We start from the raw sequence: 44,719 nt of genomic DNA on the forward strand, positions 1-44,719 counted from the left end.
CTAAAAAACATCAACTGCATTTCTATTTATATGATTTTCTTATATTTAATTATCATAATGACGTTTTTCTGTACGAAAAATGAAAAGTCCGATTTTTACAGTTAACAATTTTTAGCCATCCAGAATGCCGTGCAAATGGTTAAAAAGTGGTCTAGTTAATCAGAAAATGCTAATCCACAATAAAAATACTGATTATTTTTTGTGCATGGATATTACAAAGAAATATTGCGTAACAGGATGAATGGGGTGAGGGGTTGTACTCAGGAAGGGTAGTGAGTCTGTCGTAGGTGAAAAATCGTTGGATGGACGACGGATATAAAAAAGGCCAGCAATGCTGGCCTTTGGCAGAATCATTCAGGATCAGAAGCTGGCGTTACGCGGCGTACGCGGGAACGGAATAACGTCACGCACGTTTTGCACGCCGGTGACGTAGGCAATCAGACGTTCAAAGCCCAGACCGAAACCGGAATGCGGAACGGTGCCGTAGCGACGCAGATCGCGATACCACCAGTAGTCTTCTTTGTTCAGACCCATTTCCAGCATACGGGCATCAAGCACGTCCAGACGTTCTTCACGCTGGGAACCGCCGATGATTTCACCGATCCCCGGCGCCAGTACGTCCATAGCCGCGACGGTTTTACCATCTTCGTTAAGGCGCATATAGAACGCTTTAATATCTTTCGGGTAATTTTTAACCACTACCGGTGCTTTAAAGTGCTCTTCGGCGAGATAACGCTCATGCTCGGAAGACAGATCCACGCCCCAGTAAACCGGGTTCTCGAATTTTTTACCGCATTTTTCCAGAATGCTTACTGCGTCGGTGTAATCCACCTGCGCGAAGTCAGCCTCAATGAAACGTTCCAGGCGTGAAACCGCGTCTTTGTCGACACGTTCAGCGAAGAACTTCATATCGTCTGCACGTTCTTCCAGTACGGCTTTGAACGCGTACTTCAGCATGGCTTCAGCCAGACCCGCAACATCGTTCAGATCGGCAAATGCAACTTCTGGCTCCAGCATCCAGAACTCAGCCAGATGGCGGCTGGTGTTGGAATTTTCTGCACGGAAGGTCGGTCCAAAGGTATAGATTTTGGACAGGGCACAGGCGTAGGTTTCGCCGTTCAGCTGACCTGAAACGGTCAGGAACGCTTCTTTACCAAAGAAGTCTTTATCGAAATCGACTTTACCCTGATCGTTACGCGGCAGGTTTTCCAGATCCAGCGTTGAAACGCGGAACATTTCACCGGCGCCTTCGGTATCGGAAGCGGTGATCAGCGGAGTTGATACCCAGAAGAACCCCTGCTCATGGAAGAAGCGATGCAGCGCTTGCGCCAGTGTATGACGTACGCGCGCGACCGCACCAATCATGTTGGTACGTGGACGCATATGCGCCACTTCTCGCAGGTACTCAATACTGTGACGTTTTGCAGCCATTGGATAGGTATCAGGATCGTCAACCCAGCCGGTCACTTCAACTTCGGTGGCCTGAATTTCAAAGCTCTGTCCCTGTCCAGGAGATGCAACGACTTTACCCGTTACGATAACCGAGCAGCCCGTCGTCAGACGTAATACGTCTTGATTATAATTGGGCAGAGAATTATTAATGACGGCCTGTACAGGATCAAAGCAGGAACCGTCATAAACGGCGAGGAAGGAGATGCCAGCTTTTGAATCTCGGCGGGTACGCACCCATCCGCGCACGGTGACTTCGCTGTCAACGGCTACGCGGCCCTGGAGTACGTCGGCTACAGGCACTACGCTCATAATAGTCTCTCTGTTAATAGTCGGATATATAAACACATGTCCACCCGTAAATGGGGGGGATACCTATGTTACCTGGCATCTGCAATCAGACAAGCAGAATTCGTAGCTGGAGTGAAAGATTTCGGAAATAAACGCGAAAAGGGAGTCGAAACGACTCCCGGGAGAGATTAACTGGCTTTTTTGATATGCGGAAGATCGAAGGCTTTACGCAGCGCGCGGACAAACGCTTTATCATGACAAATGGTTTTACCCGGGCTGTCGGATAACTTCGCCACCGGTTTGCCGTTGCATTCAACCAACTTGATAACGATATTCAGCGGCTTGACCTGAGGAATATTGCAAGTCAAGCGTGTGCCAATCCCAAAACTCAGCTGCACGCGAGAAGAGAAGTGGCAATACAGTTCGATCGCTTTCTTCAAATCAAGGTTATCCGAGAACACCAGCGTTTTACTCAGTGGATCGAGACCCAATTTCTCGTAATGCGCGATGGCTTTTTCGCCCCATTCCAGCGGGTCGCCTGAGTCATGGCGCAGGCCCTGATAGCGCGTCGCAAACTCAACGCCGAAATCGCGTAAAAAGGCGTCCATGGTGATGCAGTCGGTTAGCGCAATGCCGAGTTGATCAGGGTACTCGTTCAACCAGGCGGCAAGCGCGACGCGCTGGCTGGTGGCAAGCTTGGGGCTAATTTGCTGATGCGCCTGGAACCATTCGTGCGCTTGAGTCCCCATTGGGGTTAATGACAGGCGACGGGCGAGATCGTAGTTACTGGTGCCCACAAACCACGGCTCTTGCTGAAGACGTTTAACAATCGCCTGCTGCACGTCACGCGAAAAACGACGACGCGTACCAAAATCCATCAGATGGAAGCGGGACATATCGACATTTTTCGTTAAAGCAGAGAATTCGACTAGTTTGCCTTCCAGTTCATCCAACGCCTGTGGCACACCGGCTTCTGGTGAACGGTAACGATGTACCAGCTCGCTAATTACTGCCAGCAGCGGAACTTCCCACATGATGACTTCACGCCACGGACCGGTTAAACGAATATTCAGTTTACCGTTATCGTTGGTGACGCACACCTGCTGCGGGTTATAGCGGAAATCCCGAAGCCAACTGAGGTAATCAGCTTTAAAGAAAGGCAGGCCGGAGAGCCACTGGTACTCGTCCTCCTGCAGTTGCAGGTGCTGCATAGCATTCACCTGCTCGCGAATAGAATCGGCATAAATACCGAGCAGGTCATCGCCACGGCAACGAAATTCAGCCGCTACTTGTACATCATAGTAGTGGTGAAAAACGGCTTGCTGCATATGCAACTTATAAGCGTCTGTATCCAGCAGCGAGTGCAGAACAGGAGAAGCGAATTGTGTCATAGGTGCGCAGTAGCATCCTCTCACGGGAGCGTTTAGTACAATAAACAACTAAGAAAACCGCTGGAGTATACCCTGTTTAGCGATTTATTGAAGCCCGATCACACCATAAGCTGACTTTCTGGTCGAGGGCAATTCGTGCCTCGTGTTATACAAATGTAGCAAAAAGGGTGTTTGTGCCTGAAAAGATGAACATTCTGCGTAGCGCGATTTACACAACAGGAATAGACTGAACCCGAGACTCTACCATAGATGCTAAAGGTTTTTTATGACACAACAGCCACAAGCCAAATACCGCCACGACTACCGTGCGCCGGATTACCAGATTACTGATATTGACTTGACCTTTGACCTGGATGCTGAAAAAACCGTGGTCACTGCCGTGAGCCAGGCTGTCCGTCAGGGTGCATCTGATGCTTCTCTGCGCCTGAACGGCGAGGATCTGACCCTGGTGTCAATCCACGTGAACGACGAACCGTGGACAGAGTATAAAGAAGAAGAGGGGGCGCTGGTCATCAGCCACCTGCCGGAACGTTTTACGCTGCGTATCGTGAATGAAATCAGCCCGGCGGCGAATACCGCACTTGAAGGTCTGTATCAGTCCGGTGAAGCACTGTGCACACAGTGCGAAGCAGAAGGTTTCCGCCATATTACCTGGTATCTCGACCGTCCTGATGTGCTGGCACGGTTTACCACTAAAATTATCGCCGATAAAGCCCGCTATCCGTTCCTGCTGTCTAACGGTAACCGCATTGCTCAGGGCGAGCTGGATAACGGTCGTCACTGGGTACAGTGGCAGGACCCGTTCCCAAAACCGTGCTATCTGTTCGCGCTGGTGGCCGGTGATTTCGATGTCCTGAGCGATACTTTTACCACACGTTCCGGGCGTGAAGTGGCGCTGGAACTGTACGTCGATCGCGGTAATCTGGATCGCGCGCCGTGGGCGATGACTTCGCTTAAAAATTCCATGAAGTGGGATGAAGAGCGTTTTGGCCTGGAGTATGACCTCGACATCTACATGATTGTTGCGGTGGACTTCTTTAATATGGGGGCGATGGAGAATAAAGGTCTGAATATCTTTAACTCCAAATACGTGCTGGCGCGTACCGATACCGCCACCGATAAAGATTATCTCGATATTGAACGTGTGATCGGCCACGAATACTTCCACAACTGGACCGGCAACCGCGTGACCTGCCGCGACTGGTTCCAGTTGAGCCTGAAAGAAGGGCTAACCGTGTTCCGCGACCAGGAGTTTAGCTCCGACCTCGGCTCGCGCGCTGTTAATCGGATCAGCAATGTGCGTACCATGCGCGGTCTGCAGTTTGCCGAAGACGCCAGCCCGATGGCGCATCCTATCCGCCCGGATAGCGTCATCGAGATGAACAACTTCTATACCCTGACCGTGTATGAAAAGGGTGCGGAAGTGATTCGGATGATCCACACCCTGCTGGGAGAGGCGAATTTCCAGAAGGGGATGCAGCTCTATTTTGAACGTCATGACGGCAGCGCAGCGACCTGTGATGATTTCGTGCAGGCGATGGAAGACGCGTCTAACGTCGATCTCTCGCATTTCCGCCGCTGGTACAGTCAGTCCGGTACGCCGATTGTGACCGTGCGTGATGACTATAACCCGGCCACCGAGCAGTACACGTTGACGATAAGTCAACGCACGCCGGCTACACCGGAGCAGGCGGAGAAACTGCCGCTGCATATTCCTTTTGCCATCGAGTTGTATGACAACGAAGGCAAAGTGATCCCGTTGCAAAAAGGCGGGCATCCGGTGAATTCCGTGCTCAACGTCACTCAGGCGGAACAGACCTTTATCTTTGATAACGTCTACTTCCAGCCGGTTCCGGCGCTGCTGTGCGAATTCTCTGCACCGGTAAAACTGGAATATAAATGGAGCGATCAGCAGTTAACGTTCCTGATGCGTCACGCGCGTAACGATTTCTCCCGTTGGGATGCGGCGCAAAGCCTGTTGGCCACTTATATTAAGCTGAACGTTGCTCGCCATCAGCAAGGGCAACCGCTGTCGCTGCCGGTACACGTGGCTGATGCGTTCCGTGCCATTTTGTTGGATGAGAATATTGATCCGGCGCTGGCCGCAGAGATCCTGACGCTGCCTTCAGCGAATGAAATTGCCGAGCTGTTTGAGATAATCGATCCGCTGGCGATTACTGAAGTGCGCGAGGCATTAACCCGTACTCTGGCTGCCGAACTGGCAGATGAGTTCCTGGCCGTGTATAACGCCAACCATCTTGCAGAGTACCGCGTTGAGCATGGCGATATTGGCAAACGCACGCTGCGTAATGCTTGTCTGCGTTTCCTGGCTTTCGGCGAAACGCATCTGGCAGATACCCTGGTGAGCAAGCAGTACCGTGAAGCCAATAACATGACTGATGCGCTGGCGGCCCTGTCTGCGGCGGTCGCGGCACAGTTGCCGTGTCGCGATACGCTGATGCAGGCGTACGATGACAAGTGGCATCATGACGGCCTGGTGATGGATAAATGGTTTATCCTGCAATCCACCAGCCCGGCGGACAACGTGCTGGAAACGGTACGCAGCCTGTTGCAGCATCGCTCCTTTAGCATGAGCAACCCGAACCGTATTCGTTCTTTGATTGGCGCTTTTGCGGGCAGCAACCCGGCGGCGTTCCATGCGGAAGATGGTAGTGGCTATCAGTTCCTGGTCGAGATGTTGACCGAGCTGAACAGCCGTAACCCGCAGGTGGCCTCACGTCTGATTGAGCCGCTGATCCGCTTGAAACGTTATGATGCTAAACGCCAGGCGAAGATGCGTGCGGCGCTTGAGCAACTGAAAGGTCTGGAGAATCTGTCCGGCGATCTGTTCGAGAAGATAACCAAAGCGTTAGCTTGATACGTTGACCTGTCGTTTTGTAGGCCGGAAAAGGCGGTAACACCGCCATCCGGCAAAATGCCCGGTGGCGCTCACGCTTACCGGGCCTACAACGTCCTGAACGTTTATCCATGCAGTCGGATTGACTGTTCTGCCTCGCCACGCTGCATCACCCTATTCAACACTTTCGCTTCCAGTTCCGCCAGGCGCACTGAACCTGGTCGGCGTGGCCGTGGAATATCGACCGTCAAATCCAGACCAATTTTTCCATCTTCAATCAGCAACACGCGATCGGCCATCGCCACCGCTTCGCTGACGTCATGTGTAACCAGCAGTACGGTAAATCCCTGCTTTTGCCACAGAGAGACAATCAAATCCTGCATTTCCAGACGAGTTAGCGCATCCAGTGCGCCGAGCGGTTCATCCAGCAACAGCAGTCCTGGATGATGGATTAATGCACGGGCCAGCGCCACACGCTGTTTTTGCCCGCCGGAAAGGGCGGCAGGCCATTCCAGCGCGCGATTTTCAAGCCCAACGGACGTCAGTGCATCGCGGGCTGCATCTTGCCAGTGGCCCTTCAGACCCAGGCCAACGTTATCAACGACTGATTTCCACGGTAGCAGGCGTGCATCCTGGAACATCATTCGCGTATCATGCTGAATATCCGCCAGCGGCGTGGTGCCCGCGAGCAATTCCCCCGCGGTGGGTGCTTCCAGACCGGCCAGCAGACGCAACAATGTGCTTTTTCCACCGCCGCTGCGACCGACAACGGCAACAAATTGCCCCGCCGGAATATGCAAATCTAACTGATTGAGCACCGTATTGGTGCTGTAGCTTTTTGTTACGCTGCTAAGCAGCAGCGGGGTTCCCTGATTTAAACGAGCGGTATTCATACGGTGGCCTCCTTAGTATGGTAAGCCGGGTTCCAGCGTAGCCAGATACGTTCCAGTAATTGCGCACTGACATCGGCCAGCTTGCCGAGTAGGGCGTAGAGAATGATGGCCACCACCACCACATCCGTTTGTAGAAACTCGCGGGCATTCATTGCCAGATAGCCAATACCCGCGTTAGCCGAAATCGTTTCTGCCACGATAAGCGTTAACCACATCAGCCCGAGGGCAAAACGCACGCCAACCATGATCGAGGGGAGCGCGCCGGGCAGTATCACATGGATAAATAGTGAAATACCGGATAACCCATAGCTGCGCGCCATTTCCACTAATCCACGATCAATATTGCGGATCCCATGCCATGTGTTGATATAAATCGGGAATAAGGTGCCCAGCGCGACAAGAAAGATCTTGGCGGACTCATCAATACCGAACCACAAAATGACCAGCGGGATCAGCGCCAGATGCGGTACGTTACGCAGCATCTGCACCGAGGTGTCCAGCAGGCGCTCGCCCCAGTGTGACAGGCCGCTTATCAGTCCCAGCGTCAGACCAATTGATCCGCCAATGGAAAAGCCGATCGCGGCCCGCCAGGAGCTAATCGCCAGATGTTGCCAAAGCTCGCCGCTGACAGAAAGCGTCCAGAAGGCTTCTACCACACCTTCCGGGGAGGGCAGAATGCGGGTCGACAGCCAGCCCATGGACGATGCCAGTTGCCAGAATACGACCAGGCCGAGCGGTAAAAACCACGGCGCAAGGCGTAGTAACCACTTATTTTGCGGCGTTGCCATCATTAGGCTCCTTAGCGTTGCGCGACCCTACGCGGAATAAATTCGTTTGCCACCGCTTCACCCTGTTGATGCAGGCGTTGCGGCTGCGGTATTTCTGGGATCGAGACATCCAGATGTGGGAATAGCAGCTCGCCGACCCGGTAGGCTTCTTCAAGGTGTGGATATCCGGATAGCACAAAGCTGTCGATACCCAGTGCGGCATACTCGTTAATCCGTGCCGCCACCGTTGGACCATCCCCTACCAGTGCCGTTCCGGCCCCGCCGCGTACCAGTCCTACGCCAGCCCACAGATTCGGGCTAATTTCCAGCTGGTCTCGCTTGCCGTTGTGCAGCGCCGCCATTCGTTGCTGACCCACAGAGTCGGTTCTGGCGAAGGCGGCCTGGGCTTTAGCAATCGTGTCATCATCCAGATGGGCGATCAGGCGATCTGCTGCCTGCCACGCCTCTGCGGTGGTCTCGCGTACAATGACGTGCAAGCGAATACCAAAGCGGATCTTTCGCCCCAGAGCTGCCGCTTTTGCCCGTACCTGCTCAATCTTCTCTTTCACCAATTCGGGTGGCTCACCCCAGGTCAGGTAGAGATCAACCTGTTCGGCGGCAAGATCCTGTGCCACGTCGGAAGAACCACCGAAGTACAGCGGAGGATGGGGTTGTTGCACGGGTGGGAAAAAGAGTTTTGCCCCACGGACGTGAACGTGTTTACCGTTAAAATCCACGGTTTCGCCCTGCAGCAAGCGCCGCCATACCTGGGTAAATTCGGCGGAGGCTTCATAACGCTCAGTGTGATCGAGAAAAACACCATCACCAGCCAGCTCTTGTGGATCGCTACCGGTCACCAGGTTAAATAACGCCCGACCGTTAGACAGCCTGTCGAGCGTCGCCGCCTGGCGTGCAGCAACCGTTGGTGAGGTAACGCTGGGGCGCAGAGCGACCAAAAATTTTAACCGCTGAGTGACCGGGATCATAGAGGCAGCTACCAGCCAGGCATCTTCACAGGATCGACCGGTTGGGATCAGCACCCCGGTAAACCCCAGACGATCGGTCGTTTGCGCGATTTGTTGCAGATAACCGTGATCGACCGGGCGTGAACCTTCTTCTGTACCCAGATAATGGCCATCACCGTGTGTGGGTAAAAACCAGAACATGTTCAGACTCATAATGTTGCTCCTGCTTGCTGAGTGGGCTGCCAGATACGCTGGTGAATATCGATTTTCTTTGGCAGCAACCGGTTGTCATAAAACAGATCGGCGGTTTGTTGTTGCAGGGCGGCAACAGAGGCGCTGACGGGGGTAATGGTGGTTGGCGGGCGGTGATCCAGATAGGACGCGATGACTGGCTCAGGCAGCCCCATGGTTTTAGCCAGCAGGGTGATGCTCTGCTGACGTTGACTGAGCGTTAAGGCATCGGCCTGGCTGAAAGTGTCCAGCACACCAAGAACAAATGTCCCGTTTTTCTCGGCATAGGGGCGTGCGGCGAGATAAAACGATCCGGTCTGTTTGAGGTCGGTGCCGTCTTTTAACACGCGTACGTCACCTTGTAGTAAGGCAGCGGAGTAATACGGGTCCCAAATTGCCCACGCATCCACATTCCCCTGTTGGAAAGCGGCACGCGCATCGGCGGGCGTCAGATAGGAGGCCTGGATATCGGTAAATTTCAACCCAGACTGCTGCAGGGCACGCAGTAACAGATTGTGGGCACTGGAGCCTTTCTGGAAAGCGACCTTATGTCCTTTAAGCTCTGCGACAGTGTCGATTGGGCTGTTTTTCGGCACCAGGATCACTTCCGCTTGCGGTTTTGGCGGCTCGACGCCCACATAGACGAGATCGGCCCCGGCGGCCTGGGCAAAAATCGGCGGGATATCACCAGTGCTGCCGAGATCGATACTGCCAATATTGAGTGCTTCCAGCATTTGCGGCCCTGCCGGGAACTCAATCCACGAGATTTTGGTCTGCGGGTAGCGTTTCTCCAGTAGCTGATGGCTTTTCGCCAGCACCATGCTGACGCTTCCTTTCTGATAGCCAATGCGCAGGGCGTCTGGCGTGGTCTCTGCGGCGTGAACCAGTGTGGTAAAAGACAGCAGTCCGGTCAGTGCCAGCCACGGTGTATGACGCTTGAGTAAATTAAGCATGGGCCGCACCCCGCAGAGCGTTCAAGTGCGAAAACTGGGCATCACGGCGCTGCAACGCCTGCCAGAAGGTATCGAGTGCACTGTCCAGACGCAATTGCAGGTTCGGCGTAAACTGCGGCTTATGCTGATAATCAACAACCTGCGACTCATCGGCGAAAACGCCGTGTAGGATCTCCTGGGCCTTCAGTGCGCTGAGTACCGGTTTCAGGGCGTAATCAACGGCCAGTAAATGCGCCACGGTGCCACCGGTCGCCAGTGGCAGCACTACTTTACCTTCCAGTACGCGTTCAGGGAGCAGATCAAGCAAGGTTTTCAATGCCCCGGAGTAGGCGGCTTTGTAGACCGGGGTGGCGACAATCAGTCCGTCTGCATCTTGTAACTGTTCAATAAACGTCTTCAGCGCCGGGCTATCGAAGCGCGCATAGATCAGATCCTCGGGTTCAAAATTGTGCAGATTCCAGTGAAAGACGTCGACATCCTGTCCGTTCAGTTTTTCTCGTGCATATTCCAGTAAGGCGCTGGAGCGAGAGGGGAAGCGTGGGCTGCCCGCCAGAGTAATAACACGCATATTGACGATCTCTCCTTATAACCAATTGTTCGTTTTTATTTAACATTGATAACAATTCATGCAGTCTGGCAGAGAGGTTTTGTTTATCGAAATGATTTATGCGGGATAGAAAAGCTGAAAATTGGATAAAAGAAGGGCTGGAAAGAAAACGTTTGCGTTTTATTGCCGCAGGTCAATTCCCTTTTTGTTCACGATCGCACATAATACGCACCCGGTTTGCACACCGGGAATCCAGGAGAGTTCATGTACTACCCCTTCGTTCGTAAAGCCCTTTTTCAGCTCGATCCAGAGCGCGCTCATGAATTGACATTCCAGCAATTACGTCGCATTACGGGCACGCCGCTCGAAGCGCTTGTCCGCCAGAAAGTCCCGGCAAAACCGGTGACCTGCATGGGGCTGACGTTTAAGAATCCGCTCGGTCTTGCCGCCGGACTGGATAAAGATGGGGAGTGCATTGATGCACTCGGTGCAATGGGGTTCGGCTCGATCGAGATTGGCACCGTGACGCCACGTCCTCAACCGGGTAACGATAAGCCGCGTCTTTTCCGTCTGGTTGATGCAGAAGGTTTGATCAACCGCATGGGCTTCAATAACCTGGGCGTTGATAACCTAGTAGAGAACGTTAAGAAATCGCATTTTGACGGTATTCTCGGGATCAATATTGGTAAGAACAAAGATACCCCGGTAGAGAACGGCAAAGATGACTATCTGATTTGTATGGAAAAAGTCTATGCCTATGCTGGCTATATTGCGGTTAATATTTCCTCACCAAATACCCCAGGGTTACGCACGCTGCAATACGGCGAAGCACTGGATGATTTGCTGACGGCAATTAAAAATAAGCAAAACGATCTCCAGGCGATCCACCATAAATATGTTCCGGTGGCGGTAAAGATCGCACCGGATCTTTCTGAAGAAGAACTGATCCAGGTTGCCGACAGTTTAGTTCGCCATAATATTGATGGCGTCATTGCCACCAACACCACACTCGATCGCTCCCTCGTACAGGGAATGAAAAATTGCGATCAAATGGGGGGACTGAGTGGTCGACCGTTACAATTAAAAAGCACCGAAATTATTCGCATGTTGTCCCGGGAATTAAAAGGACAACTACCGATTATCGGGGTTGGCGGTATCGACTCGGTCATTGCTGCGCGTGAGAAAATATCCGCAGGGGCTTCCCTGGTTCAGATTTATTCCGGCTTTATTTTTAAAGGTCCGCCGTTGATTAAAGAAATCATCACCAATATCTGAATACTACCTTAATCACAAACCAGGGCTTTATTTCTGGCCCTGGTTGTTTTATATTCCTTTACTGTTGCTTATTTAAACATTCTGAGCTTTTATTATTAGGGCAATAAACGAAGCGGCAAAAGGATACTGTCGTAACGACGATGATTAAGGAATGGAGAGACACTGATGCGAATTAAACCCGACGATAACTGGCGCTGGTATTATGATGAAGAGCACGATCGTATGATGCTCGATTTAGCCAATGGCATGTTATTTCGTTCGCGTTTTGCGCGCAAAATGCTCACACCCGATGCATTCTCTCCGTCCGGTTTTTGCGTTGATGATGCCGCGCTTTATTTTTCTTTTGAAGAAAAGTGCCGTGACCTGGATTTAGCCAAAGAACAAAAAGCGGAGCTGGTGCTCAATGCGTTGGTAGCTATTCGTTATCTGAAACCGCAAATGCCAAAAAGCTGGCACTTCGTGGCGCACACTGTTAGCTGGTCACCTGTCGTCGGCGACGCTGCCTGCGTGTATTTAAGCGATACCGAGGAACAGGTCAATCTGTTAGTGGTTGAGCCGGGGGAAAATGCGGCCCTGTGTCTGCTGGCACAGCCGGGTGTGGTTATTGCCGGGCGTACCATGCAGCTTGGTGACGCCATTAAAATCATGAATGACAGACTGAAACCGCAACTCCCTGTCGACAGTTTCAGCCTTGAGCAAGCCGTTTAACTCTCCAGCTTGACTGCCGTTTTTGGTACACAACTGCAGCAAAGAATCGTCCCGTCATCGCCAAGCGCTGATTTTTTCAGTGGGCTGACTTCGCCTTCTACCAGCCGAACCCGGCAGCATCCACAGATCCCCGCCCGGCAAGAATAGGGAACCCGGATCCCCTGATTTTCCAGTTGTTCCAGTAACACCTGCTGATTGTTGCCGCGAAAGGTGTGCCCCTGCCAGTCGATAAGCACGCTGGCATCAGGCTGCTGCTCGGTGACGGTATCATCGGATTCCGCAGCACGGTACGCTCTGGCGGGCCCGGTGGCCAGAATTTCAACCTCATCACCAACGCGGATCACGCCGCTGTTGCGGGCAATCAGATTCTGACCAAAATCGACATCGCCGTTGTCCACCGCGCTGCGGAAGGTTTGCAGCGTTGCCAGCGGCTCGCCGGACGGATGCTTCTGACCTTTTTCAGGGCTAACGGTGGTGAAAATACAGCGGCTACAGGGTTTTGCCACATCAAAGATGACGTCACCAATACGAATTACCTTCCAGGTGTCCTCTTCCCAGGCGCCAGCCCCTGAGACCACCAGATTGGGGCGAAACTGCTCCATTCTGATACTGGCCGGGCAGCGTTGCTGCACATCGCGCAGTGATGCTTCATTAGTCAGAAGGTAAGGAAAACCATCGGCGAACGAGAGCGGTACGCCATCGTGGCGCTTCACCCGGCGCGTTAACTGCGAGCCAACCCAGCGCAACTGCACATCGCGCGAGAAAAAACCGCTGAGCCACTGATTGATAGCCGTTGGTGCAATACGTGCAGTAAAATGGTTTCCCCAGACTTCCGTTGGTGCATCCTGGGTGGCGAAGTCGGCAAAACGGACCAACGCGCTGCTGCCGTCGGGTGCGGTTAAGTGCAACCCATCGTGCAAAGGGGAAGGGGTAAAACGGACCATCTGGGGGAACTGCCGGGCGGTGATGAACGTTCCGTCGGGTTCGGTAACCATAAATATGCGGTCAAAGGCCAGACCGCTAACGTCTGCCAGGGCGTGCGTGAGCCCAATACCGCGCATTGATTTAACCGGATGAACAAAAAGTCGGGTTAACGTTACCACTGTACAGTCCCTCGAACGAAAATAAGCCTTCAACTTTATGACAAGGGCGCGAGATTAGCTATAATGCGCAGCAATTTTATTGGAGTAAAAGTGACATTATGAATTCTCTGTTTGCCAGTACGGCCCGTGGGCTGGAAGAGCTGTTAAAAACTGAACTGGAAAACCTCGGCGCCGCGGAGTGCCAGGTGGTTCAGGGTGGGGTCCATTTTAAGGGCGACACGCGGCTTGTTTACCAGAGCCTGATGTGGAGCCGCCTGGCCTCGCGCATTATCCTGCCAATGGGAGAGTGCAAGGTCTACAGCGATCTTGATCTGTACCTCGGTGTTCAGGCAATCGACTGGACAGAGATATTTAACCCTGGAGCGACGTTTGCCGTGCATTTTAGCGGCTTGAACGACACCATTCGTAACAGCCAGTACGGCGCATTAAAAGTAAAGGACGCGATTGTCGATTCCTTTACCCGTAAAAATCTGGCGCGTCCGAATGTAGATCGTGAATCTCCCGATCTGCGTATTAACGTCTGGCTGAACAAAGATACCGCCAGCATTGCACTCGATCTTAGCGGTGATGGTCTGCATCAGCGCGGCTATCGCGATCGTGCCGGTCAGGCGCCGATCAAAGAGACATTGGCTGCGGCCATCGTGATGCGTTCTGGCTGGCAGCCGGGTACGCCGCTGCTCGACCCAATGTGTGGTTCCGGTACGCTGCTGATTGAAGCCGCGATGTGGGCAACCGATCGCGCACCCGGTCTGCATCGTGGCTACTGGGGCTTTAACGGTTGGGCGCAGCATGATGAAGCAGTCTGGCAAGAGGTGAAAGCGGAGGCACAGGTTCGCGCGCGTAAAGGGCTGGCGGACTATACATCGCACTTCTATGGCTCTGATAGCGATGCGCGAGTAATTGAAAAAGCGCGCAGCAACGCCCGCCGCGCAGGGATTGCCGATCTGGTGACGTTTGACGTCAAAGATGTGGCGAAACTGAGCAATCCGTTACCGAAAGGTCCGTATGGCACGGTTATCAGCAACCCGCCGTACGGTGAACGTCTGGATAGCGAACCGGCGCTGATCGCATTGCACAGCCTGCTGGGCCGCACGATGAAAAACCAGTTTGGCGGCTGGAACTTGTCTCTGTTCAGCGCCTCTCCTGATTTGCTCAGCAGCCTGCAATTGCGCGCTGATAAGCAGTTTAAAGCTAAAAATGGCCCGCTGGACTGCGTACAGAAAAACTATCACGTCGCAGAAACCACCGCAGACAGCAAACCTGCAACGGTGGCAGAAGACTATGCTAACCGCCTGCGTAAAAATATTAAGAAGCTGGAAAAATGGGCGCGTCAGGAAGGCATTGAATGCTATCGCTTGTACGATGCTGATTTGCCGGAATACAACGTCGCGGTTGATCGCTACGGCGACTGGGTCGTGGTTCAGGAGTATGCACCGCCGAAGACTGTTGATGCTCAAAAGGCTCGTCAGCGTCTTTTCGACATCATTGCCGCCACGCTGTCGGTGCTGGATATTGCGCCGAATAAACTGGTGCTGAAAACCCGTGAACGGCAGAAAGGGAAAAATCAGTATCAGAAGATGAATGAGAAGGGCGAATTCATTGAGGTGAGCGAGTACAACGCGCGCCTGTGGGTTAACCTGACCGACTATCTTGATACCGGTCTGTTCCTGGATCACCGTATTGCTCGCCGCATGCTGGGCCAGATGAGCAAGGGTAAAGATTTCCTCAATCTGTTCTCTTATACCGGTAGCGCCAGCGTACATGCCGGACTCGGCGGTGCACGCAGTACCACTACGGTCGACATGTCTCGCACTTATCTCGAGTGGGCGGAACGTAACCTGCGACTCAACGGGCTGAGCGGTCGTGCGCACCGTTTAATTCAGGCTGACTGCCTGGGCTGGCTGCGAGAAGCCAATGAACAATTTGATCTGATCTTCATCGACCCACCGACCTTCTCTAACTCTAAACGTATGGAAGACTCGTTTGACGTGCAGCGCGATCATCTGGCGCTGATGAAAGATCTGAAGCGTCTGCTGCGTAAAGACGGCACGATCATGTTCTCTAACAACAAACGTGGATTCCGTATGGATCTCGAGGGTTTGGCTGAACTGGGATTGCAAGCACAAGAAATTACCCAAAAAACGCTTTCCCAGGACTTTGCCCGTAACCGTCAGATTCACAACTGCTGGCTGATTACCGCAGCCTGAAAGGAAAAATAAATGTCATTAATCAGTATGCATGGTGCATGGCTGTCGTTTAGCGATGCGCCGCTTCTTGATAATGCTGAACTGCATATCGAAGATAACGAACGCGTCTGTCTGGTTGGTCGCAATGGCGCGGGTAAATCGACGCTGATGAAGATCCTCAACCGCGAACAGGGTCTTGACGACGGACGTATTATTTATGAACAGGATCTGGTTGTGGCGCGTCTGCAGCAGGATCCACCGCGTAATGTGCAGGGTAGCGTCTACGATTTCGTTGCCGAAGGTATTGCAGAACAAGCGGTTTACCTCAAACGTTATCACGATATCTCGCATCTGGTGATCACCGATCCGAGTGATAAAAACCTGCAGGAACTGGCGAAGGTTCAGGAACAGCTGGATCACCACAATCTGTGGCAGTTGGAAAGCCGTATCAACGAAGTACTGGAACAGCTTGGGCTCGAACCAGACATGGAGCTGGCATCGCTTTCCGGCGGCTGGCTGCGAAAAGCTGCGCTGGGCCGGGCGTTAGTGAGCAATCCGCGCATATTGCTGCTGGATGAACCGACCAACCACCTGGATATTGAAACCATCGACTGGCTGGAAGGGTTCCTGAAAACCTTTAACGGAACGATCATTTTTATTTCCCACGACCGTTCGTTTATTCGCAATATGGCAACGCGCATTGTCGATCTCGATCGCGGCAAGCTGGTGACCTACCCAGGAAATTACGATCAGTACCTGCTGGAGAAAGAAGAAGCGCTGCGGGTAGAAGAGCTACAGAATGCGGAGTTTGATCGCAAACTGGCGCAGGAAGAAGTCTGGATCCGCCAAGGCATTAAAGCACGCCGTACCCGTAACGAAGGCCGTGTGCGTGCGCTGAAGGCGATGCGTCGGGAGCGGGGTGAACGTCGCGAAGTGATGGGCACCGCCAGGATGCAGGTTGAAGAGGCGAGCCGCTCGGGCAAAATCGTCTTTGAAATAGAGAATGTTGATTACCAGATCAAGGGCAAGCAACTGATAAAAGACTTCTCGGCGCAGGTACAGCGTAGTGACAAAATTGCGTTAATTGGACCTAACGGTTGCGGTAAAACAACGCTGATCAAGCTGATGTTGGGTCAGTTACAGGCTGATAGCGGTCGTATCCATGTGGGTACAAAACTGGAAGTGGCCTATTTTGACCAGCACCGCGCGGAACTGGATCCCGATAAAACCGTTATGGATAACCTTGCGGAAGGTAAGCAAGAAGTGATGGTTAACGGTAAACCGCGCCACGTTCTGGGCTACCTGCAGGACTTCCTGTTTCATCCTAAACGGGCGATGACACCAGTGCGGGCGCTCTCTGGTGGGGAGCGAAATCGTCTGCTGCTGGCACGTCTTTTTCTGAAGCCCAGTAATCTTTTGATTCTCGATGAACCAACGAACGATCTCGACGTCGAAACGCTGGAACTGCTCGAAGAGCTGATTGACGGTTATCAGGGCACCGTTCTGCTGGTCAGCCACGATCGTCAGTTTGTAGATAACACTGTAACGGAGTGTTGGATCTTCGAAGGTGGCGGCAAAATTGGTCGTTATGTAGGCGGTTACCACGATGCTCGTGAACAGCAATCACAGTATGTGGCGTTTAAACAGCCAGTCGCGAAAAAAATAGAGGAAGTTGCTGCTCCTAAAGCAGAAATTGTAAAACGCGGCACCAGCAAACTAAGCTATAAACTACAGCGCGAACTGGAGCTGCTCCCCGCTCAACTCGAAGAGCTGGAAGCTAAACTGGAAACGTTACAAGCTCAGGTCGCTGATGCCTCATTTTTCAGCCAGCCGCATGAGCAAACGCAGCGGGTATTAGCTAACCTGAGCGAAGCGGAACAAGAACTTGAGCAAGCCTTTGAGCGCTGGGAGTATCTTGAGTCTTTGAAGAATGGCGCATAATTAAAGGAGCGCATATGTGCGAACATCACCATGCCGCGAAGCATATTTTATGCTCGCAGTGTGACATGCTGGTGGCATTACCGAGCCTTACGCATGGTCAAAAAGCGGCATGTCCGAGATGTGGCACGACATTAACTGTTGCGTGGGACGCGCCAAGGCAGCGTCCCACTGCTTATGTTATCGCAGCATTGTTCATGCTGCTTTTATCGAACCTCTTTCCGTTTGTGAACATGAATGTCGCTGGAGTGAGCAGTGAAGTGACGCTGCTGGAAATTCCCGGTGTTCTGTTTTCGGAAGACTACGCCAGCCTCGGTACCTTCTTTTTATTATTTGTGCAGTTGGTTCCCGCCTTTTGCTTGTTCACCATCTTACTGCTGGTGAATCGGGCTGAGATGCCCTGGCGGCTTAAAGCGTGGCTTGCGCGTATTCTTTTTCAATTAAAAAGCTGGGGGATGGCAGAAATCTTCCTCGCTGGCGTGCTGGTGAGCTTTGTTAAGCTAATGGCCTATGGTGATATCGGCGTGGGCAGTAGTTTCATCCCTTGGTGTCTATTTTGTGTTCTTCAGCTGCGCGCCTTTCAGTGTGTCGATCGGCGCTGGTTGTGGGATGATATCGCCCCGATGCCGGAGGTTAAGCAAGTCTTAAAACCCGGTGTTCCTGGTATCCGACAGGGATTACGTTCATGTTCCTGTTGTACCGCGATCCTTCCCGCCGATGAGCCGGTCTGCCCGCGCTGTCAGACAACGGGATATGTGCGGCGTAAGAACAGTCTGCAATGGACGCTGGCGCTTCTGTTTACGTCGATCATGCTTTATCTGCCCGCCAATATTATGCCGATCATGATTACTGACTTATTAGGGTCAAAACTGCCGTCGACGATTATTGAAGGCGTTGTTTTAATCTGGAGTGAAGGCTCTTATCCGGTGGCGGCGGTCATCTTTATTGCCAGTATTTTGGTGCCAACGTTAAAAATGATCGCGATTGCCTGGTTGTGCTGGGATGCCAAGGGGCACGGCAAACGCGACAGCGAGCGCATGCACCTGATTTATGAAGTTGTAGAATTTGTCGGTCGGTGGTCAATGATCGATGTTTTTGTGATTGCGGTACTCTCTGCGTTGGTGCGTATGGGAGGGTTGATGAACATTTATCCTGCAATGGGTGCTTTGATGTTTGCTTTAGTCGTCATTATGACAATGTTTTCTGCGATGACATTTGATCCACGTCTGTCGTGGGACCGTGAACCAGAACCAGGCCATGAGGAGTCCTGACAGCATGGAATCTAAAAGTGGGGAAGCCAAAGTGCAAAAGGTTAAAAACTGGTCGCCCGTGTGGATATTTCCAATCGTCACTGCACTCATCGGCGCGTGGGTCCTGTTTTATCACTACAGTCATCAGGGGCCAGTCGTTACGTTGATTACGACTAATGCCGAAGGTATTGAGGGTGGCAAGACAACAATCAAGAGCCGCAGCGTGGATGTCGGCGTCGTCGAGAGCGCCACGCTAACAGACGATTTGACCCATGTGGAAATTAAAGCGCGTCTCAACTCGGGTATGGAAAAGCTGCTGCATAAAGACTCGGTCTTTTGGGTGGTGAAACCGCAGGTGGGACGTGAGGGAATCAGCGGCTTAGGTACATTGCTTTCCGGGGCTTATATTGAACTGCAGCCGGGAAACAAAGGCAGCCAGCTCAGTAATTATCAATTGCTGGACTCTCCACCACTGGCGCCGCCAGATGCGAAGGGGATCCGCGTAATTTTAGACAGCAAAAAAGCTGGCCAGTTAAGCCCTGGGGACCCGGTGCTATTTCGTGGATATCGCGTGGGGTCAGTTGAGACCAGCACCTTTGATGCGCAAAAACGCTCAATCAGCTATCAGCTTTTCATCAATGCGCCAAACGATCGCCTTGTTACCAGCAACGTTCGTTTCTGGAAAGACAGCGGTATTGCCGTCGATCTCACTTCTGCTGGGATGCGCGTGGAAATGGGGTCACTTACCACGCTGTTCGGCGGTGGAGTCAGTTTTGATGTGCCGGAGGGGTTAGAACAAGGGCAGCCAGTCGCACAACAGGCCACGTTCAGCCTCTATGATGATCAGAAAAGTATTCAGGATTCGCTGTATACGGACCATATTGATTACCTGATGTTCTTTAAAGATTCGATTCGTGGGTTGCAGCCTGGTGCCCCGCTGGAGTTCCGTGGTATTCGTCTCGGTACGGTTAGCAAGGTGCCTTTCTTTGCACCGAATATGCGTCAGGTCTTTAACAACGATTACCGTATTCCGGTTCTGGTACGTATCGAACCTGAACGTCTGAAGGCACAGTTAGGGGAAGAGACCGATGTGGGTGCCCACCTGGCCGAGTTGCTTAAGCGCGGACTGCGAGGATCGTTGAAAACGGGGAACCTGGTCACTGGCGCGCTGTATGTCGATCTTGACTTCTATCCGAAAGAACCACCGATTACGGGTGTGCGTGAATTTAATGGTTATCAAATTATCCCGACTGTGAGCGGTGGCCTGGCGCAGATCCAGCAGCGTCTGATGGAAGCTCTGGATAAGATTAATAATTTGCCTCTGAACCCGATGATTGAGCAGGCGACCACTACGCTTTCAGAAAGCCAGCGCACGATGAAACATCTGCAAACTACGCTGGATAATATGAATAAGATAACCGGTAGCCAGTCGATGCAGCAGCTCCCTGCGGATATGCAGAACACTCTGCGCGAGCTTAATCGTAGTATGCAAGGCTTCCAGCCGGGGTCCGCGGCCTATAACAAGATGGTGGCGGATATGCAGCGTCTTGATCAGGTTCTGCGTGAACTGCAACCGGTTCTGAAAACGCTGAACGATAAGAGTAACGCGCTGGTGTTTGAAGCGAAGGACAAAAAAGATCCAGAGCCGAAGAGGGCGAAACAATGAAAAAGTGGCTAGTGGTGATGATGGCGGTCTGGCTGACGTCATGCAGCTCAAGCGGAGAGAATAAAAGCTATTACCAGCTTCCTATCGCCCAGGGCGGCGTACAGAGTACCGCCAGCCAGGGAAACCGTCTGCTGTGGGTTGAGCAGGTAGCGGTTCCGGATTACCTGGCGGGAAATGGCGTGGTGTACCAAACCAGTGATGTGAAATACGTCATTGCTAATAGCAATCTGTGGGCTAGCCCGTTAGATCAGCAGTTGCGCAATACCCTTGTCGCCAACCTCAGCACACAGTTGCCAGGGTGGGTGGTTGCCTCTCAGCCCTTGGGCAGTACGCAGGACACACTCAACGTGACAGTGACCGGCTTCCATGGCCGCTACGATGGTAAAGTGATTGTCAGCGGTGAATGGTTGCTGAATCACCAGGGACAACTGATTAAGCGCCCGTTCCACATCGAAGCCGTGCAGACGCAGGATGGCTATGATGAGATGGTGAAGGTGCTGGCTAACGCCTGGACCCAGGAGGCGACGGCTATCGCTCAAGAGCTGAAACGTATTCCTTAAGCTTAAATAATTGTAAATTCCACCGCCTTCGGCTCTGCGCCCGAGGCGGTTTTTTTTATTTTTTTCTCAGCTGATATACCTGTTCTGACTCATGATTTTTGTACAAATGATTTACCGGGTAGTTCACAAATATGACACTGGCGTGAATTTTGCGCATTGACGAGTCTGATGTTTCGGGGTATTCGTTTAGTGTGATTGCACACTTAGTAATCACTGTTTTCTTTTCCACCAGACCCAAAGATGAGGGAAACGAGGCATGAAGAGACAAAAACGAGATCGCCTGGAACGGGCACATCAACGTGGATATCAGGCCGGCATCGCCGGACGCTCAAAAGAAATGTGTCCCTATCAGACGCTGAATCAACGGTCATACTGGCTAGGAGGCTGGCGAGAAGCCATGGGGGATAGGGTGTTAATGGCCTGATTCTGTCTCTTTAGATAAAAGAAACCTCCGCATGCGGAGGTTTCGCCTTTTTTAGCGTAGGCCGGATAAGGCGTTTACGTCGTCATTCGGCAATGACGCAGCGCCTGACGTTTTATCAGGTCCACAGATGCCCGCGATTAGAACGCAGACGTATCCTGGAAAAGGCCTACTTTTAGATCGTTCGCCGTGTAGATCAGACGACCATCTACCAACACTTCACCATCGGCCAGGCCCATGATCAGGCGGCGGTTAACGATGCGTTTGAAGTGAATACGGTAAGTGACTTTCTTCGCGGTCGGCAGAACCTGGCCGGTGAATTTCACTTCACCTACGCCCAGCGCACGGCCTTTGCCTTCACCGCCGAGCCAGCCAAGATAGAATCCAACCAGCTGCCACATGGCATCGAGACCCAGGCAGCCTGGCATCACCGGATCGCCGATAAAATGGCAACCGAAGAACCACAGGTCCGGGTTGATATCCAGTTCAGCTTCAACATAACCTTTGTCAAAGTTGCCACCGGTTTCGGTCATCTTGATGACACGGTCCATCATCAGCATGCTTGGTGCAGGCAGTTGTGGGCCTTTTGCGCCAAACAGCTCACCGCGACCAGAGGCAAGAAGGTCTTCTTTTGTATAGGATTCGCGTTTATCTACCATGTTCTCTGTAAGCCTTATCTTATTGAAGCACGCAGGATAGCTAACACGTGTACGCTGAACAAGTCCGATCAGTTCGGAATAATCCAGTTCAGCCAACGCAGTGGCCATGGAAAACGGTGACGACCTTCCTGTTGCGTTGCCGTAGCAATTCGCTCCTGGATGGTTTGCATCAACGTTGTTTGGCCTTCGCCATCCCACACCAAATTTAACAACAGTGGCAACGCATCGGTCACGTCATCCACCGCCCAAATAGTGAATTTCTCTTCTTCAACAGCCTGTAGAAGCGCGGGTTGCAGACTCAGATGCCGGACGTTGGCTGAAGGAATGATCACCCCCTGCGTACCCGTTAATTCTCGCTGCTGACAGATGGCGAAGAAACCTTCAATCTTCTCGTTCAAGCCACCAACAGGTTGCGCACGGCCAAACTGATCGACAGAACCGGTAATCGCGATACTTTGATTAACCGGAACATCGGCAAGGGCGCTAATCAATGCGCACAGTTCGGCCATGGATGCGCTATCCCCATCGACCTCACTGTAGGATTGCTCGAAAGTTAGCGAGGCAGAGAAGGGAATTTGCTGTTCAAGCTGCAGTTCCGACATCAGGAACGCTTGCATGATCATCATACCCTTGGCATGAATATTTCCGCCCAGTTCTGCTTTGCGTTCAACATCTGTAAATTCGCCATCGCCAATATGCACGACGCAGCTGATACGTGAAGGTTCACCAAACGCGCGAGGATGGCCTGGAAACTCAATCACTGACAGCGCGTTTATTTGCCCAATCTGTTCACCTTCCGTTTCGATGAGGATCTGCTCTTGCAGGATCTCATCCTGCATACGCTCGGCCAGGAAACCTTCCCGCCATTCGCGTTGCGCCAGCATCAGCCCCAACTGTTCTGCATTGCAGGTTTCGCCTTCACAAAGAGGGGCTACTTCCTTGAGCTGGCGGATGATCCACAGTGGATTCAGCGGTAATGTGGTTTGATCGCCGGTATAACGCACGGCCTCACGCACCAGTGTCAGCCAGGCATCTGGCGCGGGGTAAGGTAGATTATTGCGTCTGGCAGTATGCGTGACCCACTGACACCACAGGGCCATGGTTTCAGCATCTACTATCTGCAAGTTATCTTCAAACTCGCTATAAATAGCTTGTTCGGCTAATTCCGGTTCCATTTCCTGGAAGTCGGCCAACGATTCACGCTCACCCACTAATACCACTTTCAGTTTCAGCGGCATAGACGGTACGGAGACAGGAAGCGGACGGGATTCGTCAAAGGCTACCCAGTCGAAGCGCTCGTGGCTGACGATGGCTTTCAGGCGCATCCACAGCAGTGGTTGAGCTAATAAGGTGCGCAATGAAATAACCAGCACGCCCCCGTTGGCCTGATGCACCAGCCCCGGTTGCAGTGTAATTTCACCGTTGAATTGACGCAAACAGCCAAACAGTTGTTCGGCTTCAACCCAGTCAGCATTGACTACCTGAGTTAAGGTCGCAAAATTGTCTTCTGCTTGCTCCGCTGAGCGGTAACGTATGGTGTGACCAGCGGTTTCGTAATGGCCTCCGGTCAGGCTTCCGGCATCCGCGTGTAATGTACGTGCAGCCGTGGCGATAAGATTGAGATACTCAAGCTCTTCCGGCGCTTTCACCAGCATAAAAGAGGACGTTGCCCACTGCTGAAGCAGCTGCTCAAGCGCAAATTGTAAGCGTGGTTGAGTATCACTGAGTAAGGTGTCGGTTTCGTCAGTGACGTGCGGCTGTGCAAATATTTCCTGATAACTGTCGGTATCAGGAACCAGATCACGCCATGCAAGTTTCGTAATGGTCAAAGTTGATGTTTTTTAGTCTGTTGTAAAAAACGAGATTATACCGTAACCGGCAGCACTGCACACGTGGAATGCGCCGCTAAAGGGGGGCGATGACGCGCGATAGTTCACAGGCTGGATATTCTTTTCTTCAGATGCCCAAAAAGCTGATATTCTGATAAGAGTTACACGGTAACATTGAGATCGCAATGAAATATCAACAACTTGAAAACCTTGAAAGCGGCTGGAAATGGAAGTATCTGGTGAAAAAACATCGTGAGGGGGAATTGATTACCCGTTACGTGGAAGCCAGCGCTGCCGAAGAAGCCGTTGATTTATTGCTAACCCTCGAAAATGAACCGGTTCGGGTGAATACCTGGATTGAAGAACACATGAATACTGCGCTGCAAAACCGTATGAAACAAACCATACGGGCAAGGCGTAAACGTCACTTTAATGCAGAGCATCAGCATACACGTAAGAAATCTATCGACCTGGAATTCATGGTTTGGCAGCGTCTGGCAGGGCTTGCGCAGCGGCGTGGTAAAACGCTTTCTGAAACCATTGTGCAACTCATTGAAGACGCCGAACATAAAGAGAAGTACGCGAATAAGATGTCCACATTGAAACAGGATTTACAGGCGCTACTGGGAAAAGAATAGCGTGATGTTGGCTTCAGTGTGTTAAGCACTCGCGATTATTAGCGAATAACAGGTGAAAAAAAACCCCGCATCGCGGGGTTTTTTATTAGACGAGAACTTAAGCCTGAGGCTGAGTTACAACGTCTTTGATGCCTTTAACTTCGATCTCAACACGACGATCCGGAGCCAGGCAGTCGATCAGTGCAGCGCGAGCTTTCACGTTGTCACAGGTATTACCAGTAACTGGGTTAGATTCACCCATGCCACGTGCAGAGATTTTGTCAGAAGGAATACCTTTAGAGATCAGGTAATCAACAACGGACTGAGCACGTTTCTCAGACAGGCTCTGGTTGTAAGCGTCAGAACCGATACGGTCAGTGAAGCCCAGAACCACGACGGAACCGTCTTTCGGATCCAGGTTGCTCAGCTGGCTGTACATCTGATCCAGAGCCTGCTGGCCTTCTGGTTTCAGAGTAGCTTTGTTGAAGTTGAACAGAACGTCAGACTTCAGAGTGAAGTGCTTGGTCTGTACTTCTGGAGCCGGAGCCGGAGCGACAACTACTGGAGCTGCTTCTTCCTGCTGGCCGAAACGGTAAGAAACACCAACGCTCAACAGGCCGTTATCCGGACGACCACCAACGGTGTTTGCGTCACCGATGTTGTTGGTCCACTGGTATTCCAGACGGGTAGCGATATCAGGAGTAATTGCATACTCTACGCCGCCAGCGAATACTGGGGATACGCCAGTGTCGTGGTCTTTGAAGCCGTTGCTGCTTTTAGCGTCTGCACGCCAAACCATACCACCCAGACGGGTATAAACGTCCAGATCGTCAGTGATTGGGTAACCCAGTTTAGCGGTCAGCTGAACGCCCTGAGCTTTGAAAGCGCCGTTTTGATTAGTACCGTCGGCAGTGCCTTTGTACGGCATACGACCTAACCAGTCGTAACCCATTTCAAAACCAACGTACGGGTTAACCTGATAACCACCGAACGCACCAGCACCCAGTTGGCTTTCGTGGGTCGGGCCGGTGTTGTTGATCTGGTTGTTGCCTACATCATGGAACTGAGACCAGCCCATTTTAGCACCAGCATACCAGGTGTTATCTTTCGGAGCGGCCTGCGCCACGGTAGCGAAACCAGCCAGTGCCACTGCAATTGCGATAGCTGTCTTTTTCATTTTTTGCGCCTCGTTATCATCCAAAATTCGCCATGAATATCTCCAGAGAGATAACACGGTTAAATCCTTCACCCGGGGACCAGTTCAATAGTTACTCTACCGATATCTGCGGCTTAAGCCGAGCACCCCTGGCGATGTAAAGTCTACAACGTAGTTGAAAACTTACAAGTGTGAACTCCGTCAGGCATATGAAAAAAAAAGGCTTGTATACACAATATTTAACATTTGTAGGTGAATAATTGTACGAGTGGCATCTTGAAAACCGCTTCAGACAGGCATTCACGCGAAAAATTCATTACAACTCAAAATCAAATTGAGGGATGAAAAAAAATTCCAGGATTAATCCTAATTTTACTTAATGATACAAATTTGAGTGAATTTTTAGCCCGGAAAGCTGTCTGCCCGCAAGTGCCTGAGCGCGAACAGGACGCATAATGAATCCCATAGCGTTTCCGTCATCAGCCGCTTTCACCAGTTTAGCATGTTCATCTTCCGTTAATTCTTCAGTCAGCCAACCGATAACCACGCTGTAATTGCCGGTGCGCAAAGCGCGAACCATCGATTCCAGCGTGTGGCAGGGAGAAAGTTGGCTAATTTGCATAACTTTCGTTAATGGAAGCCCCGCTGATTGCACCCACTCCCGGCTCAGTTTTTGCTGTGGCGTAAGCCAGAGCTGCCAGCGTGATTGCTGCCCTAACTGTTGAAGCAGGGGTAACAGCAGTAATTGCGTCATCATGGGCTGGTCCTCGCGATAGACCACTTCACTGATAAGCCCGGCGGTCGCATTTTCTGAAGAAACACGCGCACTATTGCTTGATGTTGAAGAGAACGACGAAGAGCGATTTGCGTAGCTTGAAGTGTACATAATCAATCCAGCCCTGTGAGTTACTGTATGGATGTACAGTAACCCTGCTATCACTAAAGATCAACTTTATTTTCGGAAACAGACTCGCAATTTTTAGTTGTCGTGGCGGGAAAAACAAAATTCATCTTGCCCCTTGAGACTAAGTTGCCTATGGTCGTCGTTAACGGATCCGTTACTGCAAATCATTCTCTTATGTTATGATTTAAAAGGACTTTTATGAAAAATCTTTCTTATGCCAGGATCTATAAATCACAAGAATATTTGGCCTCTTTAGGTGCGATTCGCTACCGCTCTCTGTTTGGCAGCTACAGCCTGACGGTGGGGGAAACAGTTTTTGCAATGGTCGCTGATGGTGAGTTATACCTGCGGGCTTGTGAACAAAGCGTACAGTACTGTGCGAAACATTCCCCCGTCTGGCTGACGTTTATGAAGCGCGGACGTCCCGTGATACTCAACTACTATCAGGTGAACGATGCGCTGTGGCGAAACCCACAACAATTGGTGTCTTTATCACGATATTCGCTGGATGCAGCAGTAAAAGAAAAACAGACGCGTGTTGCGCAACATCGGTTGAGGGAATTACCGAATATAACCTTTCATCTGGAGACCCTGCTGAGTGAAGCCGGGATTAAAGATGAAGGCACATTACGTACCTTGGGCGCTCAAATGTGCTGGCTGAAGCTTCTGCAAAGTAACCCGTCGCTGACGGTGAAGATTCTGTATGCCCTGGAGGGTGCAATCATTGGGGTACATGAAGCAGCGCTCCCGGCGATTCGCCGCCAGGAGCTGGTTGAGTGGGTCAGCGCACTTACGCCTGAACCGGGGTATTAGTGGGTAATGTCGCGATTTGCTGCTGTAAACGCCTGATCTCCGGTAGCAGCGCAATCAATAATCCAACCTGTTGTACGACCAGCGGCTCTTTACTGTCTGGACTCGGTTCAAGGTGCTGAATCCGTTGCTTGAGACCTTCCAGTGCCTGGTATACACGCTGCTCGTCAGCGGGTTGATGATGAAGCGCATCATCAACATAGCAGACTGCATCATCCAGTAACGCCAGGACCTCCGGATTGGTCAGCTGTTCCCGGTGAGCGCCGAGGGCAGAAATATAGCTGGTAAAGGTATGGTTGAGGCACAGCAAGCGGAATGCCGTTTCGCGCGTTTGGGCTGTAACATCAGGTTCACTCGACATGTTCGACACCACGGAAGCAAGCTCCGCATCGCGGTTATGTGCATCCCGGCGGGCAATTCGATATGTCAGACGGTTATCTCGCCCCTGATGATACTGCTCAAGGATAGCGTCCAGATAGCGACAGTTAGCATCCGTTGCTCGTTCAATGACCCGTGGCAAATTACGAAAACGCCAGTCTGGCCAGATAAAACTGACGGCAGCCCAGGCAATAGCACAGCCGATCAACGTATCGATGACTCTCGGTAGAGCAACCTCGAAACCTTCGCCCAGCAGGTTAAAGCACAATAATACCAGCAGGGTGATAAATATGGTTGCATGGGCATATTGCACGTTGCGAAAGGCAAAAAAGAGCACGCCGGTAATCACTAACAGGATGAGCTGTCCTTCCAGAGAAGGGACGAACCACAGGATAGGTAAACCAATCGCAATCCCGACCAATGTGCCAATAATCCTCAGGGCCAGGCGATGTCGAGTGGCGTTGTAGTTTGGTTGACAGACAAACAGGCTGGTCAGCAGGATCCAGTATCCATGGTTCATACCGGTTACCTGGATGATGGCGTAACCGACGCAGAGCACCAGCGACATGCGGACTGCATGGCGAAATAGGGCTGACTCGGGGGTAAAATTTCGGCTCAAACGCAACCAGATATCGCTAAACCCATGCGGACTGTCATCGGCAAGTTGATTTTCGGACTCATTGCGTGAGATGACCTGCGCCTGCTCGGATTCAATCGTTGCCAGTTGCGCGTCGATAGCACGCAGGTTGGCGAGCAAAAATCCCAACGTTTTGAGTAGGTCTGCGGGGGCATCGTTAGCCCGCATGCGCTCAAGTGCGGCATCGATATGGGTGAAAACGCGCTCAAAATGTGGGTCATGCTGGTAGGGGGTACGCAATAAAATGCAGCGTGACAGCTGTGTACACGCTTGTCCCTGCATGGACATCAGGCGCTGGAAGCGAAACATCACGTCGCTGTGACGGAAGTGATCGCGTAGCGTTTGGTATTGAATATGCGAAGAGCTTGCGCGCTCGTGAATATCCTGTGCTACGAAATAGTAGTGCAACGTGCGACGCGTTCCTCGCTGCCCGCGGTCGCCGCGCAGCCGGGTTAGCAACGATACCTTAGTTTGGTTTAGCGTCGCCATCAGTTGCCCATTGGCCAACGCTAAATCGTAAAGTGGTGCCTGGCTTTCATCTTCAATGTCGGGATCAAACAGACGTGATTTCAGTTCCAGATAGTGCGCTAACTGCTCGTAGCTGCGCGCTATATTGTCCTGCAGTGGGCGGATCGGGAACAGGAGATGTCCGGTCAAGGTCAGCAGGTTGTACCAGATAGCGCCCGCCAGTAACAGTACTGGTTGCTGATACCACTGATCGTACAGTGACGTGCCCAACATGGTATAAATGGCGATGAGCAATGCGCCGAAGGCTATCGTCGCATAGCGCTGGCCTAATCCGCCAAGCAGAATAAAGCCGCTGGTGGAAAGCGTTAATCCAATGGCAAACAGCCACGGCCATGGGAAGAGAAGCTCGACGGAAGCTGAGGCAATAAAAAAACAGATCAGCGTAATGATCAAATTGCGCAGACGACCAGCCAGGCGATCGTCGAGGTCGGTTAACGCAGCGGCCACCATGCCCAGCGTCAGTGGAATAGTCAGCTTGACGTCGCCCAGCCACCAGGGCAGCGCGGTGGTGCCACAAAGTGCGATAAAAATTCGCACGTAGTACAGCCAGGTGCTGTTCCAGGTATAGCGTTTGAGCAGAGGACTTAACATAAAGGCCATCAGTCCTGGTTATTCAAAGCGGCGACGCGCATTGGCTTCACGTGCTGCGCGGGCAGTTTCTACCGACACCACGCGGCGACCAACGGGCCAGAGCGCAATTGCGGCAATCTTAAAGTTAGCAATTCCCACGGGAATCCCAATAATCGTAATGCACTGGGCAATGCCGGAGACAATATGCATCAGGCATAGCCACCAGCCGAAGAAAATCAGCCAAAAAATATTAAGTAGCGTCCCGCCGGTGTTCAGAAGAACATTTTTACCCGCCGGGTTGAGTTCATCAACATGAATGGCTTCGTTGCCATAGGGAAACAGAGAAAGGCGCGTTATCTCCCAGCATGAGCGGGTTAATGGCAAGGTAAAAATAAGCACGATACTGACCAGCGTTGCCAGTAACCAGGCTAAGGTGGTGGCGAACCCCCCGAGCACAAAATTTAAAATATTCAGAACTGTACGCATAAACTCTCGGTTAACTCTGGTTTTTGGTGAATTTGGCAATTGTAACGTTTTTTTGGGCTGGAGCACGTTTTCTCTGGCGGTTACACTGATCGGTAAACCTCTTCGTGTGGACCCGCTTAAGCCTTATGGAACTGAAAGCTACTTCTCTTGGAAAACGTCTGGCGCAACACCCGTACGATCGGGCCGTTATTCTTAATGCCGGGATCAAAGTTTCCGGCGATCGTCACGAGTATCTTATTCCATTCAATCAATTATTGGCTATTCATTGCAAACGAGGCCTGGTATGGGGGGAACTTGAATTTGTGCTCCCGGATGATAAGGTCGTGCGGTTGCATGGGACTGAATGGGCAGAAACTCAGCGTTTTCATCACCATCTCAACACGCTCTGGCAGCAATGGAGCCAGGAAATGAGCGAGGTCGCCGCAGCAGTTTTACAGGAGCAACTCGAGACGATTGCGGCCCGCACCCACGAAAATAAATGGTTAACACACAACCAAACGGCGGGTCTGCAACAGCAAATCCGCCGCGCGTTTACGGCGCTGCCGCTGCCGGTTGAAAGGCTGGAGGAATTTGACAACTGCCGCGAGGCGATACGGCAGTGCCAGGCATGGTTGAAGGACATTGCAGCCTGTCGTTTACAGCACAATCAGGTCTATACCGATGCAATGCTGACAGAGCACGCCGAGTTCTTTGAACAGATCGAATCTTCGCCGCTGAATCCGGCTCAGGCCCGGGCGGTGGTTAACGGTGAGCAATCATTACTCGTGCTTGCGGGCGCAGGAAGTGGCAAAACATCTGTGCTGGTGGCACGTGCAGGTTGGCTACTGGCAAAAGGCGATGCGCTGGCCGAACAAATTCTGCTGCTGGCGTTTGGTCGCAAAGCGGCCCAGGAGATGGACGAACGTATTCGCGAACGACTACATACAGAAGACATCACTGCGCGAACGTTCCACTCGCTGGCGCTGCACATCATCCAGCAGGGCAGTAAAAAAATTCCGACGGTAAGCAAGCTGGAAAACGATACTTCCGCACGCCATAAACTCTTTATTACCGCCTGGCGTCAGCAGTGTAGTGAGAAAAAGGCGCAGGCCAAAGGCTGGCGGCAATGGTTAGAAGAAGAGATGCAGTGGTCAGTCCCTGAAGGTAATTTTTGGGATGATGAAAAACTGCAACGTCGCCTGGCTCCGAGATTGGATCGTTGGGTTAGCCTGATGCGGATGCACGGCGGGGCGCAAGCGGAGATGATTGCCAATGCGCCGGAAGACATTCGCGATCTGTTCAGTAAACGTATCAAGCTCATGGCGCCACTGCTCAAAGCCTGGAAGAGCGCTCTGAAAGAAGAAAGTGCCGTTGATTTTTCCGGGTTAATTCATCAGGCCATCGTCATTCTGGAAAAGGGGCGCTTTATTAGTCCGTGGAAACATATTTTGGTTGATGAGTTTCAGGACATTTCCCCTCAACGAGCGGCGTTGCTGGCCGCATTGCGTAAACAAAATTCGCAAACTACCTTGTTTGCCGTGGGGGACGACTGGCAGGCGATTTATCGCTTTAGTGGCGCACAGCTTTCGTTGACTACCGCCTTCCATCAAACCTTTGGTGAAGGCGATCGTTGTGATTTAGATACCACCTACCGTTTCAATAGCCGCATTGGTGAGGTAGCCAACGGCTTTATTCAGCAAAACCCGCATCAGCTTGCCAAACCGCTTAATAGCCTGACAGTTGGTGATAAAAAAGCGGTAACGTTGCTGGATGAAAGCCAGCTGGATGCGCTGCTGGATAAGCTGTCTGGTTTTGCGAAAGCCGATGAGAGAATTCTGGTACTGGCGCGCTATCATCATCTGAAACCTGCCAGCCTGGAGAAGGCGGCGACCCGTTGGCCCAAGCTACAGCTTGAGTTTATGACTATCCATGCCAGTAAAGGGCAGCAGGCGGATTACGTCATTATTGTCGGGCTTCATGACGGTAACGATGGTTTCCCGGCGCCAGCGCGTGAATCGATCATGGAAGAGGCGTTGCTGCCGACGGTGGAGGATTTTCCTGATGCAGAAGAAAGACGGTTGCTTTACGTGGCACTAACGCGTGCGCGGCATCGGGTATGGCTGCTGTTTAACAAAGATACGCCGTCGCGTTTTGTTGATGAGCTTAAACAGCTGGATGTGCCGGTCACCCGTAAACCCTGAAAGCAGGCGGCAACAGCCGCCTGTATGTCTATTATTTCAGACGCTCAGCCAGGTAGCGGGCGTAATCCGGGATCAGGATTTCCGTCTCATCGCTGAAATTTGGCGACTGAATAATAAAATCGGCCGTCGAAACGTTGGTTGCTACCGGAATGTTCCACACTGTTGCCAGGCGCAAGAGGGCTTTGACATCAGGATCGTGAGGCACAGCATTGAGCGGATCCCAAAAGAAGATCAGCACATCAATTTTCCCTTCAGAAATCAGTGCACCCACCTGCTGGTCACCGCCCATTGGGCCGCTCAGCATGGCGTTGACGTCCATACCCGTCGCGCGCTGGATTAAATTTCCTGTCGTGCCTGTCGCATAGAGAACGTGTTGTTCCAGCAGCGGCTGGTGGCGTTCAACCCAGTTCATCAACATCTGTTTACAGTGATCGTGTGCAACCAGCGCAATATGCTTGCGTGCTGGCAATGTGCGAGTCGTCAATTCCATAGTACAGCTCCCAAGTTAACCTTGCTACAGAGTACTGGAAGCACTTGACGCTGCAAGAGAAAGACAAAAAAAATGCGTACATGGGCATAAATGTCATGAAGGGGGTTGCTTCTCTGCCCATTGCAGGAAGTTACTTCGCGTTTGCGCGTCGGCCTGCCCAAACCAATATTTTAAACGCTGTTCGGTGAGTGATTGCGACTGGGGGGGCACCCGGTCCAGTTCAGAAACCCCGGAGAGTAGTGAGCTGTCGTCTGCCATCATGGTGGCAAATTGCGGTAATGAAGCATGCTTAGCTGCTTTGTTATAGCGTTCCGTTTCGAGCTCATAATCAACGATTTTTGTCGTAGATGTGATGGTCATAACATCCAGTTTGACCGGAATCGGCATGGCGTCGCCATCCAGCAGTTCCACTCGAGGGGTCTCATCGAAATGTGTCGCGTCTCGTTCGTTGCCCAGGCGCGGAAGATGAAAATTAACCTGACTGACGAGTTGGGTATCAAAGCTGATCACCAGAGGGGGAGAAATATACAGCCGTTCTTCATGGCTGGACAGGCGAATGGTTTTCTCGACGCGAAAAACCAGCTGATGCCGACCGTTTTCCAGCTCAATGCTCTCTGCACCGCGTAACAATGAGCTGGAGACTTTTTTTCCGTCCAGTACCAGCAGGTCAATGTCGTTTGACAGACGCAGTGAGGTAGCAAAAACGGATACCGGCAAACACAGGGTAATTAAGGCTGTCACAATGCCGGCTCTCATAGGGTTCTCCTGTTCAGAAAATACCTGAGTAGATGTATCAAAAGTTTTCGATAATCATGTTTACTAACATATAGACATAATTTCCAGTTTAGCTCTCATGCGCTGGTATGGGATGAATGGTTGCAACGTCAGGTTTGTCGTACACTTTGCAAAACAGCCTGGAGGAAGATGATGAAAGAGACCGATATTGCTGGCATTTTGACATCCACCCGTACGATTGCGCTGGTAGGCGCGAGCGACAAACCCGATCGTCCCAGCTATCGCGTGATGAAATATTTGCTCGATCAGGGCTATCACGTTATTCCTGTTTCACCCAAGGTTGCCGGGAAAACGTTACTGGGGCAGCAGGGTTACGCGACGCTGGCGGATGTGCCGGAGAAGGTGGATATGGTGGATGTCTTCCGTAATTCCGAAGCGGCCTGGGGGGTTGCGCAGGAGGCGATTGCCATCGGGGCGAAGACCTTATGGATGCAGTTGGGTGTGATCAACGAGCCAGCGGCGGTGCTGGCGCGTGATGCGGGTCTGGCTGTGGTGATGGATCGCTGCCCGGCTATCGAGATCCCGAGACTGGGGCTGGCGAAATAAGAACAAGCGGTTGCCGGTTGAGTTTATCGTCATCCGGCAACCGCTAAAGTCAGTTGCGCAGGCGCGGGGCCTGAAGCTGTTTACGGATGGTCCGCGCCAGTTCATCCATCGAAGGTTGCTCAGGATGTTCTTCCTGTAGCTCACTGCTCAACTGTGCTTCCGCCAGATACGTATGCACTGGCAGGCCGTTATCGTCTTCCATCACCACGTGATACCAGGGAGCGGCGCGAAGTTCGTCGTTAACCGCCAACTCATCAGGTGACGGGTCATCAAGCGAATATTCCGGGTCGATATCCACGACCACTCCGAGGTAACCTAACAGGGAATGGCGGACCTGCTGGCCGATACCGAATTTGCTGGCAATCATAGTCACCTCCCGGGAAATAGATACCCTCTATGTAAGGGCAATATTCCACTTTTCAAGTTACATGATGCGACAGGCAAACCCTTTCAGATACAGCCCTTCCGGGTAGGTAGCGATCACCGGATGATCGGCGGCCTGACGGAACTGCTCTATAAATTGTACATCACGACCTGCATCTAATGCGGCATCGGCGATGATTTTCTGAAATAAATCGGTCGTCATCAGTCCGGAACACGAGAACGTTAGCAGTACACCGCCAGGATTCAGTAGCTGAATAGCCAGCATATTGATGTCCTTATAACCACGACAGGCGCCCATTAGCTGGCTTTTGTTTTCCACAAACTTCGGCGGATCCATCACGATGACATCAAACTTCTCACCGCGATCGCGATAGGCGCGCAGCAGTTTAAAGACGTCGTCACGCACAAATTCAGCTTTGCTCAGATCCAGCTTATTCAGTTCGACGTTTTGTCTGGCGATGTCCAGCGCTTCCTGTGAGGTATCAACGCTGACGACCTGGCTGCATCCGCCCATTAGCGCAGATACCGCGAAACCGCCGGTATAGGAGAAACAGTTCAGGACACGTTTGTCTTGTACATAACGACGTGTGGCCAGACGGCTGTCGCGCTGATCCAGGTAGTAACCTGTCTTATGACCGTGCTGAATATCGACCAACAGCTTCATGCCATGTTCTTCAATCGGCAGCAGGGCCGGAGGCAGTTCGCCAGTGACGGGCCCCTGGGTCAGCTCCATACCTTCTTTTTTACGCACCGCAACATCGCTGCGGTCATAAATGGCGCATTCAGGGAACACCGTTTGCAGGGCGCTAATCAGCGCGGCACGCTGATATTCAGCCCCGGCGCTGAGCAGTTGCAGGACCAGGAAACGGCCAAAACGGTCAATGGTGATACCCGGCAGACCGTCGGATTCTCCGGCAATCAAACGGTAGCTGTCCAGGCCGTCTTTCTTCGCCAGCCAATCGCGCCACGTCTTTGCTTGCTGCAAACGGCGGGTGAAGAAGTCGATATCAATTGATTCGGACTTGTCGAATGTCCAGACGCGTGCACGGATCTGCGACGCCGGTGACCAGGCTCCGCGTGCTAACCATTTACCCTGATGGTCAACAATATCGATGGTTTCACCCAGACTGGCTTTACCTTCCATACGGGCGACGGCACCGGAAAATACCCACGGATGGCGGCGAAGTAATGATTTTTCGCGCCCTTTGGCTAACACTAAACGTACACTCATAATTTGCTATTCTGTCGATTCAAAGAAATGGGCGCCATTGTCCTGAGTTTTTCGAGGATTTGCAACGCGCAACGCGATGATAAGGAGAACCGTAATGTCTAAAGTCTGCATTATTGCCTGGGTGCACGGCCGGGTACAGGGTGTGGGATTTCGCTACACAACCCAGCATGAAGCGCAACGCCTGGGGTTGACCGGGTACGCCAAGAACATGGATGACGGTAGCGTAGAGGTTGTCGCCTGCGGCGAAAGCGAGCAGGTGGAACAGCTGATGAATTGGTTAAAGGCAGGGGGCCCGCGTAGCGCCAGGATAGAGAGAATTCTCAGTGAACCCCATCGTCCTGGCGATGATTTAAAGGGATTTAGTATCCGCTATTAAATACATTTTACCGGTTTAGGCAGACCCGCGATTTTGGTTGCTTGTTTAGCCGGACCTTTCGGAAACAGACGGTAAAGATAACGGCTGTTACCTTTGTCTTCGCCAAACTTGTTGGCCATCGCTTTTACCAGCATGCGGATGGCCGGAGACGTATTAAACTCCAGATAAAATTCGCGTACAAAGCGCACCACTTCCCAATGCTCGGGGGTCAGGGTAATACCTTCGTTTTCGGCAATGGTAGCAGCCAGCGGCTCACTCCACTCGGTGGTGTCTTTTAAATAGCCTTCGCTGTCGGTACTGATTTCTCTACCTTCAAAGATCAACATAATCCTTCACTGCGTTAGTCAAACTGGCGGCAGTTTAGCAAAAAAGAAAGCCCCGCATAAGCGGGGCCGTATAATGCGAGTTGACAACTTAGTCGCGGCTGGCGAAGCCCAGAATGCTCAGCAGGCTGACGAAGATGTTGTACAGCGAAACATACAGGCTGACCGTTGCACGGATGTAGTTGGTTTCACCGCCACGGATGATATTGCTGGTTTCGAACAGGATAGCGCCTGAAGAAATCAGAATAAACACCGCGCTGATGGCCAGATGCAGAGCCGGCAGCTGCAGGAAAATATTGGCAACCATACCAATCAGCACCACCACGATACCCGCCATCAGCATACCGCCGAGGAAGGACATGTCTTTACGGGTGGTCAGCACGTAAGCAGAGCAGCTGAAGAAGACCAGCGCGGTACCGCCCAGCGCCATGCCGATAACATCACCCATGCCTGCAGACAAGTAGGCATTCAGCATCGGTCCCAGAATGTAGCCCAGGAAGCCGGTGAAGGCGAAAGCTGACAGAATACCGACCGGCTTATCTGCCGTTTTATAGGTCAGGAACATCAGGCCATACATACCGACCAGCGTCAGGATAAGACCCGGGGATGGCAGCATCAGCACGGTGCTAGCCGTTGCGGTGATGGCAGAAAACGCCAGCGTCAGGCTCAGCAGAAAATAGGTATTACGCAGCACTTTATGCGTGCTGAGTAGCGATGTACGGTCGCGCGATGAACTAATAATACGATCCATGAGTCACTCTCTTATGACAGATGTAATTAATGACGGAGGATAATGAAATCGCGGGTAATGACACAGCGGTTTTACCCATCTTTACGCATTTTAACCCGCCAGACTTAAGCATTTTATTTCAGCAAAAGTGCCTGAATCAGATGTTACCACTTAATGTTTGAAAATGTCAGATCGATATCTGATAGGTAACTGAAAAATATTGCGTTATCCACTACATCCCTTTAAGAGTGACTGCGGTGTCATCATAAAACAGAACAATAAGGTGCAGGGAATGACTCAACAAAAATCGAAGGTATTTACGTTTTCGCTGTTGACCGCCTGTTTGATATCGATAAACGGTGCGGTATGGGCTGCCAATGTTCCTGCAGGAACAACATTGGCCGAAAAACAGGAACTGGTGAGAAATAACGGGAGTGAACCTGCATCGTTGGATCCGCATAAAGTTGAAAGCAACGTTGAATTTACTTTAATCAGCGATATGTTCGACGGTCTGGTTGCCGTCAGTCAGGATGGGGCTATCGAGCCTCGACTGGCGGCATCCTGGGAGAATAAAGATAACACCGTCTGGACCTTTCATTTACGACCGGGCATTACCTGGTCTGATGGCTCTGCCATTACCGCACAGGATGTTGTCTGGAGCTGGCAGCGTCTGGTTTCACCGCAAACAGCTTCACCGTATGCCTCTTACCTTGGCAACATGCATATAGCCAATGCTGTCGATATCGCACAGGGGAAAAAAGATCCCGCCACGCTGGGTGTAAAAGCACTGGATGATACCACGCTGGAAATTACCCTGACGCAACCGACGGCGGCGTTTCTGGCTATGCTGGCGCACCCGTCACTGGTGCCGCTGGATAAGGTACTGGTTGGCCGTTATGGCGATAAGTGGACCCGACCAGAGCATTTTGTCAGCAGTGGGCCGTACAAACTGTCGCAGTGGGTAGTGAATGAGCGAATTGTCGCGGTGCGTAATCCGCACTACTGGGATAACGCGCACACGGTCATTGATAAAGTTACTTATCTGCCGATCAGTTCAGAAGCGGCAGACGTTAACCGTTACAAGGCCGGTGAAATCGATATTGTCTTGAGCGTGCCGGTGAATCAGTTTGCCCAGTTGAAAAAAACAATGGGTAACGAGCTTCACGTCTCACCGTTGTTATCAACTTATTACTACCAGTTTAATACGACCCGGGCGCCGTTTAACGACTCGCGCGTGCGTCGGGCGCTGAATATGGCGCTGGATAAAGACATCATTGCCCAAAAGGTGATGGGGCAGGGGCAGCGTGAAGCCTGGGTTATCAGTCAGCCTGAAATTGGCGGGGTGACGTTATCCGCGCCAGAGTATGCGTCGTGGCCGCGGGATAAACGTATTGCGGAAGCGAAAAAACTTCTGGCAGAAGCCGGTTTTGGCCCTGAACATCCGCTTTCATTAAACTTGCTCTACAACACTTTCGAAACGCATCAGCGGATTGCGATTGCGGCATCGTCAATGTGGAAGAAAAATTTGGGCGTCGAGGTGACACTGCAAAACCAGGAGTGGAAAACGATGCTGGATACCATGCACACCGGTAATTTTGACGTGGTGCGCTATGCGTGGATCGCCGATTACGATGATGCCTCGAGCTTCCTGAATATTTTCCGTACCGGTGATAGTGAGAACACGACCCAGTACAGCAACCCTGCCTATGATGACGCGATGAGTCATGCGGCGAAAGCAGGATCACTGGAAGAACGCGGGAAGTATTACCAGCAGGCGGAAGCGATTTTGGCTGAGGATGTGCCAGCCATTCCGATTTATCATTATGTTCGTGCACATCTGGTGAAGCCGTGGGTAGGGGGATTTGCGCCGGATAACCGGGGCTATTACTACACCAAGGATATGTTCATCAAAAAACACTAAGTGGCAGAAGAGCATATTTATGCTGAATAAACGTTCAATCTGTTGTTATTTCAGTCGATTAACAATATTTTGACTGTTTTTCAGGCAAACGAACACATTGGTGCTTTACAGGTCCGTTCGGGATGTTTATAGTGCGCCTCATTGGAAGCGTGGCCGAGCGGTTGAAGGCACCGGTCTTGAAAACCGGCGACCCGAAAGGGTTCTAGAGTTCGAATCTCTACGCTTCCGCCAAATACGAAACCCAAGTCGTTATGCGACTTGGGTTTTTTCGTTTTATACGGTTCTGGTTGCGGCATTTAACGTGTCTGGCAAACAGATTCAGCGTGTTAGTCATGCAAGCCGTGGCTTAGCCCCATGCAACCAAGTCCAGTCGCCAACACGTCGAGTCAGGATTGACCGAGATAACGTGTTTGCGACCGTAAACCTCTGTTTGTGTCGCGGATTAGACGTCGAGCTTACGGCCAGCCAGCCATTCCACTCTGGCCGGGTCGCGATGAGAGAAGAATGCGCTGGTTGCGGTATCGATCGCGGTAATATGCAGCATGTCTTCCGCGCTCAGTTCGAAATCAAGGATGTTGATATTCTCTTTCATACGTTCTTTGCGCACTGTTTTAGCCAGCGACACGATGCCACGCTGGAAGATCCACCGCAGGACAACCTGGCCGACGCTTTTACCGTATTTCTGACCTATCGCCGTTAACTCAGGATGCTGGAATAAACCATTTTTCCCTTCGGCAAACGGTGCCCATGCTTCAGGTTGAATACCACGGCTTTGCATCCACGACACGGCATGCAACTGCTGATTGAAAGGGTTCACTTCAATCTGATTCACCGCTGGGGCGACGTTATTGAAGGCAATAAGATCGGCCAGTCTGTCGGGATGGAAGTTGCTTACGCCAATAGCGCGAATTTTGCCTGCCTGTTGCAGTTCTTCCATTGCACGCCATGCGCCGTGGACATCGCCGTAAGGTTGGTGAATCAAATACAGATCAACGTAGTCGAGCTGTAGTCGGTTCAGTGATCGCTCAAACTGGGCTTTCGCACCTTCGTAGTTTGTATCCTGTAACCACAGTTTGGTGGTCACAAACAGCTCATCGCGGGCGACGCCGCTTTGTTTTAGCGCGTTGCCGACCTGAGTTTCATTCAGATAAGAGGCTGCGGTATCAATCAGGCGATAACCCGTTTCGATGGCGTCAATCACCGCCCGTTCGCACTCGGCGGCATCCGTGATCTGGAATACACCAAAGCCCAGTAGGGGCATTTTAATACCGTTGTTCAGTGTGACTGTTTGCATGATGTTATCCTTCAACTGTTGACCAGGAGAAGCATAACGCAAACTGATTTATTTGATTAGATGGAGTAATTCACTAAGCTTTATTAGATGGACTCATTAATCTTATGGGACAACGCTGGTCGGCCTCGAGCCGGAAACGGCCTTTATCTCTCCGGATCCACCCGATCATCCATCAGGATATACTGCGCCGCTTTACGCGCGTATTGATCAATCAAAGGAACAAGCCGAGTAAAATGCTCGCTGGCACAGTGTGTATCGAGTGCTGCCCGGTCAGGCCACTCTTCAATGAAAATAAAATGCCCCACATCCTTTTCATCCCGGTATAAATCATAAGCAATACACAGGGGCTCTTTCCTCGTTGCCGCGATGAGTTCGCGGTATAAAGGGAGAACGTTGTCGACGTACTCGGGTTTGATAAAATCTTCGGCGATGACCTTTAGCATGCGAACTCCTTCATTAAAAATGGTACAAGGCTTTTTACGGGTAATGCCAGCCTCAAGGGCCGGTCAGCGCCAGAAACAGACGCTAAGATTTAATAAATCTGCCGACAAATGGCCAGCAGACTTTTCAGGATATTAGTTGCGTGCAGCGATAGCCGCAGCGGCACCACCCATAGCAACAGCGCCTATACGATTGGCAAATCTCACCGCTTTAGGAGTACGTAATAAAACGCGTGCTCTGTGTGCCAGAAAAGTCCAGGTAAGATCGATTGCAGCCAATGTCACCAGCGTAATGCTGGCAAGGATTGCCCATTCACTTACACCGGCTTTTGACAAATCGATAAACGACGGAAGAAGAGCAAGGTAGAACACCATTATTTTGGGGTTACCCAACGTTAATGCCATACCCGCGCTAAACATTGACCATGAAGAAGTCCGTTGCGGAAGTTCGTCTGTTTTTTCATTTACAGGTTTACGCCACATTTTAAATGCAAGCCAGCAAAGGTAGGCGATGCTTACCCATTTCAGAATATGAAAACCTAACTGGAATGTTTGTGCGAGGGTAGTTAGCCCGGCCATAGCCATGGAGAGCCAGACAACTTCACCTATCCACATTGCCGCGATGAAAGGTATAACATTTCGCCAGCCATTCGTAATGACCCGTGACACAAGGGCAGCAATACTGGGGCCAGGAACGCCAGCATTAAGTAACAGCGCTCCGGCAAATAAAAAATAAGGAATTAATTCCATCGTTAACCTCAAATAAAAGTGCTTCGAATGGCCCATTGTACCTGATGCGCACGTCCTGGAAGTCGGTGATTGCCCAGTCCGAATCTGTCAGAATTTCAACCAACGATAATCTGGATACCAGTACAGTAGCCCCCATTGGTCGGGTGGAAATCAACAGAACAGGCAGTGACCACCACATAGAGATCTGTTTCAGCGAGCAATAGCACATTTCCTCCGGGGGGATTGTTCGAAGCCAATACCTCAAGCTTACCGTCAGCCTGCGGTTCTGAGCGTTGGAAAAAATTGACCGGATCGGGAACGATGGGAAGTGATATTTCTGCCGCCTGCAGTGCTCCCAGCATATTGTCACGACAGTTCGGGTGATCATACAGGCCAGCTCGTTCGTAAAGTCCAGGGTTGCAGGCTGGGAAAAGCATATCATGCGGGCATGGCGAGTTATCCTGCACTAATGTGAGTAAGGGTCTGGCTTTTTCACTGTAAAAAGACTCTCCCGGTGCGGGGAATAATCGCTCTGTTATATCTCGCGTCTGAGATGTGCTTAGCCAGTCAATTTCACCAGCGCTAATAGACATTGCCCATAAGTCCGCAACCTGCTGCCCCTCAGGGTCAATAACACTGAACGTTTGACCTTTAGCAACCCAAAAGCCACGACCTTCCTGTGGCGGAATATCTATCTTTATCTGCTCGCTCATTTCCTGACATCCATTCTGATTACCAGTAACGAAGATTAACAAAATGGCAGTGGCGTAACTAATGAATGATGAGGAAACGGATATTGCTCGTATAATAATGTGTTAATCAATGGGGAGCCGGATCTCCTCGCCATGACCCGCGCCGATTACCCATGCAGCAACCTGCTGCATGGCAATGTCGACGTCTGCTCTGAGGATCCCGACATGACCACCTTTCATCAACTTACTGCCACCAGCCTGCAGGGTCAGCTTGTCTCCATGGCCGACTACGCTGGCAAGCTGGTTCTGGTCGTTAACACCGCCAGCCATTGTGGCTTCACGCCACAATACGCAGGTCTTGAGGCGCTCTACAAGAAGTATGCCGCTCAGGGTCTGGTCGTGCTGGGGTTTCCCTGCAACCAGTTTGGTAAGCAGGAACCCGGCGGTGCCGACGAGATCGCTCAGACCTGCCACATCAATTACGGTGTGAGTTTCCCGATATTCGAGAAAGTGGAGGTCAACGGCGGTGCAACGCATCCGGTGTTTCGTTACCTGAAAGCCGAATTGCCAGGCGTGCTGGGTGGGCGGATCAAGTGGAACTTCACTAAGTTCCTGATCGGACGCGACGGTAAACCGCTTAAGCGTTTTGCACCGCTCACCACCCCGCAGAAAATGGAAGCCATAATCCTTGCTGCACTGGAAATCTAAGTGCTCTTGTCATTCTCTGGGTGCGAGTGACGGTATTTCGCTCATAGCTGCTTTTGGGGATTGAAAGCAGATCAGCGCAAACCATTATATTTTCAGTGCATTAATAACGATACGTAGGGCGGGGGACACATTGCGATGAGGATAATACAGAAATATTGTCTTTTATCATGACAACGAAACCACAATTCTGGTTAAAAAATACTTAACGTACGTTTTAATGCGGTTGAGCTTCAAACCTCTTTAAGAGTGCATGCTAGCGATACGCCTGAGAAGAGGTTATTTCAGGCGTATCAGGAGAAGATTAATGTAGACTGACTGACCGCTACTGGTAGGTAAAGGTGAGCTGAACAGTTGTTTTGAATTCCCCTGCCGTAACCGTCCCTGTCGGGGTATACATCCTGGCGGATAGCGGGAATATCGCTTTACGACTTACCTTGTCGACCGCGGCTGCCAGCGAGCCTTCAGGCGAAATCTCCGTGAGGTGATCGCGCTTCATTATTTGCAGCGCCATACCGCTGGCGCTGCCCTGGCTGTTGGCAAATTTAGTGATATCATCGCTGTCGGCATCACCGCTAAGTTTGGCGGTCACCTGAGTGGTTGAGGCAGGGCAAGACGAGAGCGTTAGTTCAAAATCCTGCCATTCGCTGGTGTCACCAGGATTAGGGTAATTAACGGCGAGCGCCTGTTCAAATATTACGGTCTGTTCCTTCGTGTTAGCATCAACGATACAGGCAGAAGCTACCACAGTACCGCTAAGATTAATCTCTGCTGCCTGCACGGAATCAATACCGCTGACGGCCCATAGACATGCCAAAGCGGGAAGCAGTTTGTTTATCTGTTGCGCCATTGTCCTGTCCTGAATTACTGGTAGGTAAAGGTTGCCTGCACCTGGCCTTTGATAGTACCTGGCATCACAATCCCTTTGGACATAGCACGAGCGCGCATGTTCAGATCATAGGCATGGGTGCTGTTATCAATAGGGATATTTACCAGTTTTATACCATTTCTATACGCAAGCGCGTCACTTTCACTTGTCAGTTCAAGTTTTAAATTAGTGGCGGTACCGGTATTTTTATAGTAATTCGCATCTGTGGGATCGACGTCACCGGTAAATGTCACGCTAAAAGAGGTGGTCGAAGCTGGGCAACCCGTTACTTTCAGAGTTGCACTTGCCCATGCTGTAGTCGTGCCACTGGTGGCCAGGGAGTCCGCTGCAATAGAGTCGCCTAAATTCATGGCCAGTGATGTGTTATTTCCGTTGATCACGCAAGCCGAGGCGACAACTGTACCGGTAATATCAATATTTGCTGAGTTCGCTGAACTGGCAGCAGAAAATAATCCCGTACAAGCTAATACTAATACCAGCGTTTTTTTATCCATCATTGATTTCATATTTTATCCCTATAGATTAATTATATTGAATTTGGAGCTCGATTGCTGACTTTACATTTCCGGCCGTGACGTTATTAACATTATCAATAAAGTATGCGACCTTAAAATCTGGAATAGGGTAATCCCCCGAACCATCGTAACCGCTGATATTAGTCGTGCTATTAATGGTGTGAGCGGTTCCATCGGCATTTTGAAACTGGACATACACGTTTTTCGCATAACCTGTACCCTCTGCCACCTTCAACACACCATTCCCGGCATTATGCGCCCCGTATACCGCGTTGAATGTGTAGGTAATACCATCAATGGCACCAGGGCAATTAACTAATGTAACTCTCTGCAGATCTGATACGTTTTGCGAGCCATTAACCAGATTATTACCATATAAAGCTGAAAGCTTAATTTCTGTTGGCGCATTAATTGTACAGGCGGTTATTTTCGGCTGGCTGGCGATGCCGGAAAG

The 44,719-nt window shown here is 51.5% G+C and carries 43 protein-coding genes, 1 tRNA gene and 1 pseudogene; 17 read left to right on the forward strand and 28 right to left on the reverse strand.

The features are described from left to right. Positions 1-360 precede the first annotated feature (360 nt). Entirely contained in the window at positions 361-1,761 is a 1,401-nt protein-coding gene (gene asnS / locus IMQ48_RS11765) for an asparagine--tRNA ligase (RefSeq protein ID WP_135322491.1), read from the reverse strand. 167 nt (positions 1,762-1,928) lie between these two features. Next, on the reverse strand, positions 1,929-3,131 hold the full coding sequence (gene pncB / locus IMQ48_RS11770) for a nicotinate phosphoribosyltransferase (RefSeq protein WP_196209187.1): 1,203 nt from the start codon (positions 3,129-3,131) through the stop codon (positions 1,929-1,931). A 265-nt stretch (positions 3,132-3,396) separates the two neighbouring features. Here pncB and pepN point away from each other — a divergent pair, with 265 nt between their 5' ends. Further along, on the forward strand, positions 3,397-6,009 hold the full coding sequence (gene pepN, locus IMQ48_RS11775) for an aminopeptidase N (protein ID WP_196209188.1): 2,613 nt from the start codon (positions 3,397-3,399) through the stop codon (positions 6,007-6,009). Between the two features lie 104 nt (positions 6,010-6,113). Here pepN and ssuB read toward each other — a convergent pair whose 3' ends face one another. From ssuB to ssuE, 5 genes are read right to left on the reverse strand one after another with little or no spacing between them, the layout of a single operon-like run. Beyond that, positions 6,114-6,881, reverse strand: coding sequence for an aliphatic sulfonates ABC transporter ATP-binding protein (gene ssuB, locus IMQ48_RS11780; protein WP_196209189.1), 768 nt, complete (start codon positions 6,879-6,881; stop codon positions 6,114-6,116). Then, positions 6,878-7,669, reverse strand: coding sequence for an aliphatic sulfonate ABC transporter permease SsuC (gene ssuC, locus IMQ48_RS11785; protein WP_196209190.1), 792 nt, complete (start codon positions 7,667-7,669; stop codon positions 6,878-6,880). Before ssuC ends, ssuB begins: the two co-directional genes overlap by 4 nt. 11 nt (positions 7,670-7,680) lie before the next feature. Beyond that, positions 7,681-8,826: an FMNH2-dependent alkanesulfonate monooxygenase gene (gene ssuD / locus IMQ48_RS11790; protein ID WP_196209191.1), complete on the reverse strand. Its 1,146-nt coding sequence runs from the start codon at positions 8,824-8,826 to the stop codon at positions 7,681-7,683. Beyond that, positions 8,823-9,797, reverse strand: coding sequence for a sulfonate ABC transporter substrate-binding protein (locus tag IMQ48_RS11795; protein ID WP_196209192.1), 975 nt, complete (start codon positions 9,795-9,797; stop codon positions 8,823-8,825). The genes ssuD and IMQ48_RS11795 overlap by 4 nt, the downstream gene beginning before the upstream one ends. Beyond that, positions 9,790-10,365, reverse strand: a complete 576-nt coding sequence (gene ssuE / locus IMQ48_RS11800; RefSeq protein ID WP_196209193.1) for an NADPH-dependent FMN reductase — start codon at positions 10,363-10,365, stop codon at positions 9,790-9,792. The genes IMQ48_RS11795 and ssuE overlap by 8 nt, the downstream gene beginning before the upstream one ends. Positions 10,366-10,608: 243 nt before the next feature. Between ssuE and pyrD the strand changes: the two genes are divergently transcribed. Both pyrD and zapC read left to right on the forward strand, forming a co-directional pair. Next, positions 10,609-11,619: a quinone-dependent dihydroorotate dehydrogenase gene (pyrD, locus tag IMQ48_RS11805; RefSeq protein WP_196209194.1), complete on the forward strand. Its 1,011-nt coding sequence runs from the start codon at positions 10,609-10,611 to the stop codon at positions 11,617-11,619. 165 nt (positions 11,620-11,784) lie between these two features. Next, positions 11,785-12,327, forward strand: a complete 543-nt coding sequence (zapC, locus tag IMQ48_RS11810; RefSeq protein ID WP_196209195.1) for a cell division protein ZapC — start codon at positions 11,785-11,787, stop codon at positions 12,325-12,327. On the opposite strand, the gene IMQ48_RS11815 is transcribed toward zapC, so the two are convergent. Then, positions 12,324-13,430, reverse strand: a complete 1,107-nt coding sequence (locus IMQ48_RS11815) for a YcbX family protein (RefSeq protein ID WP_196209196.1) — start codon at positions 13,428-13,430, stop codon at positions 12,324-12,326. The genes zapC and IMQ48_RS11815 overlap by 4 nt on opposite strands. Before the next feature lie 98 nt (positions 13,431-13,528). Here IMQ48_RS11815 and rlmKL point away from each other — a divergent pair, with 98 nt between their 5' ends. The 6 genes from rlmKL to rmf all read left to right on the forward strand — a co-directional run bounded on the left by rlmKL (position 13,529) and on the right by rmf (position 21,454). Further along, complete coding sequence (gene rlmKL, locus IMQ48_RS11820; RefSeq protein WP_196209197.1) at positions 13,529-15,637, forward strand: bifunctional 23S rRNA (guanine(2069)-N(7))-methyltransferase RlmK/23S rRNA (guanine(2445)-N(2))-methyltransferase RlmL; 2,109 nt, start codon at positions 13,529-13,531, stop codon at positions 15,635-15,637. 12 nt (positions 15,638-15,649) lie between these two features. Then, the gene (locus tag IMQ48_RS11825; RefSeq protein ID WP_196209198.1) at positions 15,650-17,557 is read left to right on the forward strand and encodes an ABC transporter ATP-binding protein; all 1,908 of its coding nucleotides are present in this window, start codon (positions 15,650-15,652) and stop codon (positions 17,555-17,557) included. Between the two features lie 14 nt (positions 17,558-17,571). Further along, complete coding sequence (gene pqiA, locus IMQ48_RS11830) at positions 17,572-18,825, forward strand: membrane integrity-associated transporter subunit PqiA (RefSeq protein ID WP_196209199.1); 1,254 nt, start codon at positions 17,572-17,574, stop codon at positions 18,823-18,825. A gap of 4 nt (positions 18,826-18,829) precedes the next feature. Beyond that, positions 18,830-20,470 carry an intermembrane transport protein PqiB gene (pqiB, locus tag IMQ48_RS11835; RefSeq protein ID WP_196209200.1) on the forward strand — a complete coding sequence of 547 codons (1,641 nt, stop codon included), beginning with the start codon at positions 18,830-18,832 and terminating at the stop codon, positions 20,468-20,470. Beyond that, positions 20,467-21,030, forward strand: coding sequence for a membrane integrity-associated transporter subunit PqiC (pqiC, locus tag IMQ48_RS11840; RefSeq protein WP_196209201.1), 564 nt, complete (start codon positions 20,467-20,469; stop codon positions 21,028-21,030). Before pqiB ends, pqiC begins: the two co-directional genes overlap by 4 nt. 256 nt (positions 21,031-21,286) lie before the next feature. Further along, a complete protein-coding gene (rmf, locus tag IMQ48_RS11845) occupies positions 21,287-21,454 on the forward strand; it encodes a ribosome modulation factor (protein ID WP_003035871.1) in 168 nt (55 codons plus the stop codon). 137 nt (positions 21,455-21,591) lie between these two features. Here the strand turns inward: rmf and fabA are convergent, their stop codons facing one another. Together fabA and IMQ48_RS11855 are read right to left on the reverse strand one after the other, a co-directional pair. After that, complete coding sequence (gene fabA, locus IMQ48_RS11850; RefSeq protein WP_003035875.1) at positions 21,592-22,110, reverse strand: bifunctional 3-hydroxydecanoyl-ACP dehydratase/trans-2-decenoyl-ACP isomerase; 519 nt, start codon at positions 22,108-22,110, stop codon at positions 21,592-21,594. A gap of 68 nt (positions 22,111-22,178) precedes the next feature. Next, on the reverse strand, positions 22,179-23,939 hold the full coding sequence (locus IMQ48_RS11855; protein WP_196209202.1) for a Lon protease family protein: 1,761 nt from the start codon (positions 23,937-23,939) through the stop codon (positions 22,179-22,181). A 185-nt stretch (positions 23,940-24,124) separates the two neighbouring features. Between IMQ48_RS11855 and matP the strand changes: the two genes are divergently transcribed. Next, positions 24,125-24,577 carry a macrodomain Ter protein MatP gene (matP, locus tag IMQ48_RS11860; protein ID WP_196209203.1) on the forward strand — a complete coding sequence of 151 codons (453 nt, stop codon included), beginning with the start codon at positions 24,125-24,127 and terminating at the stop codon, positions 24,575-24,577. 97 nt (positions 24,578-24,674) lie between these two features. On the opposite strand, the gene ompA is transcribed toward matP, so the two are convergent. Beyond that, positions 24,675-25,733, reverse strand: coding sequence for a porin OmpA (gene ompA / locus IMQ48_RS11865; protein ID WP_196209204.1), 1,059 nt, complete (start codon positions 25,731-25,733; stop codon positions 24,675-24,677). A gap of 355 nt (positions 25,734-26,088) precedes the next feature. Next, positions 26,089-26,598, reverse strand: a complete 510-nt coding sequence (gene sulA, locus IMQ48_RS11870; protein ID WP_196209205.1) for an SOS-induced cell division inhibitor SulA — start codon at positions 26,596-26,598, stop codon at positions 26,089-26,091. 216 nt (positions 26,599-26,814) lie between these two features. Here sulA and IMQ48_RS11875 point away from each other — a divergent pair, with 216 nt between their 5' ends. After that, positions 26,815-27,429, forward strand: coding sequence for a TfoX/Sxy family DNA transformation protein (locus tag IMQ48_RS11875; protein WP_196209206.1), 615 nt, complete (start codon positions 26,815-26,817; stop codon positions 27,427-27,429). Here the strand turns inward: IMQ48_RS11875 and yccS are convergent. Both yccS and IMQ48_RS11885 read right to left on the reverse strand, forming a co-directional pair. Next, on the reverse strand, positions 27,407-29,560 hold the full coding sequence (gene yccS, locus IMQ48_RS11880) for a YccS family putative transporter (protein ID WP_196209207.1): 2,154 nt from the start codon (positions 29,558-29,560) through the stop codon (positions 27,407-27,409). The two genes, IMQ48_RS11875 and yccS, sit on opposite strands and share 23 nt — an antisense overlap. Before the next feature lie 18 nt (positions 29,561-29,578). Further along, on the reverse strand, positions 29,579-30,025 hold the full coding sequence (locus IMQ48_RS11885) for a YccF domain-containing protein (protein WP_096757638.1): 447 nt from the start codon (positions 30,023-30,025) through the stop codon (positions 29,579-29,581). Positions 30,026-30,150: 125 nt separating this feature from the next. Here IMQ48_RS11885 and helD point away from each other — a divergent pair, with 125 nt between their 5' ends. Continuing rightward, entirely contained in the window at positions 30,151-32,205 is a 2,055-nt protein-coding gene (gene helD, locus IMQ48_RS11890; protein ID WP_196209208.1) for a DNA helicase IV, read from the forward strand. Between the two features lie 31 nt (positions 32,206-32,236). On the opposite strand, the gene mgsA is transcribed toward helD, so the two are convergent. Continuing rightward, positions 32,237-32,695 (reverse strand): methylglyoxal synthase, encoded by a 459-nt coding sequence (mgsA, locus tag IMQ48_RS11895; protein WP_196209209.1) that lies wholly within the window; start codon positions 32,693-32,695, stop codon positions 32,237-32,239. Between the two features lie 93 nt (positions 32,696-32,788). Further along, entirely contained in the window at positions 32,789-33,451 is a 663-nt protein-coding gene (locus tag IMQ48_RS11900) for a DUF2057 family protein (RefSeq protein WP_196209210.1), read from the reverse strand. A 171-nt stretch (positions 33,452-33,622) separates the two neighbouring features. On the opposite strand from IMQ48_RS11900, the gene IMQ48_RS11905 reads away from it, so the two are divergent. Further along, on the forward strand, positions 33,623-34,036 hold the full coding sequence (locus IMQ48_RS11905) for a CoA-binding protein (RefSeq protein ID WP_096757634.1): 414 nt from the start codon (positions 33,623-33,625) through the stop codon (positions 34,034-34,036). Positions 34,037-34,085: 49 nt separating this feature from the next. Here the strand turns inward: IMQ48_RS11905 and hspQ are convergent, their stop codons facing one another. Together hspQ and rlmI are read right to left on the reverse strand one after the other, a co-directional pair. Continuing rightward, on the reverse strand, positions 34,086-34,403 hold the full coding sequence (hspQ, locus tag IMQ48_RS11910) for a heat shock protein HspQ (RefSeq protein WP_005123508.1): 318 nt from the start codon (positions 34,401-34,403) through the stop codon (positions 34,086-34,088). Between the two features lie 57 nt (positions 34,404-34,460). Further along, on the reverse strand, positions 34,461-35,651 hold the full coding sequence (gene rlmI, locus IMQ48_RS11915; protein WP_096757633.1) for a 23S rRNA (cytosine(1962)-C(5))-methyltransferase RlmI: 1,191 nt from the start codon (positions 35,649-35,651) through the stop codon (positions 34,461-34,463). Between the two features lie 94 nt (positions 35,652-35,745). Here rlmI and yccX point away from each other — a divergent pair, with 94 nt between their 5' ends. Next, on the forward strand, positions 35,746-36,027 hold the full coding sequence (yccX, locus tag IMQ48_RS11920; protein WP_196209211.1) for an acylphosphatase: 282 nt from the start codon (positions 35,746-35,748) through the stop codon (positions 36,025-36,027). Here the strand turns inward: yccX and tusE are convergent. Together tusE and yccA are read right to left on the reverse strand one after the other, a co-directional pair. Next, positions 36,024-36,353 (reverse strand): sulfurtransferase TusE, encoded by a 330-nt coding sequence (tusE, locus tag IMQ48_RS11925; RefSeq protein ID WP_196209212.1) that lies wholly within the window; start codon positions 36,351-36,353, stop codon positions 36,024-36,026. The genes yccX and tusE overlap by 4 nt on opposite strands. A gap of 88 nt (positions 36,354-36,441) precedes the next feature. Beyond that, positions 36,442-37,101 (reverse strand): FtsH protease modulator YccA, encoded by a 660-nt coding sequence (gene yccA, locus IMQ48_RS11930; protein ID WP_096757630.1) that lies wholly within the window; start codon positions 37,099-37,101, stop codon positions 36,442-36,444. Between the two features lie 271 nt (positions 37,102-37,372). Here yccA and IMQ48_RS11935 point away from each other — a divergent pair, with 271 nt between their 5' ends. Continuing rightward, entirely contained in the window at positions 37,373-39,001 is a 1,629-nt protein-coding gene (locus IMQ48_RS11935) for an ABC transporter substrate-binding protein (RefSeq protein ID WP_196209213.1), read from the forward strand. A 143-nt stretch (positions 39,002-39,144) separates the two neighbouring features. Continuing rightward, positions 39,145-39,232, forward strand: a tRNA-Ser gene (locus IMQ48_RS11940). A gap of 211 nt (positions 39,233-39,443) precedes the next feature. Here the strand turns inward: IMQ48_RS11940 and IMQ48_RS11945 are convergent. From IMQ48_RS11945 to IMQ48_RS11960, 4 genes are all read right to left on the reverse strand, one after another. Next, complete coding sequence (locus tag IMQ48_RS11945) at positions 39,444-40,295, reverse strand: aldo/keto reductase (RefSeq protein WP_196209214.1); 852 nt, start codon at positions 40,293-40,295, stop codon at positions 39,444-39,446. Between the two features lie 143 nt (positions 40,296-40,438). Next, a complete protein-coding gene (locus tag IMQ48_RS11950; RefSeq protein ID WP_196209215.1) occupies positions 40,439-40,738 on the reverse strand; it encodes a putative quinol monooxygenase in 300 nt (99 codons plus the stop codon). Between the two features lie 132 nt (positions 40,739-40,870). Beyond that, the gene (locus IMQ48_RS11955) at positions 40,871-41,485 is read right to left on the reverse strand and encodes a LysE family translocator (protein ID WP_196209216.1); all 615 of its coding nucleotides are present in this window, start codon (positions 41,483-41,485) and stop codon (positions 40,871-40,873) included. Positions 41,486-41,580: 95 nt separating this feature from the next. Next, positions 41,581-42,177, reverse strand: a complete 597-nt coding sequence (locus IMQ48_RS11960) for an urea carboxylase-associated family protein (protein WP_196209217.1) — start codon at positions 42,175-42,177, stop codon at positions 41,581-41,583. A 204-nt stretch (positions 42,178-42,381) separates the two neighbouring features. Between IMQ48_RS11960 and IMQ48_RS11965 the strand changes: the two genes are divergently transcribed. Continuing rightward, positions 42,382-42,864, forward strand: coding sequence for a glutathione peroxidase (locus tag IMQ48_RS11965; protein ID WP_196209218.1), 483 nt, complete (start codon positions 42,382-42,384; stop codon positions 42,862-42,864). A gap of 84 nt (positions 42,865-42,948) precedes the next feature. Here IMQ48_RS11965 and IMQ48_RS11970 read toward each other — a convergent pair. The 4 genes and pseudogenes from IMQ48_RS11970 to IMQ48_RS11985 all read right to left on the reverse strand — a co-directional run. Then, positions 42,949-43,020: pseudogene (locus IMQ48_RS11970) on the reverse strand (LysR family transcriptional regulator); the annotation flags it as partial. Positions 43,021-43,186: 166 nt separating this feature from the next. After that, positions 43,187-43,711, reverse strand: a complete 525-nt coding sequence (locus IMQ48_RS11975; protein WP_196209219.1) for a fimbrial protein — start codon at positions 43,709-43,711, stop codon at positions 43,187-43,189. 14 nt (positions 43,712-43,725) lie between these two features. Further along, positions 43,726-44,256 carry a fimbrial protein gene (locus tag IMQ48_RS11980; RefSeq protein WP_196209220.1) on the reverse strand — a complete coding sequence of 177 codons (531 nt, stop codon included), beginning with the start codon at positions 44,254-44,256 and terminating at the stop codon, positions 43,726-43,728. A gap of 16 nt (positions 44,257-44,272) precedes the next feature. After that, the coding region (locus tag IMQ48_RS11985) for a fimbrial protein (protein WP_370551853.1) at positions 44,273-44,719 on the reverse strand (447 nt) is incomplete at its 5' end.

Source organism: Citrobacter sp. Res13-Sevr-PEB04-36 (genome assembly GCF_015672735.1).
GTDB lineage: Bacteria > Pseudomonadota > Gammaproteobacteria > Enterobacterales > Enterobacteriaceae > Citrobacter.

Excerpts from the sequence above, each read along its gene's own strand:
- asnS (WP_135322491.1), bottom strand. The coding sequence starts at position 1,761 with ATGAGCGTAGTGCCTGTAGCCGACGTACTCCAGGGCCGCGTAGCCGTT.
- pncB (WP_196209187.1), bottom strand. The coding sequence starts at position 3,131 with ATGACACAATTCGCTTCTCCTGTTCTGCACTCGCTGCTGGATACAGAC.
- pepN (WP_196209188.1), top strand. The coding sequence starts at position 3,397 with ATGACACAACAGCCACAAGCCAAATACCGCCACGACTACCGTGCGCCG.
- ssuB (WP_196209189.1), bottom strand. The coding sequence starts at position 6,881 with ATGAATACCGCTCGTTTAAATCAGGGAACCCCGCTGCTGCTTAGCAGC.
- ssuC (WP_196209190.1), bottom strand. The coding sequence starts at position 7,669 with ATGGCAACGCCGCAAAATAAGTGGTTACTACGCCTTGCGCCGTGGTTT.
- ssuD (WP_196209191.1), bottom strand. The coding sequence starts at position 8,826 with ATGAGTCTGAACATGTTCTGGTTTTTACCCACACACGGTGATGGCCAT.
- IMQ48_RS11795 (WP_196209192.1), bottom strand. The coding sequence starts at position 9,797 with ATGCTTAATTTACTCAAGCGTCATACACCGTGGCTGGCACTGACCGGA.
- ssuE (WP_196209193.1), bottom strand. The coding sequence starts at position 10,365 with ATGCGTGTTATTACTCTGGCGGGCAGCCCACGCTTCCCCTCTCGCTCC.
- pyrD (WP_196209194.1), top strand. The coding sequence starts at position 10,609 with ATGTACTACCCCTTCGTTCGTAAAGCCCTTTTTCAGCTCGATCCAGAG.
- zapC (WP_196209195.1), top strand. The coding sequence starts at position 11,785 with ATGCGAATTAAACCCGACGATAACTGGCGCTGGTATTATGATGAAGAG.
- rlmKL (WP_196209197.1), top strand. The coding sequence starts at position 13,529 with ATGAATTCTCTGTTTGCCAGTACGGCCCGTGGGCTGGAAGAGCTGTTA.
- IMQ48_RS11825 (WP_196209198.1), top strand. The coding sequence starts at position 15,650 with ATGTCATTAATCAGTATGCATGGTGCATGGCTGTCGTTTAGCGATGCG.
- pqiA (WP_196209199.1), top strand. The coding sequence starts at position 17,572 with ATGTGCGAACATCACCATGCCGCGAAGCATATTTTATGCTCGCAGTGT.
- pqiB (WP_196209200.1), top strand. The coding sequence starts at position 18,830 with ATGGAATCTAAAAGTGGGGAAGCCAAAGTGCAAAAGGTTAAAAACTGG.
- pqiC (WP_196209201.1), top strand. The coding sequence starts at position 20,467 with ATGAAAAAGTGGCTAGTGGTGATGATGGCGGTCTGGCTGACGTCATGC.
- rmf (WP_003035871.1), top strand. The coding sequence starts at position 21,287 with ATGAAGAGACAAAAACGAGATCGCCTGGAACGGGCACATCAACGTGGA.
- fabA (WP_003035875.1), bottom strand. The coding sequence starts at position 22,110 with ATGGTAGATAAACGCGAATCCTATACAAAAGAAGACCTTCTTGCCTCT.
- matP (WP_196209203.1), top strand. The coding sequence starts at position 24,125 with ATGAAATATCAACAACTTGAAAACCTTGAAAGCGGCTGGAAATGGAAG.
- ompA (WP_196209204.1), bottom strand. The coding sequence starts at position 25,733 with ATGAAAAAGACAGCTATCGCAATTGCAGTGGCACTGGCTGGTTTCGCT.
- sulA (WP_196209205.1), bottom strand. The coding sequence starts at position 26,598 with ATGTACACTTCAAGCTACGCAAATCGCTCTTCGTCGTTCTCTTCAACA.
- IMQ48_RS11875 (WP_196209206.1), top strand. The coding sequence starts at position 26,815 with ATGAAAAATCTTTCTTATGCCAGGATCTATAAATCACAAGAATATTTG.
- yccS (WP_196209207.1), bottom strand. The coding sequence starts at position 29,560 with ATGTTAAGTCCTCTGCTCAAACGCTATACCTGGAACAGCACCTGGCTG.
- IMQ48_RS11885 (WP_096757638.1), bottom strand. The coding sequence starts at position 30,025 with ATGCGTACAGTTCTGAATATTTTAAATTTTGTGCTCGGGGGGTTCGCC.
- helD (WP_196209208.1), top strand. The coding sequence starts at position 30,151 with ATGGAACTGAAAGCTACTTCTCTTGGAAAACGTCTGGCGCAACACCCG.
- mgsA (WP_196209209.1), bottom strand. The coding sequence starts at position 32,695 with ATGGAATTGACGACTCGCACATTGCCAGCACGCAAGCATATTGCGCTG.
- IMQ48_RS11900 (WP_196209210.1), bottom strand. The coding sequence starts at position 33,451 with ATGAGAGCCGGCATTGTGACAGCCTTAATTACCCTGTGTTTGCCGGTA.
- IMQ48_RS11905 (WP_096757634.1), top strand. The coding sequence starts at position 33,623 with ATGAAAGAGACCGATATTGCTGGCATTTTGACATCCACCCGTACGATT.
- hspQ (WP_005123508.1), bottom strand. The coding sequence starts at position 34,403 with ATGATTGCCAGCAAATTCGGTATCGGCCAGCAGGTCCGCCATTCCCTG.
- rlmI (WP_096757633.1), bottom strand. The coding sequence starts at position 35,651 with ATGAGTGTACGTTTAGTGTTAGCCAAAGGGCGCGAAAAATCATTACTT.
- yccX (WP_196209211.1), top strand. The coding sequence starts at position 35,746 with ATGTCTAAAGTCTGCATTATTGCCTGGGTGCACGGCCGGGTACAGGGT.
- tusE (WP_196209212.1), bottom strand. The coding sequence starts at position 36,353 with ATGTTGATCTTTGAAGGTAGAGAAATCAGTACCGACAGCGAAGGCTAT.
- yccA (WP_096757630.1), bottom strand. The coding sequence starts at position 37,101 with ATGGATCGTATTATTAGTTCATCGCGCGACCGTACATCGCTACTCAGC.
- IMQ48_RS11935 (WP_196209213.1), top strand. The coding sequence starts at position 37,373 with ATGACTCAACAAAAATCGAAGGTATTTACGTTTTCGCTGTTGACCGCC.
- IMQ48_RS11945 (WP_196209214.1), bottom strand. The coding sequence starts at position 40,295 with ATGCAAACAGTCACACTGAACAACGGTATTAAAATGCCCCTACTGGGC.
- IMQ48_RS11950 (WP_196209215.1), bottom strand. The coding sequence starts at position 40,738 with ATGCTAAAGGTCATCGCCGAAGATTTTATCAAACCCGAGTACGTCGAC.
- IMQ48_RS11955 (WP_196209216.1), bottom strand. The coding sequence starts at position 41,485 with ATGGAATTAATTCCTTATTTTTTATTTGCCGGAGCGCTGTTACTTAAT.
- IMQ48_RS11960 (WP_196209217.1), bottom strand. The coding sequence starts at position 42,177 with ATGAGCGAGCAGATAAAGATAGATATTCCGCCACAGGAAGGTCGTGGC.
- IMQ48_RS11965 (WP_196209218.1), top strand. The coding sequence starts at position 42,382 with ATGACCACCTTTCATCAACTTACTGCCACCAGCCTGCAGGGTCAGCTT.
- IMQ48_RS11975 (WP_196209219.1), bottom strand. The coding sequence starts at position 43,711 with ATGGCGCAACAGATAAACAAACTGCTTCCCGCTTTGGCATGTCTATGG.
- IMQ48_RS11980 (WP_196209220.1), bottom strand. The coding sequence starts at position 44,256 with ATGAAATCAATGATGGATAAAAAAACGCTGGTATTAGTATTAGCTTGT.